Source organism: Bradyrhizobium sp. LTSP885, assembly GCF_000938305.1.
Taxonomy (GTDB): domain Bacteria; phylum Pseudomonadota; class Alphaproteobacteria; order Rhizobiales; family Xanthobacteraceae; genus Bradyrhizobium.
This window is the reverse complement of the sequence record NZ_JYMT01000010.1, coordinates 103,393-155,474: the sequence shown is the minus strand read 5'-3', so window position 1 is coordinate 155,474 and position 52,082 is coordinate 103,393. Positions and strand designations below refer to the sequence as shown.

General features: G+C 64.5%; 48 protein-coding genes (1 of these 48 running past the window's edge). 25 read left to right on the top strand and 23 right to left on the bottom strand.

Annotated features, from left to right (window positions below; translation table 11 throughout):
• The first annotated feature begins 15 nt into the window (after positions 1–15).
• Positions 16–252: a hypothetical protein gene (locus UP09_RS07010; RefSeq protein ID WP_044537421.1), complete on the top strand. Its 237-nt coding sequence runs from the start codon at positions 16–18 to the stop codon at positions 250–252.
• An 8-nt stretch (positions 253–260) separates the two neighbouring features.
• Here the strand turns inward: UP09_RS07010 and UP09_RS07005 are convergent, their stop codons facing one another.
• Positions 261–425, bottom strand: coding sequence for a Flp family type IVb pilin (locus UP09_RS07005; RefSeq protein WP_044537342.1), 165 nt, complete (start codon positions 423–425; stop codon positions 261–263).
• A 246-nt stretch (positions 426–671) separates the two neighbouring features.
• On the opposite strand from UP09_RS07005, the gene UP09_RS07000 reads away from it, so the two are divergent.
• Together UP09_RS07000 and UP09_RS06995 are read left to right on the top strand one after the other, a co-directional pair.
• Positions 672–2,378 carry a thiamine pyrophosphate-requiring protein gene (locus tag UP09_RS07000; protein ID WP_349643907.1) on the top strand — a complete coding sequence of 569 codons (1,707 nt, stop codon included), beginning with the start codon at positions 672–674 and terminating at the stop codon, positions 2,376–2,378.
• A 91-nt stretch (positions 2,379–2,469) separates the two neighbouring features.
• Complete coding sequence (locus UP09_RS06995; protein WP_082070012.1) at positions 2,470–3,786, top strand: NAD(P)/FAD-dependent oxidoreductase; 1,317 nt, start codon at positions 2,470–2,472, stop codon at positions 3,784–3,786.
• 16 nt (positions 3,787–3,802) lie between these two features.
• Here the strand turns inward: UP09_RS06995 and UP09_RS06990 are convergent, their stop codons facing one another.
• The 7 genes from UP09_RS06990 to UP09_RS06960 form a co-directional block, all read right to left on the bottom strand.
• Positions 3,803–5,050 carry an ABC transporter substrate-binding protein gene (locus UP09_RS06990; RefSeq protein WP_044537340.1) on the bottom strand — a complete coding sequence of 416 codons (1,248 nt, stop codon included), beginning with the start codon at positions 5,048–5,050 and terminating at the stop codon, positions 3,803–3,805.
• 54 nt (positions 5,051–5,104) lie between these two features.
• Entirely contained in the window at positions 5,105–6,586 is a 1,482-nt protein-coding gene (locus UP09_RS06985; RefSeq protein ID WP_044537339.1) for an ATP-binding cassette domain-containing protein, read from the bottom strand.
• A complete protein-coding gene (locus tag UP09_RS06980) occupies positions 6,586–7,512 on the bottom strand; it encodes a branched-chain amino acid ABC transporter permease (protein ID WP_044537338.1) in 927 nt (308 codons plus the stop codon). Before UP09_RS06980 ends, UP09_RS06985 begins: the two co-directional genes overlap by 1 nt.
• A gap of 1 nt (position 7,513) precedes the next feature.
• The gene (locus UP09_RS06975) at positions 7,514–8,389 is read right to left on the bottom strand and encodes a branched-chain amino acid ABC transporter permease (protein ID WP_044537337.1); all 876 of its coding nucleotides are present in this window, start codon (positions 8,387–8,389) and stop codon (positions 7,514–7,516) included.
• A gap of 94 nt (positions 8,390–8,483) precedes the next feature.
• Positions 8,484–9,707, bottom strand: coding sequence for an ABC transporter substrate-binding protein (locus tag UP09_RS06970; RefSeq protein ID WP_044537336.1), 1,224 nt, complete (start codon positions 9,705–9,707; stop codon positions 8,484–8,486).
• Positions 9,708–10,319: 612 nt separating this feature from the next.
• Positions 10,320–11,909, bottom strand: a complete 1,590-nt coding sequence (locus UP09_RS06965; RefSeq protein ID WP_044537335.1) for an MDR family MFS transporter — start codon at positions 11,907–11,909, stop codon at positions 10,320–10,322.
• A 207-nt stretch (positions 11,910–12,116) separates the two neighbouring features.
• Positions 12,117–12,653: a YcgN family cysteine cluster protein gene (locus tag UP09_RS06960; protein ID WP_044537334.1), complete on the bottom strand. Its 537-nt coding sequence runs from the start codon at positions 12,651–12,653 to the stop codon at positions 12,117–12,119.
• 288 nt (positions 12,654–12,941) lie between these two features.
• Here UP09_RS06960 and UP09_RS06955 point away from each other — a divergent pair, with 288 nt between their 5' ends.
• From UP09_RS06955 to UP09_RS06945, 3 genes are read left to right on the top strand one after another with little or no spacing between them, the layout of a single operon-like run.
• A complete protein-coding gene (locus tag UP09_RS06955) occupies positions 12,942–15,245 on the top strand; it encodes a transglycosylase domain-containing protein (protein ID WP_044537333.1) in 2,304 nt (767 codons plus the stop codon).
• 1 nt (position 15,246) lies between these two features.
• Positions 15,247–15,825 carry a DUF1214 domain-containing protein gene (locus UP09_RS06950; RefSeq protein WP_044537332.1) on the top strand — a complete coding sequence of 193 codons (579 nt, stop codon included), beginning with the start codon at positions 15,247–15,249 and terminating at the stop codon, positions 15,823–15,825.
• Entirely contained in the window at positions 15,822–16,442 is a 621-nt protein-coding gene (locus UP09_RS06945; RefSeq protein ID WP_044537331.1) for a DUF1254 domain-containing protein, read from the top strand. Before UP09_RS06950 ends, UP09_RS06945 begins: the two co-directional genes overlap by 4 nt.
• Here UP09_RS06945 and UP09_RS06940 read toward each other — a convergent pair.
• The gene (locus UP09_RS06940; protein ID WP_044537419.1) at positions 16,439–17,281 is read right to left on the bottom strand and encodes an MBL fold metallo-hydrolase; all 843 of its coding nucleotides are present in this window, start codon (positions 17,279–17,281) and stop codon (positions 16,439–16,441) included. The two genes, UP09_RS06945 and UP09_RS06940, sit on opposite strands and share 4 nt — an antisense overlap.
• Before the next feature lie 93 nt (positions 17,282–17,374).
• Here UP09_RS06940 and UP09_RS06935 point away from each other — a divergent pair, with 93 nt between their 5' ends.
• Complete coding sequence (locus UP09_RS06935) at positions 17,375–18,229, top strand: LysR family transcriptional regulator (RefSeq protein WP_044537330.1); 855 nt, start codon at positions 17,375–17,377, stop codon at positions 18,227–18,229.
• On the opposite strand, the gene UP09_RS06930 is transcribed toward UP09_RS06935, so the two are convergent.
• Positions 18,226–18,978, bottom strand: a complete 753-nt coding sequence (locus tag UP09_RS06930) for a hypothetical protein (protein ID WP_044537329.1) — start codon at positions 18,976–18,978, stop codon at positions 18,226–18,228. The genes UP09_RS06935 and UP09_RS06930 overlap by 4 nt on opposite strands.
• Positions 18,978–19,172: a hypothetical protein gene (locus tag UP09_RS06925; RefSeq protein ID WP_044537328.1), complete on the bottom strand. Its 195-nt coding sequence runs from the start codon at positions 19,170–19,172 to the stop codon at positions 18,978–18,980. The genes UP09_RS06930 and UP09_RS06925 overlap by 1 nt, the downstream gene beginning before the upstream one ends.
• A 257-nt stretch (positions 19,173–19,429) precedes the next feature.
• Here UP09_RS06925 and UP09_RS06920 point away from each other — a divergent pair, with 257 nt between their 5' ends.
• Positions 19,430–20,395 carry a DUF2336 domain-containing protein gene (locus UP09_RS06920; protein WP_044537327.1) on the top strand — a complete coding sequence of 322 codons (966 nt, stop codon included), beginning with the start codon at positions 19,430–19,432 and terminating at the stop codon, positions 20,393–20,395.
• Positions 20,396–20,398: 3 nt separating this feature from the next.
• Here the strand turns inward: UP09_RS06920 and UP09_RS06915 are convergent, their stop codons facing one another.
• Positions 20,399–20,743 (bottom strand): DUF1491 family protein, encoded by a 345-nt coding sequence (locus UP09_RS06915; RefSeq protein ID WP_044537326.1) that lies wholly within the window; start codon positions 20,741–20,743, stop codon positions 20,399–20,401.
• A 220-nt stretch (positions 20,744–20,963) separates the two neighbouring features.
• Between UP09_RS06915 and UP09_RS06910 the strand changes: the two genes are divergently transcribed.
• The gene (locus UP09_RS06910; RefSeq protein ID WP_044537325.1) at positions 20,964–22,607 is read left to right on the top strand and encodes an ankyrin repeat domain-containing protein; all 1,644 of its coding nucleotides are present in this window, start codon (positions 20,964–20,966) and stop codon (positions 22,605–22,607) included.
• Positions 22,608–22,723: 116 nt separating this feature from the next.
• Here UP09_RS06910 and UP09_RS06905 read toward each other — a convergent pair whose 3' ends face one another.
• Both UP09_RS06905 and UP09_RS06900 read right to left on the bottom strand, forming a co-directional pair.
• Positions 22,724–23,470 carry a peptidoglycan-binding protein gene (locus UP09_RS06905; protein ID WP_197082624.1) on the bottom strand — a complete coding sequence of 249 codons (747 nt, stop codon included), beginning with the start codon at positions 23,468–23,470 and terminating at the stop codon, positions 22,724–22,726.
• A complete protein-coding gene (locus tag UP09_RS06900; protein WP_044537323.1) occupies positions 23,463–25,280 on the bottom strand; it encodes a sensor histidine kinase in 1,818 nt (605 codons plus the stop codon). The genes UP09_RS06905 and UP09_RS06900 overlap by 8 nt, the downstream gene beginning before the upstream one ends.
• 430 nt (positions 25,281–25,710) lie before the next feature.
• Between UP09_RS06900 and UP09_RS06890 the strand changes: the two genes are divergently transcribed.
• Complete coding sequence (locus UP09_RS06890) at positions 25,711–26,100, top strand: DUF5330 domain-containing protein (protein WP_044537321.1); 390 nt, start codon at positions 25,711–25,713, stop codon at positions 26,098–26,100.
• A gap of 90 nt (positions 26,101–26,190) precedes the next feature.
• Positions 26,191–26,622, top strand: coding sequence for a SufE family protein (locus UP09_RS06885; protein WP_044537418.1), 432 nt, complete (start codon positions 26,191–26,193; stop codon positions 26,620–26,622).
• 146 nt (positions 26,623–26,768) lie between these two features.
• Here UP09_RS06885 and UP09_RS06880 read toward each other — a convergent pair whose 3' ends face one another.
• Together UP09_RS06880 and UP09_RS06875 are read right to left on the bottom strand one after the other, a co-directional pair.
• Positions 26,769–27,182: a Ros/MucR family transcriptional regulator gene (locus UP09_RS06880; protein WP_044537320.1), complete on the bottom strand. Its 414-nt coding sequence runs from the start codon at positions 27,180–27,182 to the stop codon at positions 26,769–26,771.
• 239 nt (positions 27,183–27,421) lie between these two features.
• Complete coding sequence (locus UP09_RS06875) at positions 27,422–28,318, bottom strand: DUF2892 domain-containing protein (protein WP_044537319.1); 897 nt, start codon at positions 28,316–28,318, stop codon at positions 27,422–27,424.
• A 337-nt stretch (positions 28,319–28,655) separates the two neighbouring features.
• On the opposite strand from UP09_RS06875, the gene UP09_RS06870 reads away from it, so the two are divergent.
• Both UP09_RS06870 and UP09_RS06865 read left to right on the top strand, forming a co-directional pair.
• Entirely contained in the window at positions 28,656–30,305 is a 1,650-nt protein-coding gene (locus UP09_RS06870; protein WP_044537318.1) for a glycosyltransferase family 39 protein, read from the top strand.
• Positions 30,306–30,485: 180 nt separating this feature from the next.
• A complete protein-coding gene (locus UP09_RS06865) occupies positions 30,486–31,265 on the top strand; it encodes a class II aldolase/adducin family protein (protein WP_044537317.1) in 780 nt (259 codons plus the stop codon).
• A 106-nt stretch (positions 31,266–31,371) separates the two neighbouring features.
• Here the strand turns inward: UP09_RS06865 and UP09_RS06860 are convergent, their stop codons facing one another.
• Together UP09_RS06860 and UP09_RS06855 are read right to left on the bottom strand one after the other, a co-directional pair.
• Positions 31,372–32,772, bottom strand: a complete 1,401-nt coding sequence (locus UP09_RS06860; RefSeq protein WP_044537316.1) for a M20/M25/M40 family metallo-hydrolase — start codon at positions 32,770–32,772, stop codon at positions 31,372–31,374.
• A gap of 102 nt (positions 32,773–32,874) precedes the next feature.
• Positions 32,875–34,494 carry a helicase HerA-like domain-containing protein gene (locus UP09_RS06855; protein WP_044537315.1) on the bottom strand — a complete coding sequence of 540 codons (1,620 nt, stop codon included), beginning with the start codon at positions 34,492–34,494 and terminating at the stop codon, positions 32,875–32,877.
• 402 nt (positions 34,495–34,896) lie between these two features.
• On the opposite strand from UP09_RS06855, the gene UP09_RS06850 reads away from it, so the two are divergent.
• The 9 genes from UP09_RS06850 (at position 34,897) to UP09_RS06810 (ending at position 43,055) form a co-directional block, all read left to right on the top strand.
• Complete coding sequence (locus UP09_RS06850; RefSeq protein ID WP_044537417.1) at positions 34,897–35,262, top strand: hypothetical protein; 366 nt, start codon at positions 34,897–34,899, stop codon at positions 35,260–35,262.
• Positions 35,263–35,316: 54 nt separating this feature from the next.
• Entirely contained in the window at positions 35,317–35,724 is a 408-nt protein-coding gene (locus UP09_RS06845; protein WP_044537314.1) for a DUF4332 domain-containing protein, read from the top strand.
• 99 nt (positions 35,725–35,823) lie between these two features.
• The gene (gene folP, locus UP09_RS06840; protein ID WP_044537313.1) at positions 35,824–36,681 is read left to right on the top strand and encodes a dihydropteroate synthase; all 858 of its coding nucleotides are present in this window, start codon (positions 35,824–35,826) and stop codon (positions 36,679–36,681) included.
• Entirely contained in the window at positions 36,678–37,058 is a 381-nt protein-coding gene (folB, locus tag UP09_RS06835) for a dihydroneopterin aldolase (RefSeq protein ID WP_044537312.1), read from the top strand. The genes folP and folB overlap by 4 nt, the downstream gene beginning before the upstream one ends.
• Positions 37,059–37,088: 30 nt before the next feature.
• Positions 37,089–37,580, top strand: a complete 492-nt coding sequence (gene folK / locus UP09_RS06830) for a 2-amino-4-hydroxy-6-hydroxymethyldihydropteridine diphosphokinase (RefSeq protein WP_044537311.1) — start codon at positions 37,089–37,091, stop codon at positions 37,578–37,580.
• Positions 37,581–37,685: 105 nt separating this feature from the next.
• On the top strand, positions 37,686–39,560 hold the full coding sequence (locus tag UP09_RS06825; protein ID WP_044537310.1) for a methylmalonyl-CoA mutase subunit beta: 1,875 nt from the start codon (positions 37,686–37,688) through the stop codon (positions 39,558–39,560).
• Positions 39,557–40,027 (top strand): GFA family protein, encoded by a 471-nt coding sequence (locus tag UP09_RS06820; protein WP_044537309.1) that lies wholly within the window; start codon positions 39,557–39,559, stop codon positions 40,025–40,027. Before UP09_RS06825 ends, UP09_RS06820 begins: the two co-directional genes overlap by 4 nt.
• Positions 40,028–40,067: 40 nt before the next feature.
• A complete protein-coding gene (gene scpA, locus UP09_RS06815) occupies positions 40,068–42,224 on the top strand; it encodes a methylmalonyl-CoA mutase (RefSeq protein WP_044537416.1) in 2,157 nt (718 codons plus the stop codon).
• Between the two features lie 42 nt (positions 42,225–42,266).
• Entirely contained in the window at positions 42,267–43,055 is a 789-nt protein-coding gene (locus UP09_RS06810) for an RsiV family protein (RefSeq protein WP_197082623.1), read from the top strand.
• 66 nt (positions 43,056–43,121) lie between these two features.
• Here UP09_RS06810 and UP09_RS06805 read toward each other — a convergent pair whose 3' ends face one another.
• Positions 43,122–43,601, bottom strand: a complete 480-nt coding sequence (locus tag UP09_RS06805; protein ID WP_044537415.1) for an SRPBCC family protein — start codon at positions 43,599–43,601, stop codon at positions 43,122–43,124.
• A gap of 164 nt (positions 43,602–43,765) precedes the next feature.
• Between UP09_RS06805 and meaB the strand changes: the two genes are divergently transcribed.
• Positions 43,766–44,758 carry a methylmalonyl Co-A mutase-associated GTPase MeaB gene (gene meaB / locus UP09_RS06800; RefSeq protein ID WP_044537307.1) on the top strand — a complete coding sequence of 331 codons (993 nt, stop codon included), beginning with the start codon at positions 43,766–43,768 and terminating at the stop codon, positions 44,756–44,758.
• 387 nt (positions 44,759–45,145) lie between these two features.
• Complete coding sequence (locus UP09_RS06795) at positions 45,146–46,516, top strand: TIGR03808 family TAT-translocated repetitive protein (protein WP_044537414.1); 1,371 nt, start codon at positions 45,146–45,148, stop codon at positions 46,514–46,516.
• 9 nt (positions 46,517–46,525) lie between these two features.
• Here UP09_RS06795 and UP09_RS06790 read toward each other — a convergent pair whose 3' ends face one another.
• From UP09_RS06790 to UP09_RS06775, 4 genes are all read right to left on the bottom strand, one after another.
• Positions 46,526–47,005 (bottom strand): TIGR03809 family protein, encoded by a 480-nt coding sequence (locus UP09_RS06790; protein WP_044537306.1) that lies wholly within the window; start codon positions 47,003–47,005, stop codon positions 46,526–46,528.
• Between the two features lie 567 nt (positions 47,006–47,572).
• Entirely contained in the window at positions 47,573–49,351 is a 1,779-nt protein-coding gene (locus UP09_RS06785) for a S8 family serine peptidase (RefSeq protein WP_044537413.1), read from the bottom strand.
• Between the two features lie 37 nt (positions 49,352–49,388).
• A complete protein-coding gene (locus tag UP09_RS06780; RefSeq protein WP_044537305.1) occupies positions 49,389–50,102 on the bottom strand; it encodes a hypothetical protein in 714 nt (237 codons plus the stop codon).
• Complete coding sequence (locus UP09_RS06775; protein WP_044537304.1) at positions 50,099–50,668, bottom strand: sigma-70 family RNA polymerase sigma factor; 570 nt, start codon at positions 50,666–50,668, stop codon at positions 50,099–50,101. The genes UP09_RS06780 and UP09_RS06775 overlap by 4 nt, the downstream gene beginning before the upstream one ends.
• A 429-nt stretch (positions 50,669–51,097) precedes the next feature.
• Here UP09_RS06775 and UP09_RS06770 point away from each other — a divergent pair, with 429 nt between their 5' ends.
• Positions 51,098–52,082, top strand: the 5' portion of a protein-coding gene (locus UP09_RS06770) for a GGDEF domain-containing protein (protein ID WP_044537412.1). The gene runs 164 nt beyond the window's last position; the window shows 985 of its 1,149 coding nt (coding positions 1–985); it begins with the start codon at positions 51,098–51,100; its stop codon lies off the right edge, out of view.

Here is a 52,082-nt window from a genome sequence, read left to right as displayed (position 1 = left end):
CCCGCCGTATTTGAGATGCCCTGGTCGACGCCCTTCGACGAACCGATCGCACTCCGCCGCAGTGGCCAGTTGGTGACGCTGCAGCAGGCCGCCGACTACATCATGAAATTGCCTGATAAGACCCAGCAGGAGCAACGCTGGCAGGTCGCGGTCGAGCATTTGATCAACGCGGCGGAAACCGGCGGCGGCTGGCTGATGTTTGCGCGGATCGCGATGCTGCGCGCGCTGAACGGCGATGGCGGAGAAAGCTAAGGGCGGCGCTACTTCAGCGAGGTGCTGACGGACGCGAAGCGCGCGCTGAGATTGGTGCCGATACCGCCGACGGCATAAACGATGATAATGCTGAGCCCGCCGCCGATGATGGCGTATTCGAGAGCCGTCGTCCCGGATTCATCGCGGAAAAATCTTGCCAGCAACGAACGCATTGAAAGCTCCTGTCGACGCCTGCAGATACTCTCCCGCGCCGTGAAATTACGCCAGCAAAACTAGGACACATTGGTTGACGCCGCGTTGACGGACAGCATGAACGGTCGCTTAAAGGTTGCACGGGATTTTCGTCTATTCCGGACCGCGTCATGCCGCCCCTCGCCGGCCGGCTGGCCCTCTCTTGCCCGCAAACGCATATCAGGACTACCTGATCCGGGCGCAGGTGCGCTTTACCGCCCTCTCAAATCCTGTTCCTCTACCCCCGGGACGACAACGAGGCTGGACCAAACCGGCCAAACCCAAGGGGAGAGACCGCCATGAAGCTCGGCACCGCGATCGCGGAAATCATGAAGCGCGAGGGCATTGAGATCCTCTGCGGCTATCCGGTCAACCACCTGATCGAATACGCCGCCAATGCCGACATCCGCCCGGTGATGGTGCGCCAGGAGCGCATCGGCATCCACATGGCGGACGCGATCTCCCGCGTCACCTCGGGACAAACCATCGGCGCGTTCTGCATGCAGCATGGCCCGGGCGCCGAGAACGCCATGGGCGGCGTCGCGCAGTGCTATGGCGAGTCGGTGCCCGTTTTGGTGCTGCCGATGGGCTATGCGCGGCGGCTCGCCAATATCGACCCGAACTTCAATTCCACCCAGGCGATGAAGGCGTTCTCGAAATCCTCGGAACCGATCAATATCGCAGCCGAGGTCTGCAACATCTTCCGGCGTGCCTTTACAAAACTGAAGAACGGCCGCGGCGGCCCTGTCATCGTCGAAATCCCCGCCGACATGTGGAACGAGGAAGTCGCGGAGCCCCTGAACTACACGCCGGTGCTGCGCACCCGCTACGGCGCCGACCCCGTTCACGTCAAGGAGGCCGCCGCCCTGCTCGTGAATGCAAAACGGCCGGTGATCTATGCCGGCCAGGGCGTGCATTACGCAAAAGCCTGGCCGCAGCTGAAGCGCCTCGCCGAGCGGCTTGCGATTCCCGTCACGTCAAGCCTCGGTGGCAAATCGTCGTTCCCCGAGACCCATCCGCTGTCACTCGGCTCCGGCGGCCTTGCGGTGCCGCGCGCGGTGCCGAAATTCTTGGGCGAGGCCGACGTGATCTTCGGCATCGGCTGCTCCTTCACCGAGACCTCGTTCGGGATCGCGATGCCGAAGGGCAAGACCATCATCCATTCGACGCTCGATCCGAACCACATCAACAAGGATGTCGAGGTCCAGATCGCTCTCGTCGGCGACGCCGGCCTGGTGCTCGACGCGCTGCTGGAGGAGATCGGCAAGACGGTAACGTCGGACCGCAACGCCAGCGCGGTCGCGGAAGAAATCGCGGCCTCCCACAAGGAATGGCTTGCGAAGTGGATGCCGAAGCTGACGCACAATGACGCGCCGCTCAATCCCTATCGCGTGCTGTGGGACCTCCAGCACACCGTCGACGTCAGCAACACCATCATCACCCATGATGCCGGCAGCCCGCGCGACCAGCTCTCGCCGTTCTGGAAGTCGGTCGAGCCGCTGTCCTATATCGGCTGGGGCAAGACCACACAGCTCGGCTACGGCCTGGGGCTTGCCATGGGCGCCAAGCTGGCAAAGCCCGACAAGCTCTGCATCAATGTCTGGGGCGATGCCGCGATCGGCTTCACGGGGATGGATTTCGAGACCGCGGTGCGCGAGCGGATTCCGATCATGTCGATCCTGCTGAATAATTTTTCGATGGCGATCGAATTGAAGGTGATGCCGATCTCGACCGAGAAGTATCGCTCGACCGACATCTCCGGCGACTACGCCGCAATGGCCCGCGCCTTCGGCGGTTATGGTGAGCGCGTGACGAAACCCGAAGACATCATCCCCGCCATCAAGCGCGGGATCCAGAAGACCAAGGAAGGCGTGCCGGTGCTGCTGGAATTCATCACCAGCAAGGAGACCGAAGTCTCGCGGCCGGGCACCTGAGGGGTTACGCAGCTGACAGCCCTGCCCTCACCCACTTGATTTGACCTCGCGTGAGCGCGCAAGCTGCCTCCAACGAAAGCCGGAGGGAGACATGGCGCGTGTCCTTGTGCTGGGTGCCGGCTTTGCCGGGCTGTGGGCCGCACTCGGCGCGGCGCGCAAGCGCGACGAGATCGGCACGCGGGCTGATGACACCGACATTCTCGTCGTCGACCGCAACGCCTATCACAACATCCGGGTTCGCAATTACGAGGTCGACCTCAGCGACGTCGCGCTTCCGCTCGATGGCCTGCTCGATCCGGTCGGCGTCAGGCACATGGTCGCTGACATCGAGGCGATCGATCCGGCGAAGCGGCAGGTCAAGGTCGGGACAGGCGCCGGCAAGGAAGTCCTGGGCTACGATCGGCTGGTGCTGACGACGGGCAGCGAATTGGTCCGCCCTGCAATCCCCGGTCTTGCCGCCCACGGCTTCGATGTCGACACCTATGCCGCGGCCATCGAGCTCGACGCGCATCTCGCGGCACTCGGCAAGCAGCAACCGTCAGAGGAACGTTCGACGGTGGTGGTCGTGGGCGCCGGCTTCACCGGGATCGAGGTTGCGACCGAGATGCCGGACAAGCTCGCACGGGCCGGCATCACCGGTGACCGCCGCATCATTCTCGTCGATCCCAATCCGGTGGTCGGCACGACCTTCGGCGCGCACGGGCGTCCTGTCATCAACGAGGCGCTGTCGGCGCTGGGCGTCGCGACCCGGCTGAATGCCAAAGTGAGCGCCATCGACGCCACCACCATCACGCTAGGCTCCGGCGAAATCATTCCGACGCAGACCGTGGTCTGGTGCGCCGGCATGCGCGCCAGCCCGCTCGCTGCGAGTCTGCCGATCGCACGCGATAGCCTCGGCCGCCTGACGGTCGACCACTTCATGCGCGCCGACGGCCTCGCGGGCGTGTTTGCCGCCGGCGACGTCGCCTCCTGCCTGATCGACGGCCAGCATGCGACCGTGATGTCCTGCCAGTTCGCCCGGCCGATGGGGCGGTTCGCCGGACATAACGTGATTGCTGATATCTTCGACGAGCCGCTGCTGCCGCTCACCATCGACTGGTATGTGACGGTGCTCGATCTCGGCGCCTCGGGAGCGCTCTATACCACCGGCTGGGACCGCGAGGTCCGAACCACCGGCGCTGCCGCAAAGCTCACCAAGCAGACCATCAATCGTGAGCGCATCTATCCGCCGCGCAGTGCCGACCGCACCGAGCTTCTTGCTGCCGCCGCACCCACGATCCAGGCGCCGCCGCCAACGCGCACGCAATCGAACGAAAATCTATCCGTCGTCATTGCGAGGAGCGAAGCGACGAAGCAATCCATGCCTCCGCAAGTTGAGAAATGGATTGCTTCGCTTCGCTCGCAATGACGGCGAGGCCTTTTCCTTACTGCGACAGCTTCACGAAATCCGGAAACTTCAGCTTGCCTTCGGCGATCGCCTTCGGCCAGACCGTGATCTGCTTGCCGTTCTGCCACTGGAACACCAGGCCGGTCACGCTGCCGGGGCCGGACTTGATGCCGTGGGTGAATTCGTCGTCCTTGCCGTAGAACTGGATCTTGCCGATCGTGCCTTCGAAGTCGGTCTTCTCGAGTTCAGTGACCATCTTGTCCGGATCGGTCGAGCCGGCGCGCTGGATCGCCTCCGCGATGATGTAGACCTCGTCATAGGCGGTGTAGCCGGTATAGGCCGGCGGCGTGCCGTACTTCGCCTTGAAGGCCGCGGCGAACGGTTTGGTCTTCGGCGTCACCGCGACATCGGGCGTCGCCACTGCGAGCGAAGGCACGCCATCGGCCGCGCCGTTGGTGTCGCCCCAGAACGTCGGGCTCAGCGCCTGCGCGCTGATGCCGAACATCGGGATCGGCACCTGCTGGTTCTTCCACTGCACCGTCGGCTGCACGCCGACATGGGAGATGCCGGTGACGATCACGTCGGGCTTCTTGCTCTCCATGTTATTGAAGATCGGCGTGAAGTCGGTGGTATCAGGCGAGAAGCGCACGTGTTCGACCACCTTCAACCCGGCCTTGGGCAGGCAGGCCTCGTAGCCGATGTCGAGCGGCTTGGTCCAGGCCGCGTCCTCGCTCATGATTGCCGCGGTCTTGAACTTGAGCTGGTCGACCAAGAGCTCCTTGGCGGCGTCACAGACGATCTGCGCCTGGGCAGCCGAGGTCAAATAGCCGTGGAAGGTGTACTTGTTCTTCTCGTAGTCGTTGTGGATCGCCTTGGTGATCTCATTCGATGCCGCGCCGGGGGTGATCAGCGGCATCTTGAGCCGCGCCGCCCACGGCTCGAGCGCCAGCACCACCTCGCTGATATAGCTCGCGATCACGGCGGACACCTTGTCCTCGCTGACCGCGCGCTGGAACGCGCGCACCGAATCCGCCGACGAACTCTTGTTGTCGTAGCTGACGATCTCGATCTTGCGGCCCATCACGCCGCCCTTGGCGTTGATCTCGTCGGCCGCGATCTGCGCGCCGCCCGGCGTCGCGGCACCCGCAATCGACTGCACCTCGGCGATGACGCCGATCTTGATCGGATCGTTGGATTGCGCGTAGGCGGGCGCTGCAAGGCAGAGCGCGAGCGCTGAGGCGAGCGGGAACAGGCTCGCACGGCTACCATTCGAAGTTCGTGACATGATGATCTCCCTTTCCTTGCTTTGTTATTGTCGACATCGTTATCTGATCGAGAACTACAGGAAGTCCTTGCCGGCCTCCGCAGCGAACCGGCCGGGATCGCCCTCCCAGACGATCCGCGCGTGCTCCAGCACATAGACGCGGTCGGCATGGGGAAGCGCGAAGGTCACGTTCTGCTCGCCGAGCAGTACCGTGATCTTGGTGGTCTGGCGCAATCGCTCCAGCGCCTTTGACAACAGTTCGAGGATGACGGGCGCCAGACCCAGCGTCGGCTCGTCCAGAATCAGGATCTGCGGCTGCATCATCAGCGCGCGGCCGATTGCCAGCATCTGCTGCTCGCCGCCGGACAGCGTCTGCGCCATCTGGCCCTGACGCTCTTTGAGGATCGGAAACAGCTCGAACAGCCAGGCGAGCTGCTTGGCCCTCGCCTCGTCGGTCAGATGCTGGCCGCCGAGGTCGAGATTTTCGCGCACCGACATCTCGCCGAACAATTCGCGCGATTCCGGGCACTGCACGAGCCCTGAGCGGGCGATCTTCGCCGGACCTATCCCGCGCAGCTTCTCGCCGCCGCGGATGATATCGCCGGTGTAGGGCAGGAAACCCGAGATGGTGTTGAACAGCGTGGTCTTGCCGGCGCCGTTGAGGCCGACGATGGAGACGAACTCGCCCTCATGGACGTGGATCGAGACGTTCTCCAGCGCCTGCGCCTTGCCGTAATGCACGCTGACATTCTCGACCTGCAACAGCGGCACCTTGTCCTTGAAGCTGGTTTCGGGCCGCGCATGGGTCTCGATCGCGCCGCCGAGATAGACCCGCCGCACGGTCTCATTCTTCATCACGTCCTCGGCGCGGCCGGTCGTGATCTCCTCGCCCAGATACATCGCCAGCACCCGGTCGACCAATGCGGCGACGCTCTTGACGTTGTGATCGACCAGCATCACCGCGCGTCCCTCGTCGCGGAAGCTGCGGATCAGCGCGGAGAAGCCGCCGACCTCGCCGCTGGTCAAGCCGGCAAACGGCTCGTCGACCAGCACCACTTTTGGGTCACGCGCGATCGCCTTCGCCAATTCCAGCCGCCGCAAATCGGCAAACGGCAGCGTCGGCGGACGGCGGTCCATCACGGCGCCCAGGCCGACGCGATCGGCGATCCATTTGGCGCGCTCGTTGAGCGCCTTGTCGGGAAACAGCATGAACAGGCTGTCGGGCAACAGCGCGACCATGATGTTCTCGAGCACGGTCTGCCGGTTCAGCGGCCGCGAGTGCTGGAACACCATGCCAAAACCCTTGCGCGCGATCTTGTGCGCAGGCAGGCCGGCGACGTTCTCGCCCTCGAAGATCACCTCGCCGGAGGTCGGGCGCTCGATGCCCATCACGCTCTTCATCGCCGTCGACTTGCCCGATCCGTTCGGCCCGATCAGGCCGAGGATCTCGCCGGGGCGCACCTCGAAGCTCAAATTCTTCACGGCGGTCAGGCCGCCGAATCTTTTGGTGAGTCCGCGAACCCTGAGAACGGGAGTGGTGGTGACAGTCTGATCCATTACGAGCGCGCCTCACGTGACAAGGCCGCTCCGAGGAAACCGCCGGGGAAGAACAGCACGACGAGCAGCGCGACGGCCGAGACGATGAAGGTCGCGAGCTCGCCGGTCGGGCGCAGGAATTCGCCTGCGACGATCAGGAAGATCGCACCCAGCGCCGCCCCCAGCACGGTGCGCCGGCCACCGAGCACGGCTGCGACGATGACGTTCACGCCGACCGCGACGTCGACCACGGTGCCGACCGACGCGGTGCCGAAGTAGAACACCAGCAGCGCCCCTGAGAGCCCGGAGAAGAACGCGCTGACGATGAACGCCGCGAGCTTGTGTTTGACGATGTTGAAGCCGAGCGCGCCGGCCTGCACCGGATCCTGCCCGCTGGCCTGCAGCACGAGGCCGACTGGCGATTGCGACAGGCCGTACAGGATCGCGGCGCTGATGGTCATGAAGCCGAGCGCAATCCAGTAGTTCGCGCCGGCGTTGATGGTGATGACATCGGGAATGGTGAGGCCGATCTCGCCGCCGGTGAGATCGGCGAACACCACGATGAAGTTCTGCAGCATCAGCACCGCGACCAGCGTGGTCAGGCCGAAATAAGGTCCCCTCACCCGCAGCGCCGGCAGCGCCAGCACGAAGCCTGCGACGACAGAGGCCAGCGCACCGAGCACGATGCAGAGATACACCGACCAGCCGAATTGGGCGTTGAGGATGCCGGCGGTATAGGCGCCGACCCCGATCAGGAAGGTCGGGCCGAAATTGACCTCGCCGGCGAATCCGAACAGCAGGTCCCAGGCCATCGCGAACACGCCGAAGTAAAAGGCGACGGTGAGAAGCCCCAGGATATAGCCCGAGACGTACAACGGCAGCGTGGCCGCAATGACCACGCAGGCCAGCGAAATGAAGAACAGCCGCGACGTGAAGAACCCAGCCATCTCAGCGCCTCCCCAACAGGCCTTGAGGCCGGATATACATCACGATGACCAGCAGCAGCAGCGCCGGAATGGTGCGGTAGGCCGGCGAGACCAGGTACGCCGTCAAGGTCTCGAGATAGCCGACGACGAAGGCCGCGATCAGCGAGCCGGAGACGCTGCCGAGGCCGCCGAGCACCACGATCGAGAACGCGCTCGCCGTCAGCGGCCCGACGCTGTAAGAGCTGACGCCCAGGAACATGCCGAGCAGCACGCCGGCGATACCGGCAAGGGTGCCGTAGATCCCCCACACCACGACATAGATGCGGTTAAGCTCGAGCCCGAGCAGCGTGACGCCGCGCGGGTTCATCGACGCCGCCAGCACCGCCTTGCCGGTGCGGGTGCGGTTCACCAGCAGCCACAGCAGGCCAATGACGAGGCAGCACACGATCGCGGTGAAGATCTCGTTCCGCGGCGTGCGAACGCCCACGATATTGACGACGCCTTCGACGATCGGCAGCACCGTCTTGGCATTGTTGGTGAAGAAGTAGGCGATCAGTTCCTGGATCATGATCCCCCACAGCAAGGTGCCGGTGAGAACGAAGATTTCCTTCTCCTCGTTGGGGATCCGCCGGGAATTCTGGATCGGCTTCACGACCGCGAAATAGGTCGCGAATGCCATGATCAGCGCGACGGCGACGCCGACCAGCGCGCCGGAATAGGTGTCGAGGTGCAGCACGCTGGCCGCGGCCCAGGCCGCGACCGCTGCGGCCACCATGATGGCACCGTGGGAGAGATTGAGGACACCCGAGACACCGAAGATCAGGGTGAAGCCGGTGGCGCCGAGGGCGTAGAGCGCGCTGATGGCGAAGCCATCGATCAGGATTTGTAACGCAAGCATGTATGACTGGCCGCGGCAGCAGGGCTGCCTGTTGTGGAGGACATCGCAGTGAAGAAAAATGCTCCCGGGAAAAGCCCGGGAGCATTTTCGTCAGCTAGTTCGAGGTGACCTTGACGAAGGCGGGGAACTTGAGCTCGCTCTTGGCGACCTCCTTGGGCCAGACCGCGACCTGCTTGCCACCCTGCCACTGCAGCATCAGCCCGGTGATCAGGCCCTTGCCGTACTTGATCGAATGGGTGAACGGATCGTCCTTGCCGTAGAACTGGATGCGCCCGATGGTGCCTTCCCAATCGGTCTTCTCCAGCGCGTCGACCAGCTTGTCGGCGTCGACAGAGCCGGCACGCTTCACCGCATCGGCGATGTAATAGACCTCGTCATAGGAGGTATAGCCCGCGTAAGACGGATAGTTGCCGTAGCGCTTCTTGAAGTCTTCGGCGAACGGAACCGACTTCGGCGTCACCGCGACGTTCGGACCCGACACGCCCTGATAGAGCACGCCTTCCGCGGCGTCGTTGGTGTCCTTGCCGAAGGTCTCGTTGGTCGCCTGCGAGGAGATGCCGAACATCGGGATCGGCACCTGCTGGTTCTTCCACTGCACCGTCGGCTGCACGCCGACATGCGAAATGCCGGTGATGATGACGTCAGGCTTGGTGCCCTCGATCTTGTTGAAGATCGGCGTGAAGTCGGTGGTGTCAGGCGAGAAGCGGATGTGATCGAGCATCTTGAGGCCGATCTTGGGCAGGCACTCCTCGTAGCCGACGTCGAGCGGCTTGGTCCAGGCGGCGTCCTCGCTCATGACGACCGCTGACGTCATGTGCTTCTGTTCGACCAGCAGCTCCTTGGCGGCGTCGCAGACCGACAGCGCCAGCGCCGCCGAAGTCAGGTAGCCGTGGAAGGTGTACTTGTTCTTGTCATAGTCGGCGTGGACGCTCTTGCTGATCTCGTTGGAGGCCGCACCCGGCGTGACGAACGGCGTCTTCAGGCGCGAGGCCCAGGGTTCGAGCGCCAGCACCACCTCGCTGATGTAGCTTGCGATGACGATGTTGACCTTGTCTTCGTTGACCGCGCGCTGAAACGCGCGCACCGAATCGGCCGAGGACGAGTGATTGTCGTAAGAGACGATCTCGATCTTGCGGCCGTCGATGCCGCCCTTGGCGTTGATCTCGTCGGCGGCCATCTGAGCCGCCTGCGGGATCGACGCACCGGCAATCGCCTGCGCCTCGGCGATCACGCCGATCTTGAGGGTGTCGGCGGCCAGCGCTCCGGTCGGAGCTGCCGCGACCAGCCCCAGGGCTGCGACTCCGGCGAGATGCTGCATCGCATGAAAAGGCACGCGGGATGATCTTTTCACTCTGTTTCACTCCTCGTTTGTCGGCTGCTTCGAGCTCTTGCGCCGCGACTATAGCCGCGACAAAACGCGCAGCAAGTGAAACCGCGCGCAGAGCGCCATGCGAGGAGGCAACTAAAGTAGTGGGTAAAGACTAGGCAGACTTGATGGGCGGACGAGCGAAGCGTCGTTCAACGCAGTCCGTAGGATGGGTAGAGCGGAGCGAAACCCATCATTCATCCCCGCGGCGACATCGATGGGTTTCGCTCCGCTCTACCCATCCTACGATCTCTGAATAGCCGTCGGGACCCCAATCACTGATTTGCCCGACATGGTAAGCCCTCGCGATAAAACTATTTCGGTTATACGCATTTAAAATCAGTGTATGCAAAGCTCGGACAAATCATGTCGCGAGAACGAGAATGTGTGAGTCGCAATCCGCGCAACACTCTCGCTGTCGTCCCTGCGAAAGCAGGGACCCATAACCACCTATGTCGATTATTGCGCGACGCTGGAACGACGAGTCCCGCCTACAAAGTCCGCCGCGGAGTATGGATCCCTGCTTTCGCAGGGACGACACTGTGGGTGCGGCGGGCGACCGCCCTACTCAGCCATCTCCACCTGCGGCGTAACCGAGGGACCAGCCAGTGGCCGCTCCTCCATCGCGATCAGGCAGAGTGCTGCGGTGGTCATCAGCGCGGTGGCGGCGCCGAAGACGTAGCGGAATGCGTGCCGCATGTCGTCGGCTGGGATCATGGGGACTGCACCGGCGCCGTGATGCTCGCCGGCGAGCGGAACGTCGACGCCGAGCGCGATCAGCAGTATCGCCGCGAACGCTGCGACGGTGAACGATGACATCAGCGAGCGGAAGAAATTCATCGCGCCGGTGATGGTGCCGACCTGCGGCCGGGCAACCGAATTCTGCAGCGAAACCACGCAGACCGGGAAGGTCGTGCCGAGCCCGAGTGCGAACGCCGCCATCAGCGTCAGCAGGCCCCACAGCGGCAGCGTGGTGAGCGTGAGGCCCAGCGCACACAACGCGGCCCAGGACGTGCCGATGATGGCGACGCGCTTGTAGTGCTTGGCGCGCGCCATGGTGCGGCCGGCAATCGCCGCACCACAGGTCGAGACCGCCGCGAGCGGGATCAATGCCAGCCCCGCCTCGCTGGCGCTGAGGTGATAGACCGACTCGTAATAAAGCGGGAGCTGCACGGTGAGGCCGGTGATCGCACCGAGCCCGCAGCCGCCAGCCGTCAGCGCGAACGGCGCAACCGATCCCGTCAGCAGCTTCAGCGGCAGGAACGGCTCATCGGCGCGGCGCGCGTGCCAGACGAAAGTGACCGCGAGTACGACAGCCGCGCCAATCATCGACAGCACGGTCGGCGACAGCCAGGGATAGCGCGAGCCGCCCCAGGTCAGCACCAGCATGAACACGACGGCGGAGGCCATCAGCAGCACGCCGCCGAGCCAGTCGACATTGCGCTTGCAGTGGAACACCGGGATCTTCTTCATCTTCGGCAGCAGCAGCGCAAGCGCCGCGGCCGTGAGCGGCAGGTTGATCCAGAAGATCATCGACCAATGCAGATGCTCGGCGAACACGCCACCGATCACCGGCCCGAGAATGCCGCCGGCCATCCAGACGCTGGAGAAATAGGCCTGGTAGCGGCCGCGTTCGCGTGGCGACACCACGTCGGAGATCACGGTCTGGACGACGGGCATGATGCCGCCGCCGCCAAGCCCCTGCAGGCCGCGGGCGAGGATCAGCATGGTCATGCTGGGCGCGATCGCGCACAGCACCGAGCCGACCACGAACAGGCTGAGCGAGGTGATGATCATGACGCGGCGGCCATAGATGTCGCTCAGCGTGCCGAACACCGGCGCCACGGCGGTGGACGCCAGGAGATAGGCCGTGATCACCCAGGAGAGGTTGGTGACGTCGTGGAACTGGCGGCCGATGGTCGGCAGCGCGGTTGCGACGATGGTCTGGTCGAGCGCCGCCAGGAACATCGTCAGCATCAGGCTGATCACGATGGTGCGGACTTCGTCGTGATTGAGCGACACCGGCGGCGCGATCGGCGGCGCATCGCCGACTTCGATCACCTCGCTCGGCAGACGGTTCAACTCGTCGGCAATGTCGTCAGGCAATGTCTGTTGGTCGGCAGGAAAACGGCTCTGCCGTTCATACTTGTTCATTTGAGGCGAAATGCTGCTGCGCGGGCTGATCCCGCGATGGAATCATTCTCTGTTTTGCAATTTAGACAGCAACAGGATGCTGAGGCAGGCCCCTCGGCGCATGGGTGCATCCCACCGGGATATTCTCGCGATGACGTGATCGAGACAGGCGCCAGGACAGGTGCCAAGACTGGCGCCAAGACAGCCGCAACGACAGGCCTTTCGGCGTCACGTCCCGGAGATCTTCTTGGTCACCTTGGGCCGCTTCTTCAGCTGTGCCTGCTTTGGCAGCAGCGCCGGCCAGCGCACGATGTGATCCTCGAGATCGGCATCGTTGACGTCGAGCTCGGTGCCCTGCACCCGGCCGCGCACCGACACCCCGGCTTCATGAACGGTGTTGGGGTCGCCGGAGATCAGGGGGTGCCACCAATAGAGGTCCCGCCCCTCGGCCACCAGGCGATAGCCGCAGCTCGGCGGCAGCCAGTTCAGGGTGCGGACGTTCTCGGGCGTCAGGCGGACGCAATCCGGAACCTTGTCGGAGCGGTTCGGATAGTCCTTGCAGGCGCACAGGCCGGCATCGAGCAGTTTGCAGGAAATATGGGTGAAATAGATCTTGCCGGTGTCCTCGTCCTCGAGCTTCTCCAGGCAGCAGCGTGCGCAGCCGTCACACAGGCTCTCCCATTCGACGCTGGACATCTCCTCCAACGTCTTGGTTTTCCAGAAGAAACCCTCCTGGTCCGACGGGCGCTTGGGCGGTACGGTCATGATTCCCTTAAGACAACGATGTGGTTCTTCTTGGGATGCCGTGGGAGGCCGCGCAAGGGGGTGGTTTTGCGGGGCCGAAAAAGGCCGTGGGCGAAATTAGCCCTCTCATTAAATTCACAAGCCGCGCCATTGGTTTATGGCTCCCGCTCGGATAGAACAGCGACCCGAGTCCCCCATGACGCAAAAGCGCCTTGGGTTTGCTGCAACATCCTAGCAAGACGCTCGCTGGTGCCCGTTAGGGCGCTTGCAGCGCTGTCGAACTGATCAAGGGCCCAGGTAAGTCCCCAAGTGCGCCAGATCCTACCGCCGCATTGGACGCAGAACGTCCGGAACTTCTTTCTGGACCTCGATGCGCGTATCGACTCGACGCTGTTCTCGTCGGGCAAGGGCCTGCGCGAGCTCTACGAGCGCTATTCCACCTTCATGGACCGCTTCTATGTCGGCCGCTGGAAGCGCTGGGTGTTCATCGAGCCGCTGTCGGAAGCCGCCACCATCGGGCTCGGCGGCATGATCCTGATGCTGACGCTCGCGATCCCCGCCTTCCGCGAGACTGCCGACGAAGACTGGCTGAAGAAGTCCGATCTCGCGGTGACCTTCCTCGACCGCTACGGCACCCCGATCGGCAGCCGCGGCATCAAGCATAACGACTCGATCCCGCTGGAGGACTTTCCGGACAATCTGATCAAGGCGACGCTCGCGACCGAAGACCGTCGCTTCTACGACCATTTCGGCATCGACTTTCCCGGCCTGGCGCGCGCGCTCGTCACCAATGCGCAGGCCGGCGGCGTCCGCCAGGGCGGTTCGTCGATCACCCAGCAGCTCGCCAAGAACCTGTTCCTCAACAACGAGCGCACCATCGAACGCAAGGTGAAGGAAGCCTTCCTCGCGATCTGGCTGGAGACGCGCCTCACCAAGAACGAGATCCTCAAGCTCTATCTCGACCGCGCCTATATGGGCGGCGGCACCTTCGGCGTCGACGGCGCGGCGCACTTCTACTTCAACAAATCGGTCCGCGACGTGAACCTCTCCGAGGCCGCGATGCTCGCCGGCCTGTTCAAGGCGCCGACCAAATACGCTCCGCACATCAATCTGCCCGCCGCACGCGCGCGCGCCAACGTCGTGCTCGACAATCTGGTCGATGCCGGCTTCATGACCGAGGGCCAGGTGTTCGGCGCCCGCCGCAATCCCGCGGTCGCGGTCGACCGGCGCGACGAGAACTCGCCGAACTACTATCTCGATTATGCCTTCGACGAGATGCGCAAGCTCGTCGACACCTTCCCGAAATCCTATAACGAGCGCGTCTTCGTGGTCCGCACCTCGATCGACATGAACGTGCAGCACGCGGCCGAGGACGCCATCGAGAACCAGCTCCGCCAGTTCGGGCGCGATTATCACGCGACCCAGGCGGCGACCGTGGTGTCCGATCTCGACGGCGGCATCCGCGCCATGGTCGGCGGACGCGACTATGGCGCAAGCCAGTTCAACCGCGCCGTCGACGCCTATCGCCAGCCCGGTTCGTCGTTCAAGCCCTACGTCTACACCACGGCGCTGCTGAACGGCTTCACGCCGTTGTCGAAGGTCGTCGACGGCCCGATCTGCATCGGCAATTGGTGCCCGCAGAATTATGGCCACTCCTACTCCGGCCTGATCACGCTGACGCAGGCGATCACGAACTCGATCAACGTCATCCCGGTGAAGCTGTCGATCGCCATCGGCCAGAAGGAAAACCCGAAGGCGCCCAATCCGGCGAAGATCGGCCGTGCCAAGATCGTCGAGGTCGCGCGCCGCTTCGGCCTCACCGCGCCGCTGCCCGATACACCGTCGATGCCGATCGGCTCCGATGAAGTCACCGTGATCGAACATGCGGTGGCGTATGCGACCTTCCCAAACAGGGGCAAGGCGGTGACGCCGCATGCGGTGCTCGAAGTGCGCACCGGCGCCGGCGATCTGGTCTGGCGCTGGGACCGCGACGGCCCCAAGCCGCGACAAGCCATTCCGGCGAATATCGCGGCCGACATGGCGGGCATGATGAGCCATGTGGTGAGCGAAGGCACGGCGCGCCGCGCCGCGCTCGACGGCATTCCGACCGCGGGCAAGACCGGTACCACCAATGCCTACCGCGATGCCTGGTTTGTCGGCTACACCGGCAACTTCACTTGCGCGGTCTGGTACGGCAATGACGACTATTCGCCGACCAACCGCATGACCGGCGGCTCATTGCCGGCGCAAACCTGGCACGACATCATGATCACCGCGCATCAGGGCGTGGAGGTCAAGGAGTTGTCAGGTGTCGGCATGGGCCAGAAGCTACCGCAGGCCAATGTCGTGGCGAATGCTGCGCCGCGGGTGCTGGAGACCAAGCCGGGTCCGCCGCCGGTGCTGACCAAGCGCGGCGCTGACATCCTGGTGCGGGTCGAAAAGCTGCTCGACGACGCCGCCAAGACGAATGAAAAGACCACCGGCAAGGCCACGCTGAACGAGCCGGCCAAGACCGGCAAGCCGGAATCCTCGAGCGCGCTGGCCTTCCCGGAAAACTACGTTGCCGCGGCCGGGCCGAACGGCACGACACCTTCTGTGCCACGCAAGAACTGACGTGCGGCTGATCCTCACCACCTTGATGGCGCTTGTCATCGCCACCGCAGTCGGGCTGGGCCTGACCTACGCGACGGCGACGCGCGGCACCGATCTCGGCACGTTGAAGATCGGCGCCTGGACCGCGCGGCCGAAGAACGGCACCTCCGACGTCGACCCCTATTCGCGCGCGACGATCGCCCGCAGCGGCGAACTGCCGATCGGCACCGGCGATGGCATCGCATTCTCGGCGACCACCGATGAGAAGAACAAGCCGCTCGACGGCCGCTGCGACGTCGTCGTCAGCGGCGTGACGCCGGCGGCGCGGTTCTGGACGCTGACGCTGTTCGACCGCAAGGGCCATCTGGTCGCGAACGCGCTGCAGCGCTACGGCTTCACCAGCCAGGAGATCATCCGCGCCTCCGACGGCACCTTCGAGATCCACATCGCCTCGCGCTCGCGCGCCGGCAACTGGCTGCCGACTGGCGGCATCGAGCGCTACGCGCTGATGCTGCGGCTCTACGACACGCCGGTCGGGGTTGCGACCCGCACCCAGCGTGACGCGCCGATGCCCGCGATATCGACGGTGGGCTGCCCATGATCCGCATCGTGTTCACGATCCTCGCGGGCGTGCTGCTTGGCGGCGTGGTGCATCTGGTCAGCGTGCTGGCACTGCCGCGGATCGCCTCGCAGGACGCCTATTCGCGGCTGACGCCGATGACCAAACTCAACGAGGTGACGCAGCTGCCGCTGGCCGATCCGAGCAATTCGCCGATGCCGCTGATGGACCCGGCGTTCGCGGTGGCGATCTGCCGCTACGATCTGTCGACCGGGCCGATCAAGCTCACCGTGCCGGTGAGCCAGGCCTATACATCGGTGTCGTTCTACACCCGCAACGAGGTCGCCTATTACGCCATCAACGACCGCTCCGCCGGCAAGAAGGTGATCGAGCTCGACCTGATGACGGAAGCGCAGCACGACGAGCTGCCGGAAGACGAGGACGTCACCGCCGCCGACCGGCTGATCATCGACTCGCCAACCGCCACCGGACTGATCCTGCTGAAGGCGCTGGCGGCGGAGCCCGGCCTGATGCCGCAGGCGCAGGCCTCGCTCGCGGCCTCGCGCTGCAAGGTGCAGGCCGAGCCTGTAGCCGCCAAGCAGGAGCCGCCGCCCCAGCCCGCTCCCTCACCACCGCCGCCTCCGGCGCGCAAGCGCTAGGCGGCGGCCGCCGCGTGACGTCCGCAGCGGCAATTTTCATAATCGACGGGATCATGGCTGTTGACGATCGTGACGGTGTCGCCATGCGCCGCCTTCAACGCCCGCAGCCGCTCCTGGTTCTGGACGCGGGTCGCGCGATCCATGTCGGCGCGGCGCTGGAAGATACCGAGCACGAACGGGACCCGCGGCTTTGCCGCGATCTGGGCGTGATAGAAATAGGCGTCGCCGGCATGCAGCAGCCATTTGCCGCCGTTGCGCACAGCGATCCCGCAATGGCCGAGCGTATGTCCCGGCAACGGGATCATCAGGATGTCGGGCTCGCGGTCGCCGAGCGCACGTACGCCCTGGAAGCCGAACCAGTTCTCGCCGCCTTGGCCATAGAACGCCCAGTCCGGCCCGTGCTGCCACTGCGCCGTGATGTAGCGGCCGACCGGCGGCGCAATCTGATGCGTGACCGCCATCTCGTATTCCTTGCGATGGACGTGAACCTTGGCCTTCGGAAAGTCCGGCACGCCGCCGGCATGGTCGCGATCGAGATGCGTCAGCAGCAAATGGCGCACGTCGTTCGGAGAGAAACCCAATGCCTTGATCTGCTGGACCGCGGTCTCGGCCGGGTCGAGCCGCGGTGTGGTCTGGCGCACCCATTTGCGCCCCAACCGCGGCGGATCGGCGATATCGCCGAGACCAATGCCGGTATCGACCAGCACGAGGCCGTCATTGCTCTCGACCAGCAGGCAATGACAGACCATCCGTGCTCGCCGGAAGATACTGCCGGTGCCGTTCACAAACCGCTGTCCGATCGGGCACATCGTGCCGGTGTTGAGATGGTGGACGCGCATGACAAAGCCCTCTGCTGAGATCAGCGCTTGGCTTGCCATCCGCCGTATCATAGGTAAAATATTGTCTAGCTATCTCCTCGATAGGACAGGCCTATGGATATCCGCGAACTCCGCTATTTCGCGGCGGTGTACAGGGAGCGCAACCTGACCGCCGCCGCCAAGCGCTGCTTCATCTCGCAGCCGTCGATCTCGGCTGCGATCACCCATCTCGAGGCCGAACTCGGCACCACGCTGTTCATCCGCCACAAGAAGGGCATGGCGCCGACCGAGTCCGCCGCGCAATTCCACAGCGTCGCACGCCGCATCATCGACGAGGCAGACGCCGCCCGGAACCTGTTCCGCAAGCCTGCAACCCAATGCGCGCTGACGCTCGGCCTGATGCGTACGCTCGATCAGGCACGAACGATCGCACTGCTGAAGCCGCTGACCGGCAAACCCGATCTCGCGCTGCGGCTGGTCGGGGCCAACGAGAAGGCCGATGCGCGGATCGTCTCGAAGACCATCGTCGGCGCCGGCGAGCATTTCATCCCGCTGTGGACCGAGCGTTACGTGGCGGCGCTGCCGCCGGCACATCCGCTGACGCTCAAGGACAAGCTCCGGACCTCCGACTTCGCCGGCGTGCCGATGATCGATCGCTGTCACTGCGAGCAGCAGGAGTTCTTCCGTCGCGCCGCACCGCCGCGCAAGCCGGTGGCGATCGCGGAATCGGAGGAGTGGGCAATGGCACTGGTTGCGGCCGGGGTCGGAGTCGCGATCGTCCCCGAAGGGGTGGCGCGCGGCAATCCCGATGTCGCGGTGCGCCCGATCGAGATCGATGTGACGCGCCAGGTCGGGCTCGCCTATTCCTCGGGCCGCCCGCCGTCGGACGCGCTGAAGAAGTTCATTGCGACGTTGCCGCGGCAACAGACGAAAACCAGACCAGCGGCGTTGAAAGCGAAGCGAGCCTAGCCCTTCGACACCACCGCGTGGCCTGCGACCGGCGCAGAGGCAATCGGCGGATTGGCCGTGAGCCGGGCGAGCTCGCCGATCTGGCGGTCGGCGTCGGCCGCCATGCTGTCGGGCGCCTGGATCACCAGCCGCTCCAGCGCCCAGCGATAGGACGAGATCCGCCGCTCCAGGCTTTCCTGGACCCACTGCACGATCAGCGTGTTCTCTTCCATGCGCGCGGTCGCATCAGTGCGCTCGCGCGGCGACAGGTCCGAGATCATGGTGAGGCTGGTATTGCGCTTGCGGTCGAGTTCGATCACCCGGATCGCCGTGGCGAAGAACGGCTCGAAGCGGGTGATGTCGTCGCGGACGTGATCGATCAGGAGCGAGTAACGCGAGGCAAACGAGCGATGCGGCTCGTCGATCAGGTTGCGGCCATAGGCCGTGCGATCGAACACCACCTTCTGGCGCCACGGCGACGGCAGCGTCTGGTAATCGCCGAACACACTCTTCCATGCCGGGCGCGACAGCGGCGGCTCGATGAACTGGTAGGCGAGATCGCGCAGTTGTCGCTCATTGTCAGTGAGTTGGAACTGCGAGGCCTTCATGCCGATACTGCCGGTCGCCTCGGCGCCGAGCCAGCGATGCATGTCGTCGTTGCGAAGATCGCTACGGGTGCGGCCGAAATCGCCACCGCTGCAGCCGCCAAGCGCGGCGCCTGCCAACAGCAGCATCAGCGCCGGGAATGGCCGCCGATCAGTGATCCGCATCAGGAGCGCCGACGGCGACGGCGTCCAGGTGCTGTCCCCTCTTCCGGTCCGCGACCACCGCCGGTTTCATCGGCGGCACGCTCGATCCGAACGACGGGAAGGATCAGCACGGTCCCCATGCTTTCGCCGGCGACCTCCATCATGCTCGGCCGCCGCGTAGCCGCATCCGCCGGAAATTCAATGATGGTGCCCATGTTCCGTTCTCTCTGGCGCACGGGACATGATTTGCCCTGCGACGGCCTGAGTTAAGAACGCGTATGGTTAATGACATCTTAAACCGCTGACACGGGCGGTTACGGATGTGGCGCTGTGCCCTATTTGACACGCGCAAATTGCAGCATTCGCCTTCACGGCTTGTTTTCCTTAACCAGCTCTTAAAGCAGCCTGCGTAGGCTCGCTTTCACAAGGTTTTCAAACTCGAATCGATATCCAAGTCGCGTACACGCCTCAGATGAGCGCTGCTCCACCATTTCCGGGTCTCGATGGGTTGTTGACGCTCTCGCGCCGCGAGGGCGTCGACATTCGCCCCACGCTGCTGCGTGTACTGACAGACCTTTACGTGCAGGCAAGCGCCCACTCCGCCGACGAGGAGCGACAGTTCGTCGAGCTGACATCCCGCCTGATCGACGAGGTCGATGACGCGACCCGCGCCGCGGTGCGCGCGCGGCTGTCGATCTATCCGGCAACACCGGTCCAAATCCTGGATAAGTTCGGGCTGAGGCGCGCCGATCCGCACCACCCGATGCCCGCGGCCTCACCGATACCTGCTCCCGCGTCTCCTACCCCGTCGGTCAGAGTGCCAACGGAGGCGGAGTTGCGGATGGCAGCGAGCCTGGCGATGCGGCCGAACGATGCCGCCGAAATCTCCGACATGTTCTTTGCCGCCAGCGCCAGCGAGCGCGCGCAGATCCTGCACAATCTGGAGGAGACGCCGCTGAAGGCCGCCGCGCGGATTCCTTCCGCCCGCGCCGCACGCGCAATCCATATCCTGGAGATGGCCGCGTTTGCCGAGGACATCGAGAACTTCACGCTCGAACTCGGCGATGCGCTGATCCTGCCAACGCGGATCGCAGCACAGGTCGTGGACGATGCCGGCGGAGAACCGCTCGCCTGCGCGATGCGCGCGCTCGAAATGTCCGGCGCCGCGTTCCAGCGCATCCTGATGTTTCTCAATCCGGAAGCCGGGGCGTCGGTCAACTATGTCTATCGGCTGTCGCGGCTCTACGATCGCCTGAGTGAGCGCTCGGCGCTCGTAATACTGGCGGCATGGCGCGGTTCGACCATGGCGGTCGCGCGCGCCAAATTCCGCTCCTCGCTGTATGACGACGAGCGTCAGCGCGTGCGAGCGGCTGCGTCGCAGACGCGCCCGGCGGTGCAGCCCGGCAGCGCGCCTGCCGTCCGCAGTCAGAAGTCCTGAAAGCTAATTCTTCGCGAGATCGAGAAAATGCCGCCCGGCGCGATCCTCGGTTTCGACGATCCACGCGTCCGGATCGAAGCGGACTTCCTTGGCCAAGCGCTCGTCGATGGATGGCTCGGGCACCGGCTGCGGTGCAATCGGTAAAAACAGCCGCTCAGCCGGTCGGCTGTCGTCATAGACGGTCTGTGGTGCGGGCGCATAGAGCATCGCGTTGCCGTCCATCAGCGCCACTTTGACGAACACGGCACCGGCCTCCTCCGCGCCCCTCCTGGAGACGGCGCCGAAGACACCTTCAGTCTGGCAGCGGCGCAGATAGGCAGCCACCCAAATGCTCGATTTCAATCGCATGCGCCGATCCTATAGGCCAGCAGCACAGCTCCGTCCAATCGTCGACGGCAACCTCGCCGGTTGACCGCCGCGTCAGCCACTCGTATCCTTGAGGTCGCGGTACAAGCCGCACCCGGGTCCACGGGAAGGGTCGAACCCACTTGTAGCGACTGAGCGGCCAATCCAGCCTTTGTGCAGCCGGTTTTGTGGACCATCGGCGATCCATGCACGGAGGTTTTCCATGGACCGGTCGCCCGCGCGATTGAATCTCGAACATCTGAAGAAGCAGGCCAAGGAGCTTATTCGCCTTTACCGGCGACAGGCCCCGGAGGCCCTTGCCCGTTTCCGGCATACGCTGCCGGTGGCGGCCGGACGCAGCGACACCGAGATCGCCGCGCTCAATCTTCGGCTCCACGACGCGCAGTCCTGCGTGGCGCGCGATCTTGGTTTCGCCTCGTGGCAGGACCTGAGACGCTACGTCGAGGCGCAATCGCCGCCCGGCAAGAGCAAGGACGAGCGCGTGTTGCGTTGGCTCCAGCTGGTCTACGAGGGCGACACTGGCGGCACCACCAATCGCGCCCATCCGCGGGTGGCCGCGCGGATGCTTGCCGAAGACCCCGATCTCGCCGCTGACGATCCCTATATCGCCTGCGCCATTGGCGATGAAGACAAGGTACGACAGGCCGCGGCTGATGATCCCGCCTGGGTCAATCGTCCGGGCGGGCCGCTGAAATTGCCGCCACTCGTCGCCGTCACGCATTCCAGCCTGCTGAAGATTCCGGAGTTTTGTGCGCGCCTGCATCGCTGTGCGCGCCTTCTGCTGCGGGTTGGCGCCGATCCCAATCAGCACATCAGCAGCCGCTGGCCGCCGGGCTCACTGAGCGAGCCCGACGATAGCAATCCGCTGTCGGCGCTTTATGGCGCGGCCGGGCGCAACCACGATCTGGAGCTGACGAAGCTGCTGCTCGAAGCGGGCGCCAATCCCGATGACAACGAGTCGCTGTATCATTCGCTGGAGGCCTTCGTAACCACAAGCGTTCTGCTCGAGCATGGCGCTCGCATCGCGGGCACCAACGCGATGTACAAGGTGCTCGACGGCGAGAACGTCGCCGCGCTTGAATTGCTGCTGCGGCACGGCGGCGATCCGAACGAGCCCGCCGGTAACGCGCCGCTGACTGAATGCGGCTCGCCCCTGATGTGGGCGATCCGGCGGCGACGGTCGCGCCGTTGCATCGCGACCTTGCTTGACGCCGGAGCAAATCCGTCCATCACGACGCCCAACGGCCTCACCGCCTACAGGTTCGCGCTGCAATTCGGGCTGACCGACGTCGCCGACCTGCTGCGCCAGCGAACCGGTGCCGAGGCGCTTCCCGACGACGAGCGGTTCGTTGCCGCTTGCGCCAGCGGCGATGAGCGCGAAGCGCGCCGCATCCAGGCCGAACGACCCGACCTTCCTGGCGCACTTTCAGCTCAGCAGTTGCGTCTACTTCCCGAGCTCGCCGCGGCAGGTGATGGTGCCGGCGTACGGCTGATGGTCCGGCTCGGCTGGCCCATCACGGCGCGCGGCGGCGACTGGGATGCATCGGCGCTCAATCATGCGGTGTTCCGTGGCGATGCCGGATTGACGCGATTCCTGCTTGAGCACGGCGCACGATGGACGGAGCAGCACGGCTTCGGCGACAACGCATCCGGCAGCCTCTCATGGGCGTCCTGCAACGAGCCCGTCGAAGGCGGAGATTGGGCCGGCTGCGCGCAGGCCTTGCTCGATCACGGCATGCCCCGCGCCATTCCGGATCACGACGATCCGGAATGGATCCTGATTGGGGGGCGCAAGAAGATGTTCTCCGACGACGTCAGAGAGGTGCTGCTTGGGGAGATCGCCTGAAGACGCCCTTAGCTCGTCATGCCCGGGCTTGTCCCGGGCATCCACGTCTTCGCTACCGATCGCAAGAAAGACGTAGATGGCCGGGTCAAGCCCGGCCATGACGGAGGAGGATGAAGTTAGTCGATCGGATGGCCGATCATCACGGTGAGCTCGTGGACAAGGCGGTCGGACATCTGTCCGGTCACCGGCAGCTTGCGCGCACGCTCGAACTTGGCGATCGCGGCCTGCGTGTCCGCTCCGATGGCGCCGGTTGGCTTGAGCTGGCCATAGCCGTATTCGGTCAGCGCGCGCTGGACCGCCGCGATCTTCTTTCCGGCCGCGTTCAAATTCGAGGTCGGGATCGATGCCGGCGGACGCAAAACGTTGGACGGCGCCGCAACGGGCGCCGCGCTGGTCGATTTCATCACCAGGCTGGTCATGGGATCAAAAGGCTTGGGATCGGAAGGCTTGGCGTCGGACGATTTGGCTTCCACCGATTTGGCCTCGACCGGCTTCATCTCCACCGGCTTGGTCTCAGCCGGTTTCGGCTGCTCGGTGACTACAGGCTCGACCGGCCGTGCGGCTTCGATCGGCCGCGGACGCGGGATCGGGCTGGCGATGGCTGCGACCGGAGCCGGCGGAGGCAGTGTGACAACGGAACCGCCGAACATCGGCGACGGATGGCGGCCCGCTTGCAGGAACAGCGCGTTGGTCAGGATCGCGACAATGGCAGCCGCGGCCAGAACACCCGCGACCATGTCCTTCGGGCTGTGCAACAACACGCGCAGGGCGAGACCGCGTTCTGCCTCGGCCTCGATCGCCACCGCCTTGGCGCCGCGGCGACGCCGTGGCGTTTCATCATCGTCCAAAGTCTGTCTAGGCACTTTTCTTCACCTGATGGGCTTGCTCTTGTAGTCCGGACCGCAACGCCGGCTTCAGGGTCGAGACATTGCTTGATGGTTCGGCCTCTACCTGCGGCGTGAACGCCAGCGGCAGCGCGACCGACACGGTGGTGCCCTCGCCGACCTTGCTCTCCACGTTCAACTCGCCATGGTGGAGACCGACCAGCCCCTTCACGATCGAGAGGCCGAGACCTGTGCCCTCATGCCGGCGCTGGTAGGTCTTGCCGGCCTGGAAGAACGGATCGCCGATCCGCTTGAGGTCATCAGCCGCAATGCCGACCCCGGTGTCCGAAACACGCAGCAACAGCCGCGATCCCTCGACCGCCGCCGATACCGTCACCTTGCCACCGCGCTCGGTGAACTTGATGGCGTTGGAGACGAGATTGAGCAGGATCTGCTTGAACGCGCGCGGATCGCCGTTCACGACCGGCAGCTCATCGGGGACGCGGGTCACCAGATCGACGCCGTTCTCGCGCGCCTTGAGCGCCAGCAAGTTGCAGCAATTGAGCAACGCCGGCCGCGGCGCGAACGGCTCCGCGGAAATCTCGAAATTGCCGGACTCCATCTTCGACATGTCGAGGATGCCGTTGACCACCGACAGCAAATGCTGCCCGGAGTCGTTGATAAGTTGCGCATACTCCTTGCGGCGCGCGGCATCGAGCCCGAGGACGTCCTCCTGCGTGATCATCTCCGAGAAGCCGATGATGGCATTGAGCGGCGTCCGCAATTCGTGGCTCATGGTGGCCAGGAAGCGCGTCTTCGACGCATCCGCCTGTTCGGCGGCCGTTCGTGCCAGCTCCAGCGCCTGCTCCTGCACCTTGCGATCGGTGACATCACGGATCACGGCGACGACCTCGGCTTCGCCTTGGGTCTGATCGAGCGGACGGCAGCGCATCTCGGCCCAGATGAACTCGGCGGCGGCGGTCTGGCCCCGCGCAGTATCGCGGCGCAGGCGGAATTCGACGCTGCGCGACTCGCCGCCGCGTGCGGCATCCGACAGCGCGGTAAGGTAGGCCGGCCGATCGGCGACGTGAACGCGGTCGAACAGGCCGTGGCCCAGCAGCCGCGATGCCGATGCACCGAGCATGATCTCGGCCGCCGGCGAAATGAAACACACCGCACCGTTGCGGCTGTGCCGCGACAACACGTCGCTCATATTGTGCGCAAGCAGGCGATAGCGCTCTTCCTCGACATAGAGCAGCGCCACGCTGGTGCGCGCCAGCGACTCCGCGCCAAAGGCGAGCCCGGCCGCATAGAATGTCGCCGACACCACGCCGAAGCCGGCCAGCATCCCGTTCGCCGCGATGCCGGGATCGGCCGCCGGCAGGACGTGGTAGAATCCGAGCACGGTCAGCAGCGCGGCGCAGATCATCGCCAGTGCGAACGCAAATGCGACCACGCGCCTGGAGGCCGATAGCGCCGCCTCGATCGGAATCACCACGAGCCATACGGCCGCGAACGAAGCTATTCCGCCGGTCGTGGCCGCGATGGTCATCACGAGACCGGCGAGCGCCAGCGACGACAGCAGATGCGCGCCGTCATAGCGGCCGGTGCGCGACAGGAACCATGACAGCAGGATCGGTGCGATCAGCCAGGCGAACGCCGCGGCCTCAATCGCCGAGGGCGCGCCGCGCATCGCAAGATAGGCCGGGAAGGCCGCGAACGCCGCCAGGCTGCCGAGCAGCCGCGGCGCCATGAAGGCGCGATGGCGTGCACGTGTCAGCGCATCATAGCGTGCCGACGGGTGCAGCAGCGCATCGAGGCAGTCGCGGATCAGACTCAAAACACTCACAGCACTCGCGCCTCGGCTTGATCGTCAGACAGACGCGCCGGAACGCCTCCTTGGTGATTACGGGCCAACGTGTCAGAGCGAACTTAAGCGAACGCTAAGGCCCGGCCGCCCGCCACTAAACACCGTGCATTCGCCAGGCTTTGGCGCGTTGTCGGCCGGCCATTTGTCGGGGATGGTGAACGACAGGTTTCCGGATGTGATGATCTATGGTTTCGAAATGGTGGACGTGGCGCACGCCGCAGATCCGGACCGCCGGGACGCTATCAATCGAAAATTTACGCCGAATCAAATCAGGCGCATTTTCAGCGATTTTTCGCCGATTTTACCTCAATGCAGATACTTCCGATTTATCGACCGATGCTACTCCTGAGCCAACTGCGGCATCGACCGCTATGAAGCAAAAGACAAGATAGACGACCGGGATCGCGCCATGTTTTTCCTGCTCCGAATGGCATTCTGGCTCGGGCTCGTGCTCGTGCTGCTGCCGAGGGACAAAACACCTGAAACGGACAAGACGCCGCAGATCAGCGCGTCGGAAGCGGTGTCGGCCGCCACCGCGGCCGTTGGTGACATGGGGCAGTTCTGCAAGCGTCAACCCGCCGCCTGCGAGGTTGGCGGCCAGGCCGCCACGGCAATCGGCCTGCGCGCGACCGACGGTGCGCGCAAGCTCTACAAGATCATCACCGACAAGAAGGCGCCCGACCACACCGGTTCGATCATCGGCGACGATACAGACGCATCGTCTGCACTTGCTGCGTCTCGCGATACGCTGACCGCGGACGATCAGGCGATCGAATTCCGCCAGCCGCCGACGCCGTGACGGTAAATTAAGCGCGGAACCGGTTCCATTTTCGTCGCTTTGGCAGCTCGGCTTCCTATATAAGCCCGTGAGAATGGGATGCGGGCCGAGATGACGACGATCGACGAAATCAGGGACAATTTTACGCTGCTCGACGAGTGGGACGACCGCTATCGTTACGTGATCGAGCTCGGCCGCACGCTCGAACCCTTGCCCGAGGCCGAACACTCAACCGAAAACAAGGTGCAAGGCTGCGTCAGCCAGGTCTGGCTGTCGAAGCGGATCGATCGCGATGCCAATGGCCAGCCACGGCTGAACTACCTCGGCGACAGCGACGCCCATATCGTACGCGGGCTGGTCGCGATTGTGCTGACGCTCTATTCAGGCCACACGCCGCAGGATATCCTGTCGAAGGATGCGATTGCGCTGTTCGACGAGTTCGGCTTCCGCGACCACCTCACCCCGCAGCGCTCCAACGGCCTGCGGTCGATGGTCGAGCGTATCCGCACCGATGCGCGCGAGGCGTTGGCCTCGGCGTCGTAACTCCGAAGTTTAGGACATGTCGTTCCGGGGCGCGAAGCGAGCCTCAGATGCGCAATTGCGCATCGGGGAACCTCGAGATTCTCAGGTGCGCAATTGCGCACCATAGTTCGATGCTAACGCATCGCCCCGGAATGACGCGGCTAAATTTACTTCTTCTTCCGCGCCTGCTGGCCCAGCCCCATCTTCTTGGCGAGCTGCGAACGCGCCACGGCATAGTTCGGCGCCACCATCGGATAGTCGGCCGGCAGGCCCCATTTGTCGCGATATTGCTCGGGCGTCATGTTGTACTGCGTGCGCAAATGTCGCTTGAGCGATTTGAAGCGTTTGCCGTCTTCGAGACACACCAGATATTCCGGCGTGATCGACTTCTTGGTGGATACCGCGGGCTTCGCCGGCTCGAGCGGCGCATCAGTGCGTCCGGTCGAAACGCGCATCAGCGCGGCGTGGACCTGGCTGATCAGGTTGGGAATGTCCGAGGCCGGCGTCGGGTTGTTGCTGAGATAGGCCGACACGATGCTGGCGGTCAGCTCGACCGGGCTCTTGCCTGAGGTATCGGACATGGCTCAACCTTCCCGTGGTATCGAAGGGCGCAACGTGGTGCGCCGACCGGACAGTATCCGACCGCGACAATACACCGGCAGAATCCCGCACTACTTCGCGAATATGAGTGGATTACAGCACATCTGACAACAACGGCAGTGCTCTATTTTTAAGACAAGAGCGCCGCAAGTATCGCCCAGAATGTTGTTTTAACGCGTCTTCTTCACGCGAACCGGTATCCACATCGCTTGAAAACGCGCTAGGGGCGCTGCTCCAGATGCGACCTGAGTTCGTCAATGGAGGCAAAGCGCATCATGCCCTCGGGCATCTGCGCTTCGATCGACCCGTCCGAATACAGCGAATAGGCCATGCCATCCACGATGCCCGATTTGAGGACGGTCACCGGAGGCTGCTCCTGCGGCACCGGCGGATGGCCGGGCGAAGGCGCGGCGCCCTGCCCCCCTTGTTGGGCCCCTTGGGCCTCGCTGAAGGTCGACGGCGTGCGTGCAGTTCGGCGCGGAGCGACGTCGACCGACCTCGGCCGTTCCGCTTTCGGCCAGGCATCGTCGAAGCTGACAGGGGCAGGCTCGCTCGCCGCCGCCGGGTTAGGGCGCAACTCGGGCGACAACAGATCAGGAGATAGCGGCTCGGCGCCACGCGCCTGGGCCCGCTCGCGCTCCTTCCGCGAGCTGGAGGAGAACAGCAGGTTACGCCGCTTGGTCGGCGCCTCTGGCTGAGCTGCCGCGGGTACGGGTGGCGGCACCTCGCTCGATACCCCGCGCTGGGTCGCCTCCTCATGCCAGGGGGCCGCGGGCGGCGCAATCGGCGGAGGTTCGGCATCGTGCGGGTCCCGAGGAAACAGAGAGCCGCCCTCGGCGGGCGGAGTATTGCGCGGGGAAGTTGCAGAACCGGCCGCCGGCCGCGGGAACTCGGGTCGTGCGCCGGCGGCAGCCGGGCCGAGCCGGCTGGCAATCTGCTGGAGTTCCCGGACGGCCGCGGCCAGCGCAAGCACGATCGCACCGCTGCACACGCCGGTCACGCCCGTTACGATCAACGTGCTGCCGACGCTGAATTCCTTGTAGGGAATTCCAAGGCCGATCGCCGCCAAGCCCGCTACGACCAGGCCTGCGCCGACGACCAACAGAGCAACCATCATCGAACTAACCCCCGGACGACCCGCCTGAAATCGGCGCAGCCGCCAACGCCACGATACCGTCATATTATCCACATCGCCAACCGCCAATTGTGGACAGAGTTCCCGAAAATCTGGTTCCGCGCGGCATTGTCCGCCGGCCTCCGCGGTCGATTCCGGTCTTCCGAGCAGTCATTCCCGTAAATCTACTGACGACGAATTGCTGCCAATTTATTGCAACGCACCGGGGGAATTACGCCACAATTGCCAATTACTTGGACGTGGAACTGCGCTATATGGACGCCGGGGAATGAGGCCCTAAAGCGCCAACTGGGCCACAGGGACGCCGGTACCGCTAGCCATGTCATCTATCACGACGTCTGCCATCGATACGCCTGCGCGGCGCTCGGTGGAGAAGACCTGCGACGATCTCGCCCTCCTCGCTCTCGGCGTGGTTGCTTTGATCGCCGGTCTTACATTTCGCGACTACGGATTGGGCTGGGATGATTACACCCACGCCGAATATGCCGATTTGTTGCTGCGCATGTACGGTTCCGGTTTCAAGGACACCGGCGCGCTGTCATTTGCCAACCTCTATATGTATGGCGGCGGCTTCGACATGGCCGCAGCACTGCTGCACAAGATCATTCCGCTCGAACTGTTCGAGACCCGCCGCCTGCTTGGCGCGATCGTCGGTGTGATCGGGCTTGCGGTCACCTGGCGGTTGGCGCGGCGCGTCGGCGGCCCGCTGGCCGGGCTTGCCGCGCTCCTGCTGCTGGCGCTGTGCCCGACCTTCTACGGCCACATGTTCATGAACCCCAAGGATGCGCCGTTTGCCGTGGCAATGGTGATCCTGATCATGGGCCTGGTCCGCCTCGCCGAAGAATATCCGTCGCCCTCGCCGCGCACGGTCCTGCTTGTCGGATTCGGCGCCGGCCTTTCGATCGGCTGCCGCGTGCTTGGCGGGCTCGCGCTGATCTACGCGGTGATCGGCTTCATCCCGCTGTGGATCGAGGAATTCCGCAAGCAAGGCCCGCGCGAGGCGGCACACCGCTTTGCGCATGTGGTCTACGTGCTGCTGCCGGGCCTCGCATTCGGCTATCTGGTGATGGGCCTGATCTGGCCCTGGTCGATCATGGAGCCCGGGCATCCGTTCGAAGCGGTGACCTACTTCTCGCACTTCTTCGAGAAGCCGTGGAAGGAGATGTTCGACGGCGCGCTGGTGTCGGTGCCGGACATGCCGTGGTCCTATCTGCCGACGCTGTTCGCGCTGCAGCTCCCGGAGGTGCTGCTGATCCTGCTCGCCGCCGCGGTCGTCGTCACGCTGATGTCGTTGTCACGCAAGGACGTGCCGGCACGGCGCAAGACCGTCATGCTGATGCTGACGCTGGCGGCGACGCTGCCGCTCGTCATCGCGATGGTGAAGCGGCCGGCGCTCTACAACGGCATCCGTCATTTCATCTTCGTGATTCCGCCGATGACCGTATTGGCCGGCGTCGCATTCGGGCGCGGCATGAACTGGCTTGGCGAGAACCGCCGCGCCTGGCAGCCGGCCGCAGTCGCGGTGTTCGCGTTCGGCCTGTTGCTGCCGCTCAGCGAGATGATCCGGCTGCATCCCTACCAGTACACGCACTTCAACCACATCGCCGGCACGGTGCGCACCGCCGACAACTACTTCATGCTGGACTATTGGGGGCTGGCGTTGAAGCAGGCTTCCGACGAACTGCGTGAGCAGTTGGCCGAGCGGCAGGAAGCCCCGCCGCATGACCGCAAGTGGAAAGTTGCGGTCTGCGGGCCGCAACGTCCGGCCCAGGTCGCGCTCGGTTCCGATTTCACGATCGGCTGGGACAGCCACGCCGCCGACTTCGCGATGACGCTCGGCGAGTTCTACTGCAAGGGCCTTGCCGCGCCTGTGATGGTCGAGATCAAGCGCGATGACGTCGTGTTCGCCCGTGTCTACGATATCCGCGGCCGCAGCATCTCGAGCCTGCTCGCGATTCCGGCGCCGTAAGGCGCGACGGCCCCTGAGTAATTGATCGCCGCTCTGCGCAATGTTGGAGCATGATCCTTCCGGATCGTGCCTAGCCGTTCCCTGACGGCATAACTGTCACGCCGGCACGCTGCCTTGCTGCGGCAGGGCAGCGGCGCTAGGCTCATATCGAGCAACAGCCATCAACGGAGCAAATCGGCCATGTCGCCAGCAGAAGCGCGCCTGAAGGAAGTGCCGTCGGATATGAGCGCGGCGGAATGGGAACAGCGGGTCAACCTCGCCGCCTGCTATCGCCTGGTCGCGCTCTACGGCTGGGACGACCTGGTCGACACCCACATCTCGGCGCGCGTGCCCGGACCGGAACATCACTTCCTGATCAATCCCTACGGGCTGATGTTCGACGAAATCACCGCCTCGAGCCTGGTCAAGGTCGATCTCGAGGGCAACCAGCTGACGAAGAGCGACTACAGCATCAACCCGGCCGGCTTCACCATCCATTCCGCGATCCACGAGGTGCGCGAGGATGCCGGTTGCGTGCTCCATCTGCACACGGTCGACGGCACCGCAGTCTCCAGCGGCCCCGACGGGCTGCTGCCGCTGAACCAGACCGCGCAGCTCGTCACCCACGACCTCGCCTATCACGACTACGAGGGTATTGCGCTCGATCATGACGAGCGCCCGCGCCTGCAGCGCGACCTCGGCGCCAGGAACCACATGCTGCTGCGCAATCACGGCACGCTGACGGTCGGCCGCTCGGTCGCCTCTGCCTTCGAGCGCATGTACCATCTGGAGCGGGCCTGCTCGATGCAGGTGGCCACCCGCGCGCTCGGCGGAACCGCCTATCCGGTCGACCCGCACGCGATCGACAAGAACTCCGAACTCCTGTCCAACCCGGACCGCGCCGAGCTGCGCTCGACGCAGCTCGTCTGGCCGCCGCTGCTGCGCAAGCTCGACCGGGTCAACCCCGGCTACCGGAGTTGAATTTTCACAATCTTCGGGTAAGCTCTCCGGCAACACCCTCTACACGACCCAATCAAAACGCCGCCCAATTCCGGGCGGCGTTTTTACGTTCGGCCTGCAGCATATCCTATTTGGCTTCCGCGAAGGCCGCCAAAATCCGGGCCCAGGAGCGGATGCCCTTGTGGAAGCTCTTGAGGTCGTACTTTTCGTTCGGCGAATGGATGTTGTCGTCGTCGAGGCCGAAGCCGACCAGTACGGAGTCGAGCCCCAGCGTGCGCTTGAAGTCGGCGACGATCGGGATCGAGGCGCCGGAGCCGATCAAGAGCGCTTCCTTGCCCCATTCGTCGGTCAGCGCGCGCCGGGCCGCCGCCAGCGGCTTCATGTTCCAGTCGAGCGCGATCGCCGGCGCGCTGGAGTGGTCGATGAACTCGGCCTTGCAGTCCGCCGGCACCCGCGCCTTCACATAGTCCTGGAATGCCTGGCGGATCTTCTCGGGGTCTTGTCCCTCGACCAGGCGGAATGAAACCTTCGCCGATGCCTCCGCCGGAATCACCGTCTTGGAGCCCTCGCCGGTATAGCCGCCGATGATGCCGTTGATGTCGCAGGTCGGCCGCGAGGACACCTGCTCGATCAGAAGCCGGTCCTTCTCGCCGGCCGGCAGCGACAGTCCGATCGGCTTGAGGAAGGATTCAGCCGTCAGGTTCAGCTTCTTCCACTGCGCCAGGATGTCCGGCGGCAGATCCTTCACGCCATCATAGAAACCGGGGATCGTGATGTGGCCGTTGTCGTCATGCAGGCGGCCGAGGATCCGCGTCAGCACACGGATCGGATTCTGCGCGCCGCCGCCGAACACGCCGGAATGCAGGTCGCGATTGGCGGCCTTGATCTTGACCTCTTCGTAGACCAGCCCGCGCAGCGAGGTCGTGATCGCCGGCGTGTTCTGGTCCCACATGCCGGTATCGCAGACCAGTGCGAAGTCGGCCTTGAGGTCAGCCTTGTTCGCTTCGAGGAACGGCACGAAGTTCTTCGACCCGATCTCCTCCTCGCCCTCGATGAGGATGGTGATGTCGACCGGCAGCGATCCCGTCACGTGCTTCCAGGCGCGGCAGGCCTCGACGAAAGTCATGAGCTGGCCCTTGTCGTCCTCGGCGCCGCGCGCGACGATGATCTTGCGGCCGTCGGCGTGGTCGGTGACGACGGGCTCGAACGGCGGACGGTGCCAGAGATTGAGCGGATCGACCGGCTGCACATCGTAGTGACCGTAGAACAGCACATGCGGGCGGCCGTCGCTGCTGCCATTCGCCTTGGCAACGATGGCCGGATGGCCCGCGGTCGGCCGCACCTCCGCAATGAAGCCCAGCGTCGCGATGTCCTTGGCCAGATGGTCGGCCGCCGCCTTGCAGTCGTCGGCAAAGGCTGCCTCTGACGAAATCGACTTGATGCGGAGCAGCGTGAACAGCCGCGCGAGACTGTTGTCGAAATCGGCGTCGATATGATCGAGGACCGGCTGGAGCATGGCGTTGGACATCGCTGGTTTCCCTGGCTGTTGGGCTTGTCGCAATTTGTAGCCCGCCGGCCGTAGCAGGCAAAGCGCCCGCCTCCTGCCCGACCGAGCGGTGGGCTTGACGAGCTATCTCCGCAGCAATCCGCCAAGCGCGCCGCGGACCAAGGCGCGGCCGATCGATCCTCCGACGGAGCCGCCGACCGACTTGCCGAGATCGGCGACCACGCCACCGACCACCTTGTCGGTGACCGAACGCGTCACATTGCGTGCGATCACCTGTCCCGTCGACAGCCGGCCACGCCTGACATTGGTGCCGAAGATCGCAGCCGCGATGGCGCCGATATGGCCGAGGATGCCGCCACCCTCGCCACCGCCTGCACCGTCCGCCGGCGCCGCCGCCCCCGCAAGACGCTTCTGGATGATCTCGTAGGCGGATTCGGCATCGATCGCGGTGTCGTACTTGCCCTTGTAGGGGCTCGCATCCATGATCGCCTTGCGTTCTTCCGGCGTGATCGGCCCGATCCGCGCCGACGGTGGCCGCACCATGATGCGCTCGACCATCGCCGGTGTGCCGGCGCCCTCGAGGAACGACACCAGCGCCTCGCCCTTGCCGAGCTCCATGATCACGCGCGCGGTGTCGAGCTTCGGATTGGGCCGGAAGGTCTGCGCGGCTGCGGCGACGGCCTTCTGGTCGCGCGGTGTGAACGCGCGCAGCGCATGCTGGACACGGTTGCCGAGCTGCGCCAGCACCTTGTCCGGCACGTCGATCGGGTTTTGGGTGACAAAATAGACGCCGACGCCCTTGGAGCGGATCAGCCGCACCACCTGCTCGATCTTGTCCATCAACGCCTTCGGCGCGTCGTTGAACAACAGATGCGCCTCGTCGAAGAAGAACACCAGCTTCGGCTTCGGCAGGTCGCCGGCCTCCGGCATCTCCTCGAACAATTCCGAGAGCATCCAGAGCAGGAACGTGGCGTAAAGCCGCGGGCTCTGCATCAGCTTGTCGGCAACGAGGATGTTAACCACGCCGCGGCCGTCGCGGTCGGTCTTCATGAAATCCTTCAGCGTCAGCGCCGGCTCGCCGAAGAACTTGGCGCCGCCCTGGTTCTCGAGCACCAGGAGCTGGCGTTGAATGGTCCCGACCGTCGCCCTGGAGACGTTGCCATAGCCTTGCGCGGCCTTGCGGATCGACGCCAGCGGATCCTCGTCGTCGCCAGCCTTCTTGCTCAGGTCGGGGGCGATCGCATCGAGCAAGGCGCGCAGGTCCTTCATGTCGATCAGCGCCAGGCCGTTCTCGTCGGCGACGCGGAAGGCGACGTTGAGCACGCCTTCCTGTACGTCGTTGAGATCGAGCATCCGCGCCAGCAGCAGCGGCCCCATTTCGGTGACGGTGGCGCGCACCGGATGACCCTGCTCGCCGAACACATCCCAGAAAACGGTCGAGAACTGATCCGGCTGGAACGTCAGCCCCATTTCCTTGGCGCGCTTGACGATAAAGTCCTTGGCTTCCCCGACTTCGGAGATACCGGACAGATCACCCTTGATATCGGCCGCGAACACCGAGACGCCGGCGCGCGCGAACCCTTCCGCCATGACTTGCAGCGAGACAGTCTTACCCGTTCCGGTCGCGCCGGTCACAAGGCCGTGCCGGTTGGCCAGCGCGAGCGTCAGCCAAGCCGTCTCCTCACCCTTGCCGATAAAGATTTTCTCGTCGGTATCGGCCGGCTTGTCGTCTGGGGTCGCCATCGCTTCGCCTCTTCGCAGATTAGATCGGTTCGATACCTCGAACCCGGTTCGACGCTTCGAACCCGGTTCGACACCTCGAACCCATGCCATCATATTGCATCTTGCAGGTCGATTGAAACCATCAGCGGATGCCGACGTACATTGTCGCCCCAACAGGTCTTGGGAGTTCCTGATACTTTCTTCCATGCCAAGTGCTTTCTTACATGCCATGTGAAGAAAGGGATTGCGCATTGCCACAAGATAGCGTGAATCCGCCGCTCACTCTTGCATCGGTGCAACACTCACAGCGCGATCGAAAAAGAAAACGAATCGAAATGCGCGGATCGCTTGTATTTCACGGCACACGCGCTCAAGATCAATCCTCAAGAAATTATCCGGCAAGACCGGTCGAGGCGGGGCAATATGGACGAACTGGTTGGACGGCTGGCTTCCGTGGCCGGCATTGATGGTGCTGTCGCTGAAAAAACCGTCGGCATCGTTCTGGGCTTCCTCCGTAACGAGGGCCCTTCCGACAAGGTCCAGGCTCTGATCGACCAAATCCCCGGCGCCGAAGCGGCAATCGCGGCCTCCAGCAACAGCGGTGGTCTATCGAGGTTGATGGGTGGCGGGCTGATGGCCGTCGGCACCCGGCTGATGGCGCTTGGTTTGAGCATGAGCGAGATTCAGAACGTCGCGCGTGAACTTTTTAGGTTCGGCCGCGACAAACTCGGAGCGGATCAAATGGGCGAGATCATCTCGGGGACGCCGGGCCTCAGCCAGTTTGCCTAGAACTGCCATCGACAAGTCCTCGGCCACACGCTCCCTCTACCGCATACGAGTATCATGACATACCCCCTCTCCGAGATCGAAGGCCTGTCCGCCTATTACGCCAACAAACTGAAATCGCAGGGTATCCGCACGACCGAAGCGCTGCTTGAAACCGCCCGCACCGTCAAGGGACGCAAGGCGCTCGCAGCCAAGACCGGGATCAGCGAGCAGCAATTGCTCGAATGGGCGAACATCTCCGACTACATGCGGATTCCCGGCATGGGCAAGGCCAAGGTCGGCCTGATGCGCGCCGCCGGCGTCACCACGGTGCGCGAACTCGCACACCGTAACCCGTCGCGGCTGGCGCAGAGCATGAAGGACGCCAACGTCAAGCGAAAGCTTGTCCGCCTCATGCCGTCGGAGAAATCGGTCGAGCTGCTGATCGAGCAGGCACGCAAGCTGCCTCCCAAAATCACCTATTAGACTCACCTATTAGCCGCTGTAGCGGCTTCCAGTCGCGTCCGGCGCCAGCCACCTCCGCAACATCTTGACTTGCCAACGCTGTCAGCGCAAAGCCACCGCATGATGGCGACCAAGCCCATATCGGCAGCATTCGCCGGCCCGGCCGGACTCGCGGTGCTGCCGGCGTTGCTATCGAAGCCCACTCCGGCGGTGATGGGCATCCTGAACGTGACGCCGGATTCATTTTCCGATGGCGGACAGTTCATCGCCCCCGAGCTGGCTCTGGCGCAAGCCCGCAAGCTGATCGCTGACGGCGCCGACATCATCGATATCGGCGCGGAATCCACCCGCCCCTACGGCTCGCAGCCGGTTTCCGCTGACGACGAGTTGAAGCGGCTCAAGCCGGTGCTGGCCGACATCATAGCCCTCGGCGTGCCCGTCTCGATCGACAGCATGAAGTCCGAGGTCGTGGCCTGGGCGCTCGACCAGGGCGCTGCTGTTGCCAATGACGTCTGGGGCCTGCAGCGCGATCCTGGGATGGCCGATATCGTCGCGGCGCGTGGTGTGCCCGTGATCATCATGCATAATCGCGAGCATGCCGATCCCGCGATCGACATCATGAAGGACATCGCAACCTTCTTTACCCGCTCGATCGAGATTGCAGCCAAGGCGGGCATATCGTCCGACAGCATCGTGCTCGATCCCGGCATTGGCTTCGGCAAGGTCCCGGAGCAGAACATGATGGTGCTGGCGCGGCTCTCCGAGCTCGACACTTTCCGCCTGCCGGTGCTGGTCGGCGCGTCGCGCAAGCGCTTCATCAGCACGGTCGTGCCCTCGGAGCCGCAAAATCGCATCGGCGGCTCGATCGCGGCGCATCTGATCGCGGCACAGAATGGTGCACGCATCATCCGCGCGCATGACGTTGCGGAAACCGTTCAGGCGCTGCTTGTGGCAGCGGCAATCAAGGGACAGCAATGACCGACACGATCTTCATCACCGGGGTCGTCATCCATGCCCGTCATGGCGTGATGGAACATGAGACCGAAGTCGGGCAGCGCTTCGTCATCGACCTTGAATTGTACACCGACCTCTCGGAATCGTCGCGCACCGACCGCCTTTCCGACACCGTCTCCTACTCCAACGTGGTCGCGACCGCGACGTCGGCGTTCAAGACCACCAATTACAAGCTGCTGGAGCGCGCCGCCGGTGCGGTGGCCGACGATATCCTGAGCACATTCCCGCGCGTCCGAGCCGTCAAGGTGACCGTCCACAAGCCGCACGCACCGATCGCCGCGATCTTCGAGGATGTCGGCGTGGTGCTGACGCGTTCACGGCATCCGCCGCTCCAAGGTTGAGCGCCCAAGAACGCCCAAGGTTGAACGCCTATGCCTGATGTCCTGATCGCACTCGGCGGCAATGTCGGCGACGTCCGTGCGACGTTCCGCAAGGCCATCGCCAATATCTGCGGCATGACCCAGGCCGCGCTGCTAGCGCGCTCGTCGGATTATTCGACGCCGCCCTGGGGCGAGGAGCAGCAGGACAACTTCATCAATGCCTGCATCGAGATCGAAACCAGCCTCGACCCACACGCGCTGCTGTTCACGCTGCACAAGATCGAGACCAAGTTCGGCCGCGACCGCAAGAACGAGCAGCGCTGGGGCCCGCGCACCCTCGACCTCGACCTGATCGCTTATGACGACGTCACGCTCGACAAGCCGGAACTGACCCTGCCGCACCCGCGCCTGTTCGAGCGCGCCTTCGTGCTGGCGCCGCTGGTCGAGATCGTGCCGGACCGCGTCATCGCCGGGCGGCGTGTCGCCGACGCCCTGGCCGGAGTCTCGGCCGACGGTATATTCCGTCTGCCGGACCTCGATTGAGGCCACACAGCCCCCAAACAACTGTTTGGCTTGGCCGCCCGCCCGTGGCAATTTCCGGCCAAATCAAGCGGGGCCCGCCGGGCCGACGAAGGACATTTTGGGCGGATGACGACCACGACTGACGATTTGCCTCTCGCCGCGGATTTTGCGCCTGCGACCTATGATGACTGGCGCAAGCTGGTCGACGGCGTGCTGAAGGGTGCCCCGTTCGAGAAACTGGTCGGCAAGACCTATGATGGGTTGAAGATCGATCCGATCTACCGCCGCGCCACCAACTTGAGCCCGATCGCCGGCCGCGCTGCCGCCGCGCCCTGGCAGATCCTGCAGCGGGTCGACCATCCCGACGCCGCGCAAGCCAATGCGCAGGCGCTGCAAGACCTGGAGAACGGGGCGACCGGCCTCGAATTCGAATTCGCCGGCGGTCCCGGCACGCGCGGCTTCGGTCTTGCCGATGCCAGCAAGAAGACACTGGCGCGGGCCTGCGGCGGTGTCCATCTCGATGCCGGCATCATGATCGCGCTCAACCCGGTGCTCGGACGCGAGAACGCCGGCGAAACCTTTGCCGACATGGTCGAGGCCCGCAAGCTCGATCCGGCCACGCTCGACCTTCATTTCAACTATCAGGCGCTCAGCACGGTGGCCGTGCGTGGCGCCGCGGCCGCCGCCTGGACAGAGTACGAGAAGCCGTTCGGCAAGGTGGTCAACGGCCTGATCAAGCGCGGCTTCAAGGGCCCCTTCGTACTGGCGGATGGCCGGCCGATCCATGATGCCGGTGGATCCGACGTGCAGGAACTCGCCTTCACACTTGCAGTCGCGCTCGCCTATCTGCGGATGCTCGAAGCCGCCGGCATCGACCTCGATGCTGCCCGCGCGGGAATCTCGTTCCGGCTCAGCGCCGACGCCGACCAGTTTTTGACGATGGCAAAGTTCCGGGCGCTGCGGCTGCTGTGGGCGCGGGTCGAGCAGGCCTGTGGCCTCGCGCCAAAACCGATCTTCGTCAACGCGCAGACCGCATGGCGCATGCTGACCCAGCGCGACGCCAATGTGAACATGCTGCGCGCGACCGTGGCAACCTTTGCGGCCGGGCTCGGCGGCGCCAATGCAATCACCGTGCTGCCGCACACGCTGGCGCTTGGATTGCCTGATGATTTCGCCCGGCGCGTCGCACGCAACACGCAACTGGTGCTGCTGGACGAATCCAACCTCGCAAAGGTCTCCGATCCGGCGGCCGGTTCCGGCGGCATCGAGACCCTGACATCGCAGCTTTCAGAGGCGGCATGGGCACTGTTCCAGGAGATCGAGAAGGCCGGCGGCGTCTTCGCTGCGCTCGAGCACGGCCTGATCCAGAACAAGGTCGCCGCGACCCGTATGCTTCGCGAAACCAATTTGGCGAAGCGCCGCGACGTGCTGACCGGCGCCAGCGAATTTCCCAACCTGCATGAGGCCGATATCGCGGTGCTGGACGTGAAGCCGGCAGGGCCCGCGACCTTCGGAGATGCCAAGATCAAGTTCGACGCGCTTGCGCCGATGCGCCTGGCCGAGCCATTCGAGGCGCTGCGCGACAAGTCGGATGCGGCGCTGAAGGCAGGTGGCACACGGCCAAAGATCTTCCTCGCCAATCTCGGTACGGCCGCGGATTTCACCGCGCGCGCCACATTCGCCAAGAGCTTCTTCGAAACCGGCGGCATCGAGGCCGTCGACAACGAAGGCATTGCCGATGCCGCGGCGCTCGTCGCCGCCTTCAAGGCCTCCGGTGCCGCGACGGCCTGCATCTGCTCCTCGGACAAGGTCTATGCCATCAGCGCCGCCGACGCCGCCAAGGCCCTTCGCGGCGCGGGAGCGAGGCATATCTATCTGGCAGGGCGGCCCGGCGACCAGGAAGCGGCGCTGCGGGCGGCCGGCATCGGTGACTTCGTCTTCGCCGGCGGCGATGCGCTGGCAACATTGCGCGACGCCTATCGGCGAATGGAGCAAGCATGACGGCTGAGACACCATCAAAAGCGGTTCTGACCGGTGGCTGCCAATGCGGCGCCATCCGCTTTGCCGTCTCGGGCGCACCGGCCAAGATCAGCGTCTGTCACTGCCGGATGTGCCAGAAGGCTTCCGGCTCGCCGTTCGCATCGTTTGCCGACATCGAGAAGACCGATTTCGCCTGGACCCGCGGCCAGCCCGCCGCGTTCAAATCGTCCTCGATCGCCGAGCGCGATTTCTGCGCCGCCTGCGGCACGCCCCTGAGCTTCCGCCGGATCGATGGGCCGCGGATCGAAATCATGACCGGCACCTTCGACCGGCCCGACCGGATGGTGCCGACGCGGCAATATGGAACCGAGTCCCGGCTCGGCTGGGTGGTCGGCATTCCCAATTTGCCGAGCCAGACCACGATGCAGAATTACGGCCCGGAGAAGATGGCGACCATCGCCAGCCACCAGCATCCGGATCACGACTGAATGGCGCCGGAAGACGGTCGCCCATGCTATGATGGACAACATGAGCCGCATACCGAACTTCGCCGATATCGCGTTTGAGAAAATCAGCACTGGCGCCCTGGCCGCAAGCGCCGAGCCTTGGCTGACGCCCGAGGGCATCCCGGTCAAATCCGCCTACAGCGAGGCCGATCTCGAAGGCATCGACTTCCTCGAGACCTGGCCGGGGATCGCTCCCTATCTGCGCGGCCCCTACCCGACCATGTATGTCAACCAGCCCTGGACCATCAGGCAATATGCCGGCTTCTCCACGGCGGAGGATTCCAACGCCTTCTATCGCCGCAACCTCGCGGCGGGCCAGAAGGGCCTGTCGGTCGCGTTCGATCTCGCCACCCACCGCGGTTATGACTCCGATCATCCGCGCGTCACGGGCGACGTCGGCATGGCCGGCGTTGCGATCGATTCCATCTACGACATGCGCACGCTGTTCTCGGGCATCCCGCTCGACCAGATGAGCGTGTCGATGACCATGAACGGCGCTGTGCTGCCGATCCTCGCGCTGTTCGTCGCGGCCGCCGAGGAACAGGGCGTACCGCCGGAGAAGCTGTCGGGCACCATTCAGAATGACATTCTGAAAGAGTTCATGGTGCGCAACACCTATATCTATCCGCCGACGCCCTCGATGCGGATCATCTCCGACATCTTCGCCTATACCTCGCAGAAGATGCCGAAGTACAACTCCATTTCCATTTCCGGCTATCACATGCAGGAAGCCGGCGCGACGCAGGACCTCGAGCTCGCCTATACGCTCGCCGACGGCGTCGAGTATCTGCGCGCCGGCCTCGCTGCGGGCCTCGACGTCGACCGCTTCGCGCCACGGCTGTCGTTCTTCTGGGCTGTTGGCATGAACTTCTTCATGGAAGTCGCCAAGATGCGCGCGGCGCGGCTGCTCTGGGCCAAGCTGCTGAAGCCGTTCAATCCGAAGGATCCGCGTTCACTGTCGCTGCGCACCCATTGCCAGACCTCGGGCTGGTCGCTGACCGCGCAGGACGTCTTCAACAATGTGATGCGCACCACCATCGAGGCGATGGCGGCAACGCAAGGCCACACCCAGTCGCTGCACACCAATGCGCTCGACGAGGCGTTGGCGCTGCCGACCGATTTCTCCGCGCGCATCGCCCGCAACACGCAATTGTTCCTGCAGCAGGAAAGCGGCACCAACCGCATCATCGATCCCTGGGGCGGCTCCTACTATGTCGAGCGACTGACCCGCGACCTCGCGGCTAAGGCCTGGGGTCATATCCAGGAGGTCGAGGAACTCGGCGGCATGGCCAAGGCGATCGAGGCCGGCGTGCCGAAGCTGCGGATCGAGGAAGCATCGGCCAAGACCCAGGCCCGCATCGATGCCGGCCGCCAGGCCGTGATCGGCGTCAACAAATACAAGCCGGAGAACGAGAAGCCGATCGACGTGCTGAAGGTGGAGAATTCCACCGTGCGGCGGCTGCAGATCGACAAGCTGGCGCGGCTGAAGAAAGACCGCAACCAGAAGGACGTCGACGCGGCGCTGGCGGCGATCACCCGAAGCGCGGGCGAAGGCAGCGGCAATCTGCTGGCGCTGGCGATCGACGCCGCACGGGCGAAAGCGACCGTCGGCGAGATTTCGGACGCGATGGAAAAGGTGTTCGGCCGGCACCGCGCCGAGATCAAGTCGATCACCGGCGTCTACAAGCGAGAGGCAGCGACCATGTCCAATCGGGTCGAAAAGGTGCAAGAGCTGATCGACGCTTTCGAGGAGGCCGAGGGCCGCCGCCCGCGTATCCTGGTCGCCAAGATCGGCCAGGACGGCCACGACCGCGGCCAGAAGGTGATCGCATCCGCGTTCGCCGATGTCGGCTTCGACGTCGACATCGGACCGCTGTTTGCGACCGCCGACGAAGCCGCCCGCCAGGCGGTCGAGAACGACGTGCACATCCTCGGCGTCTCCTCGCTCGCCGCCGCGCATCTCACCGCCGTCCCCGAGTTGAAGGCTGCACTGAAGAAGCACGGCCGCGAGGACATCATGATCATCATCGGCGGCGTGGTGCCGCCGCAGGATTACGACGCGCTCTACGCCGCCGGCGCCGAAGCTATCTTCCCCCCGGGCACAGTGATATCAGATGCCGCCGAGGAGCTGATCCACAAGCTCAACGCCCGGCTCGGCCACAGCGAGGCGGCGGAGTAGCTCCGCCGCGTCGCCGCCTTCCCACTCAAAAGGAATTTTTCTATGCGCGCCGCTCGCTTCCGAACGCCTGCCCGCATCATGGGCCTTGCCGGCATACTTGCTTGCCTCGGCCTGCCTGCGCTCGCCGCCGATCCCAAGCCCGATGCTTCGATCAAGAACAAGAGCGTCGAGGCCAACGTCTATCTCGACGACAAGGTCAAGGCGGATGCGGCCTTGGCTGCCGATTGCCTGGCCGAAGGCAAGAAGTGGATCGACAAGAATGCCGCCGAGGCCGCGACCTCGCGCAAAGAAGATCCGCAGTCCTTCAAGGATGGCGGCTGGTCGTTCGAACGCAGATACGCTGTCCACTCGGTCGTCGACGGCCGCTATGTCAGTATCCGGCGCGACGACGACATGGACAACCGCGGCGCGCATCCGAACTCCGACGTCAACACCATCCTGTGGGATACAACAGAGAAGAAGCGCACCAGCATCCGCCCCTTCTTCACCGAGACCGCCGACGACGGTCCGACCATGAAGGCGATGTTGCAGGCCGTCATCACCTCGCTGAACGCCGAGAAGAAGGAGCGCGACGCCGGCGAGACCGCAAGCGCCGAGTGGTACAAGGACCTGAAGCCGACCCTGCTCAAGATCGGCGCCGTCACGCTGACGCCGTCGACGGAAGCGGGCAAGAGCTCCGGCCTGACCTTCCACTATCCGCCCTATGCCGTCGGCCCCTATGCCGAAGGCCAGTACGTCGCTTTCGTGCCGTGGCAGACGCTGAAGCCGTATCTGACGCCGCAAGGCACGAAGATCTTCGGCGGCGCGCAGCCGAAGGCTGACGCGGACTAGAGCGTTTTCGAGCGAAGTGGACACCGGTTCGCGTGAAGAAAACGCGTCAAAACAAGAAAGCCGGTCTCAGCGGCCGTCGGCCTCGCGGCGCGCCAGCGTCCGGACCAGCGAGTTGGTCCAGTCCGGGATCCAGGACTGAAACAGCGTGTGCCAGCGATCGGCGTCGCCCGGCGCGGTGTCGAGCTTGACCGACCACTCGATGAAGGTGCGATCGCCTTCGACGACCGGCAGCAGGCGCATCGTTCCCTCGTAATGCGTCGGCTGCGGCGTGTCGGGGATCAGATCGGGCGGAAACGGCAGCGGCTCGATGCCGGCATAGGTCAGCGAATGCTGCTGATCGGAGTGCCCGGCCAGCCGTTGCCGCACCCAGTTGCCGAGATAGCAAAACCGCCTGACCGCGCCGACCTCGTCGCCGCGCCTGTCGTCCTCGATCACGCTCTCGGAGACGCCCTCGATATAGGCCGGGTAATTGTTGAAGTCGCGGATCAGCGACCACACGGTATCGAGCGGATGGTCGAGGACGGTGCTGTAATAGGCGCGGGTCACGGCAGGCTCCGGAAAAAGTGGTCCGCCACTGGCGGCGGAACGCGAGCCCTGATCCTGTCGGATGTGGTCGGGGACACCCACCCGATTCCCGATTGCGCATGCGACATAGGATGACGGCGCGCTGGCCTCTCGCCTGCAACCGGCCGCCGTTGTAAACCAAGGCCATGACCGCGCCGAAGACTGCCTCCCCCGACATCCGTGCCCTCGCCCACGAGCTCCGTGCCGGCGGCCGCGCGGCGCTGGCGCGGGCGATTACGCTGGTCGAGAGCAGGCGTGGCGACCATCAGGCGGCGGCGCGCGAGCTGGTGCAGGCGCTGTTGCCCGACACCGGCAAAGCGGTGCGGGTCGGCATCACCGGCTCGCCGGGCGTCGGTAAGTCGACCACGATCGATGCGCTCGGCATGTTCCTGATCGAGCGCGGCCACAAGGTCGCAGTGCTGGCGGTCGATCCCTCCTCGGCGCGCACCGGCGGCTCGATCCTCGGCGACAAGACGCGGATGGCGCGGCTCGCGATCTCCGATCAGGCCTTCATCCGTCCCTCGCCATCATCAGGCACGCTTGGCGGCGTCGCAGCCAAAACCCGCGAGGCGATGCTGTTGTGCGAGGCGGCCGGCTTCGACGTGGTGCTGGTCGAGACCGTCGGTATCGGCCAATCCGAGACCGCGGTCTGCGACATGACCGATTTCTTCCTCGCACTGATGCTGCCGGGCGCCGGCGACGAGCTGCAGGGCATCAAGAAGGGCCTGGTCGAGCTCGCCGACATGATCGCGATCAACAAGGCCGACGGCGACAATATCAAGCGCGCCAATCTCGCAGCGGCCGATTATCGCAGCGCGCTGCATATCCTCTCCCCGCGCTCCGAGCACTGGCATCCGCCGGTCGAGACCTATTCGGCGCTGGCGGGCATTGGGCTCGACAGGATCTGGCAGAAAATCCTCGACCACCGCACCGCGATGAACGCCTCCGGCGAGTTCGCGAGCCGCCGCCGCGAGCAGCAGGTGAAGTGGATGTGGTCGATGCTGGAGCAACGGATGATGGCGCGCCTGCGCGCGGAGCCTGCGATCCGCGCCAAGGTGAAGAAGATGGAAACCGAGGTCGCCGACGGCCGCATCTCGCCCGCGGTCGCCGCCGAACAGATCGCGGAGATGCTGAGGTGAGCGAGAGGCTGCGCATCCGCGTCACCGCATAGCGGCGCGGCCTCTAGCGCGTGAGTACACGATTTCGGAATACTGGAAGAATATCGCTGAGTTGCCCGACGTGTCAAGTTGCCTTGTCGAACGCCGGCAGCCGCCCGCTACTTTGCATGGGGTTGTTTTCGATATTTTGGCGGCGCGCGCCTGCGGCCGGGAGTTCCGTCACCATCACCCGCAGTTACGAGGCAGGCCACCTCTCGTAAACGACGCGCGCTGACCTGCTGTACCCAAGATTAACCCTACCGCCAACAAACGCCCGGCTGCGTCGGCGTGTTCACCAAGCAGCGCCGCATTTCGCGTTACCTATCGGGCATGAAGGTCACCTCTCGCGCCTTCAGCGAGGGCTATGCCATGGACGTCAACCGCCGCCATCTGATCGGAGCATCCGCCGTCGGCGTCGCCGGCGCGCTGGCGATGTCGCCCGACGCGGCGCGCGCGGCGCCATCGGTCGGGTCGCTCGGACGCGACGTCACGCAATATGGCGTTCGCGCCGGCAGCCCTGACGATCAAAGCCGGAATTTGCAGCGCGCGATCGACGAGGCTGCCCGCGCGCAGGTGCCGCTGGTGTTCCCGCCCGGAATCTACCGCACCGGCCTGCTGCGTCTTGCCCCCGGCAGCCAGCTGATCGGCGTGCGCGGCGCGAGCAAGCTCGCGTTCAACGGCGGTTTGTCGATGCTGTCGGGCGAAGGTGCCGGCGGCATCGGGCTTACCGGCCTCATGCTTGATGGCGGCAACATCCCGTTGCCGACCCGGCGCGGCCTGGTGCACTGCCTGTCCGGCCGCGACATCCGCATCACCGATTGCGAATTCACCGGTAGCGGCGGCAGCGGCATCTGGTTCGAGCAGATATCCGGCGACGTCAGCAACAACATCTTCACCGACATCGCGGCCACCGCGCTGGTGTCGTTCGATGCGCTGGGCCTGATCGTCTCGCGCAACACCATCAAGGGCACCAACGACAACGGCATCGAGATCCTGCGCACCGCTGTTGGCGACGACGGCTCCATCGTGGCCGACAATCGCATCGAGGATATCAAGGCCGGCCCCGGCGGCTCCGGGCAGTACGGCAACGCCATCAACGCCTTCCGCGCCGGCAACGTCATCGTGCGCGGCAACCGCATCAGGAACTGCGACTATTCCGCGGTACGCGGCAATTCCGCCTCCAACATCCACATCACGGACAACAGCGTCAGCAATGTCCGCGAGGTCGCGCTCTATTCGGAGTTCGCCTTCGAGGCTGCGGTCATCGCCAACAACACGGTCGACGGCGCTGCGGTCGGCGTCTCCGTGTGCAATTTCAACGAAGGCGGCCGCATCGCGGTGGTCCAGGGCAATATCATCCGCAACCTCGTCCCGAAGCGCCCGATCGGCACCGCGCCTGACGACGATGCCGGCATCGGCATTTATGTCGAGGCTGATACGGCCGTCACCGGCAATGTGATCGAGAACGCCCCGTCATTCGGCATCGTCGCCGGATGGGGCAAGTATCTGCGTGACGTCGCGATATCGGGAAACGTGATCCGCAACGCGTTTGTCGGCATCGGCGTCTCGGTGGTGCCGGGCGCCGGAACCGCGCTGATCAACAACAACATGATCTCGGAGACCCCGCGCGGGGCGGTGGTCGGGCTCGATCACGCCCGCCCTGTGACCACCGACCTGTCGGCCGGCGGCGCCCAGCAATTTGCGCAGCTGATGATCGGTGCGAACGCTGTGCGGCGCTGACCTGCGCGTCTAGAGCGAGTTGCGCAACAGCGGATAGCGCGCCTGGATCGCGTTGAGATCAAGCACCGGCGCGGGCATCTCGAGCGGCGGCGCATCGGTCACAGCGGGCGTTTCCTCGAGCACGGCGGCGGCCGTCTCCAGCGCTGCCGTCATGGCCATCATGGTGGATTGAGCCAACGCCGCCGCCTCCGGCTGGCGCTCGCGCACCGGCGAGACTTCGCATGGCGACAGTTTCGATCGCCCGCGACCGAGCCAGGACAAATCGATCGGTGAATTGTCGAGCGAGGCTTCGCGCGACAGCAGTTCGCGCCAGGTGTCGACCGCCGCCGTGGCTTCCCTGATGTTTTCGAGAAAGGCTTCTTCGCTGTGATAGCGGCGCCAACGGCCGGTTTCGAACAGCTCGGTGAGATGTTCCAGCCGTTGCTCGGCAAGGTTGCACCAGCGCGCAACGATCTCCTGGCCTCTGGCCACGTCGGTCCGATGTGTCATTTAACTGCCCGCAGGGAGAGAGACGGACGCAGACGCAACCGAACCGAATCAACTGGACGTGACGGAGATATTCTGTGGAAAAGGTAAATAAAGTCTAACTAAATTCTTAATTGGCGACGGGCGGTGAAGAAAACCCGCTTCACTACGGGGTTTCTCACGATATCCACAGTCAAGCCGTCCACTTGCATGCTGACGATGCATCGCGCTTTCCAACGAGCCGCCCCTGAACGATCCACATAAATTGGTCGCTGGGCCCGCCCGCTGCGCGGATCTCGTCACCGCCGGCAGCCTGCCAGATTGGGGATTGCGCACCGCGCCGGGCCCAGCCGTCACACAAGGCTCGCCCAAAATGAAAGACCCGCCCGGGGGGACAACCGGACGGGTCTAAGCCATATGGGCGCTTGGGGTGGATGGGCGCTCGCGCCGAATATAGCCGTCGGGGAGGGTAAACCGCTCCCACACACATAAGTCGTGATAGGGGCTGCGGACGTTCAAACTCCCGGCGATTTTTTTAACTTTTCCGATCCCGGTTTCGCTGCGCCATTGGCGGGCGTCCGCCGCCGAAAATCATTGCGCAGCGGGGCGATTTGCGTCGTTTGCCGCGGATTTGTCGGACGCCATCGACGGCGCCGCATCGATCAACGCGCGGCTCACGGAAGTGTTATTGCTGTCGGGAGCCTTCGGCGGCTGCGACGGCTTGTCCGAGACGGTCGCAACGGGAACGGCGGGCGCCTTGATCGCCGCCGTGACGGCGGCGAAGGCATCCGCCTCGCCCGCCCCGAACAGATCGTCGCGGCCGGGCGCGCCGAGGTCACGGGCGGTGCTCGTCAGGATTGCGCGCACCTCGCTCGGCTTCGCCGCAGGATTGCGTTCCAGCACCAGGGCGGCAATGCCGCTGACGAAGGCCGCGGAGAAAGAGGTGCCCGACGCCATCTGATATTTGCCGTCGGGCGCGGGCAGCAGAATGTCGACGCCCGGCGCCGCCAACGCAATGTAGTCGCCGCGGTTCGACGCCGTGAACAGCTTGTCCCTGGCGTCGGTGCCGCTGACCGCGATCACATCCGGATTGGCTGCCGGATAGAGCGGCGGGGATTTCGCACCCGCATTGCCGGCGGCAGCGATCAGCACGATGCCCTTGGCCGCGGCCGCGGCAACACCGCGCGCGATCAGCGCGTCCTTTGGTCCGGCAAAACTCATGTTCACGATCTGCGCGCCATGCAACGCCGCGTAGTCGAGACTCCTGAGGATCACAAAAGACGTGCTCTGGGCGCCGCTCGCAACCGCACCGAACGCACGGATCGCCAGGATCCGGACCTCCGGCGCGCTCCCCATCAGCTTGGCATGCGCCGCGATCGCGCCCGCGATACCGGTGCCATGAAGATGCGGCCCTTCCTTGCTGCCAAGCGCGTCGAACGTATCCGAGATCGTATTGGCCAGTTCCGGATGGCTGGCATCGATGCCGGAGTCGATGACGGCAACCGTCACGTTCATCCCGTGGGCCAGCGTGTGCGCCTGCGGCAAGCGCAGCTGTGCGAGCGCGTATTGCGCCGGATCGCCCTCGCTTGGAACCGCCTGCTGATCCTGCAGCAGGTAGCGATAGTTCGGCTGCACCGAGCGGACGCTGCCGTCGCCGGCAAACTCGCGGCTCACCACGTCCACCGGCCGATTGCCGGCGACGCGGAACAGGCCGATCGTCGCACCGAGCAGCGAAAAATTCTGCGACGCGATCCGGATCAGGCCGTGGCGTTGCGCGAGCTCGTCAGCCTGAGCATCCGTCAATGCGCCGTCGATTTCGGCCACGAGTTCGTTCGGCACAGCTCGCCGGTCGAGCGCAGCCTGCACGCCGCCGCCAGGACCGGTCACGCCCTTCCCTGCGGCGCCCTTGCCGCTGCCGCCGTCGACCAGGGCGACCGGGTCGTCGGCGCATTCGCCGTCGCGGCCACGATAGGCATAGTCGCAGGCGGGATAGAGATTGGGCGAATAGCGCGCATAGGACAGCGCGGAGCCGGTGGCCAGCCGCGAGACCGCGATCCTCGATGTAGTCGTGACGGGGGGGACCGATGGCGTCGTGCGCGCGGCCATGGTGCCGCCCACCCTGCCCACAGCGTTGGCGTTCACCCTGCCCGCGACATTGGTGCCGACCCTGCCGGCCGCGTTGGCGCCCACCCTCCCCGCGATGTTCGGATTGATCCGCGGCCCGATCGAGACGCGCGGCTCGACACGCAGCGTCGGCGAGCGCATGAAGCTTTGTGCATCCGCCGCTGAATCGGCCAGACATACCAATGGCAATACCGCAATGGCGACAGCCACCGCGGTGCTCTTCCAGCTCAGGTCATCACGGTTCATCGTGTCCTCAACGCGACGCAGAACCGCCAACCGTAGCTTACGGCGTTTCGACCGCGAGGCTGACGATCTTCTCTTTCTGCAATCTGGCGATCAACGCTGCGACGTCGTTCTTGCCCATCGCGCGGCTGCCGAACTGCAGCCGGAACAGGCCGCCCTTGGCGCCATCGACGATCGAGGCCTGATAGGTGTCGAGCAGCGCGGTAATGTCGGCGATCTTGGCGTCCGGCGCAAAGCGCACCAGCATGCGCGGTGGCGCGGCAGCCGTGCCACCGAGATCACGGGTCAGCGGCGTGTTGCGATCGGCTGTATCGAGCGAGGCGGTCTGGAACGAGGCCGGCTGGCTCCCCATCAGCACCGCGCCGATCACGCCCGCCTGCAACAGCAGCGCGATCGCGCCGAGACTGGCCGACCAGGCCAGCGTGCGCGGCGACAACTTTGCGAAAAACTCCGAGATTCCGCTCCAGATGCGCGCCGACATCGCCGGCTTGCGTTCGGGTTCGGCATCGATCGCCGCGAACAGCTTCTGCATGGCGCGCGCCGAGGGTGCACCCAGGCTCTCGTTGAGATGAATGGTCTCGCCCAATTCCTCGCGGATGACGGCAAACTGCTTCGCCAGCTCCGGATCGCGTGCGAGCGCGTCCTCGACACGGCGCGCGTCGCGCGCGTTCAGCGTGCCAGCCGCGTGCCACGGCAACAGCATCTCGATCTCGCTGGGCTCTTGATCCAGCATTTTCTTGTTCGCTGCCATCATGGCCAACCTCGCTCGATGCCAGCTGCCTTCAGCAGCTCGGCAAGTTTCTTGCGTGCGTAGAACAGGCGCGTCTTCACGGTATTCTCCGGGATGCCGACGATCTCGGCAACTTCTTCCACGGATTTCTCGTGATAGTAGACAAGATCGACGATTTCCCGATGGTCCGCCGATAGCGCCGTCAGGCACTTACGCAGCGCTTCACCGGTATCCTTCTTCTGCACCACCGTTTCCGGATCGTCGGACGTATCCTCGATCGCGTTCGCGGCCTCATCATCCAGTTCGGCATCCTTCCTGCGCCGCAGCGCAGACAACGCCTTGAAACGGGTAATCGCCAAAAGCCAGGTCGAAACGGCGGATCGTCCCTCGAACTTGCCCGCCTGACGCCACACATCGAGGAAGACTTCACTGATGAGGTCTTCCGCGACCTGCTCATTGCGCACGAGCCGAAGCCCGAAACGAAATACCCTGACATGGTGCCGTCCGTACAGCACCTGCATGGCAAGCCGGTCGCCTTGAGCGATCCGGGCGATCAGAACGTCATCTGAAGCCGCCTGTGTCGCGCTCAATGGCCGTCTCGCAAGGTTGGTCGGAGGGGAATGGCGCGCGGTTCGACGCGAGAGGCAAGATTCTTCACATTACGGCAATGTCCTGACCGCATGTGTGATCTAGGCCACAGTCGATCATCGGGCCGCGGAGCAACCCACGGAGACGATCGAGGCCCAGAAAACGGTATCATGGTAATGAACACTTTCTCTGATGCCGCGCAATGCTGTGCGACCATAGCAAGGCTTCACCGGCAAGCCAGTACCCACGTGGTGAACCCGCGCCACGCAGTGCTTCGGCACACCCGCGCCCGGCACCTCGGACTAACGGATTTCCCTTAAGAAACAAGGGTGCTGACCGGATTTTAACGGAGCAGATTCGGTTCCAAAAGATACCAAACCTAAAGGCTTTCCCACGTAGATTTTTGCCCGGTTCCACCAATGGCGAAGACCATGGGCAGCGCTGCATCGTCATTTCTCGGCCCGATCGCGGGCGCACTGGAAGGCGGCCGTCCCAAGCTGACGGCCGAGCGCCTGGCGCGCCGCGCCAAGCAGCGCCGCCAGATCCAGTCGATGATCGGCAGTTGCTTCGTGCTCGATGCCGTCGTGCTGCTGATCTACGCCCATGTCGGCACCACGTCGGTTTCAGTCGCGACCGGCTATGCCCTGGCCGGCCTCACTCTGGTGGCGGTCTACGTGCTGCTCTCCGAGCTTGGCTTCCACGAGCGCTTCCGCGACCACTACCTGGTCGCAGCGCAATCCGCCGTCAACATGGTGAACCTCCTCGTGTTCGCCTATCTCGCGCCGGAAGTCGGGATATTGTTTCTCTGCAATTTGTTCGTGGTGTTCGGCTTCGGCGCGCTCCGCACCTCGGCGCGCCAGACCTCCATCATCTGGACCGTGATGGTGCTTGGCCTCGCAGCGCTGTTTCTGTGGACCGACAAGCCGATCGGAATGCCGACCGGCACGATGATCGACCGCTTTGCCACCATGCTGGTGTTCGCACTGACCATCGGACGCTGCATGTTCCTCGGCATCTTCTCGAGCTCGATGCAGCAATCGCTCTATCAGAGCGGGGTGAAGCTGAAGGAAGCCTACCGGCGCATCGAGGAACTCGCCGAACTCGACGACCTGACCGGCGCCTTCAATCGCCGCTGCATCATGCGCATGCTCGAGGAAGAGATCACGCGCTGCGCGCGCAACGGCAGCTCCTGCGCGATCGCGCTGATCGACCTCGACCATTTCAAGCGCATCAACGACCTCTACGGCCATCCGATCGGCGACGAGGCGCTGCGAACCTTCGCCATCAGCATGTTCGCCAATATCCGCAGCATCGACCGCTTTGGCCGCTACGGCGGCGAGGAATTCCTGCTGGTGCTGCCCGACCTGTCCCAGGACGACGCCACGCGCGCGCTCGAGCGGCTCCGCGCGATCATTG

Coding starts and splice junctions, on each gene's coding strand:
- UP09_RS07010 (WP_044537421.1), top strand. CDS start 16: ATGCCCTGGTCGACGCCCTTCGACGAACCGATCGCACTCCGCCGCAGT.
- UP09_RS07005 (WP_044537342.1), bottom strand. CDS start 425: ATGCGTTCGTTGCTGGCAAGATTTTTCCGCGATGAATCCGGGACGACG.
- UP09_RS06995 (WP_082070012.1), top strand. CDS start 2,470: ATGGCGCGTGTCCTTGTGCTGGGTGCCGGCTTTGCCGGGCTGTGGGCC.
- UP09_RS06990 (WP_044537340.1), bottom strand. CDS start 5,050: ATGTCACGAACTTCGAATGGTAGCCGTGCGAGCCTGTTCCCGCTCGCC.
- UP09_RS06985 (WP_044537339.1), bottom strand. CDS start 6,586: ATGGATCAGACTGTCACCACCACTCCCGTTCTCAGGGTTCGCGGACTC.
- UP09_RS06980 (WP_044537338.1), bottom strand. CDS start 7,512: ATGGCTGGGTTCTTCACGTCGCGGCTGTTCTTCATTTCGCTGGCCTGC.
- UP09_RS06975 (WP_044537337.1), bottom strand. CDS start 8,389: ATGCTTGCGTTACAAATCCTGATCGATGGCTTCGCCATCAGCGCGCTC.
- UP09_RS06970 (WP_044537336.1), bottom strand. CDS start 9,707: ATGCAGCATCTCGCCGGAGTCGCAGCCCTGGGGCTGGTCGCGGCAGCT.
- UP09_RS06965 (WP_044537335.1), bottom strand. CDS start 11,909: ATGAACAAGTATGAACGGCAGAGCCGTTTTCCTGCCGACCAACAGACA.
- UP09_RS06960 (WP_044537334.1), bottom strand. CDS start 12,653: ATGACCGTACCGCCCAAGCGCCCGTCGGACCAGGAGGGTTTCTTCTGG.
- UP09_RS06945 (WP_044537331.1), top strand. CDS start 15,822: ATGATCCGCATCGTGTTCACGATCCTCGCGGGCGTGCTGCTTGGCGGC.
- UP09_RS06940 (WP_044537419.1), bottom strand. CDS start 17,281: ATGCGCGTCCACCATCTCAACACCGGCACGATGTGCCCGATCGGACAG.
- UP09_RS06935 (WP_044537330.1), top strand. CDS start 17,375: ATGGATATCCGCGAACTCCGCTATTTCGCGGCGGTGTACAGGGAGCGC.
- UP09_RS06930 (WP_044537329.1), bottom strand. CDS start 18,978: ATGCGGATCACTGATCGGCGGCCATTCCCGGCGCTGATGCTGCTGTTG.
- UP09_RS06925 (WP_044537328.1), bottom strand. CDS start 19,172: ATGGGCACCATCATTGAATTTCCGGCGGATGCGGCTACGCGGCGGCCG.
- UP09_RS06920 (WP_044537327.1), top strand. CDS start 19,430: ATGAGCGCTGCTCCACCATTTCCGGGTCTCGATGGGTTGTTGACGCTC.
- UP09_RS06915 (WP_044537326.1), bottom strand. CDS start 20,743: ATGCGATTGAAATCGAGCATTTGGGTGGCTGCCTATCTGCGCCGCTGC.
- UP09_RS06910 (WP_044537325.1), top strand. CDS start 20,964: ATGGACCGGTCGCCCGCGCGATTGAATCTCGAACATCTGAAGAAGCAG.
- UP09_RS06890 (WP_044537321.1), top strand. CDS start 25,711: ATGTTTTTCCTGCTCCGAATGGCATTCTGGCTCGGGCTCGTGCTCGTG.
- UP09_RS06885 (WP_044537418.1), top strand. CDS start 26,191: ATGACGACGATCGACGAAATCAGGGACAATTTTACGCTGCTCGACGAG.
- UP09_RS06880 (WP_044537320.1), bottom strand. CDS start 27,182: ATGTCCGATACCTCAGGCAAGAGCCCGGTCGAGCTGACCGCCAGCATC.
- UP09_RS06875 (WP_044537319.1), bottom strand. CDS start 28,318: ATGATGGTTGCTCTGTTGGTCGTCGGCGCAGGCCTGGTCGTAGCGGGC.
- UP09_RS06870 (WP_044537318.1), top strand. CDS start 28,656: ATGTCATCTATCACGACGTCTGCCATCGATACGCCTGCGCGGCGCTCG.
- UP09_RS06865 (WP_044537317.1), top strand. CDS start 30,486: ATGTCGCCAGCAGAAGCGCGCCTGAAGGAAGTGCCGTCGGATATGAGC.
- UP09_RS06860 (WP_044537316.1), bottom strand. CDS start 32,772: ATGTCCAACGCCATGCTCCAGCCGGTCCTCGATCATATCGACGCCGAT.
- UP09_RS06855 (WP_044537315.1), bottom strand. CDS start 34,494: ATGGCGACCCCAGACGACAAGCCGGCCGATACCGACGAGAAAATCTTT.
- UP09_RS06850 (WP_044537417.1), top strand. CDS start 34,897: ATGGACGAACTGGTTGGACGGCTGGCTTCCGTGGCCGGCATTGATGGT.
- UP09_RS06845 (WP_044537314.1), top strand. CDS start 35,317: ATGACATACCCCCTCTCCGAGATCGAAGGCCTGTCCGCCTATTACGCC.
- folP (WP_044537313.1), top strand. CDS start 35,824: ATGATGGCGACCAAGCCCATATCGGCAGCATTCGCCGGCCCGGCCGGA.
- folB (WP_044537312.1), top strand. CDS start 36,678: ATGACCGACACGATCTTCATCACCGGGGTCGTCATCCATGCCCGTCAT.
- folK (WP_044537311.1), top strand. CDS start 37,089: ATGCCTGATGTCCTGATCGCACTCGGCGGCAATGTCGGCGACGTCCGT.
- UP09_RS06825 (WP_044537310.1), top strand. CDS start 37,686: ATGACGACCACGACTGACGATTTGCCTCTCGCCGCGGATTTTGCGCCT.
- UP09_RS06820 (WP_044537309.1), top strand. CDS start 39,557: ATGACGGCTGAGACACCATCAAAAGCGGTTCTGACCGGTGGCTGCCAA.
- scpA (WP_044537416.1), top strand. CDS start 40,068: ATGAGCCGCATACCGAACTTCGCCGATATCGCGTTTGAGAAAATCAGC.
- UP09_RS06810 (WP_197082623.1), top strand. CDS start 42,267: ATGCGCGCCGCTCGCTTCCGAACGCCTGCCCGCATCATGGGCCTTGCC.
- meaB (WP_044537307.1), top strand. CDS start 43,766: ATGACCGCGCCGAAGACTGCCTCCCCCGACATCCGTGCCCTCGCCCAC.
- UP09_RS06795 (WP_044537414.1), top strand. CDS start 45,146: ATGGACGTCAACCGCCGCCATCTGATCGGAGCATCCGCCGTCGGCGTC.
- UP09_RS06790 (WP_044537306.1), bottom strand. CDS start 47,005: ATGACACATCGGACCGACGTGGCCAGAGGCCAGGAGATCGTTGCGCGC.
- UP09_RS06785 (WP_044537413.1), bottom strand. CDS start 49,351: ATGAACCGTGATGACCTGAGCTGGAAGAGCACCGCGGTGGCTGTCGCC.
- UP09_RS06780 (WP_044537305.1), bottom strand. CDS start 50,102: ATGATGGCAGCGAACAAGAAAATGCTGGATCAAGAGCCCAGCGAGATC.